The 57,671-nt window shown below is 42.9% G+C and carries 57 protein-coding genes, 1 pseudogene and 2 riboswitches (2 of these 60 cut by a window edge); of the genes and pseudogenes, 37 read left to right on the forward strand and 21 right to left on the reverse strand.

Annotation, left to right across the window (positions count from 1 at the left end):
* The 9 genes from CHH91_RS07800 to CHH91_RS07840 form a co-directional block, all read left to right on the forward strand.
* Positions 1 to 813, forward strand: partial view of an SDR family oxidoreductase gene (locus CHH91_RS07800; RefSeq protein WP_095222897.1) — the 3' portion only. The gene continues 24 nt to the left of window position 1, outside the view; only the last 813 of its 837 coding nucleotides appear in the window; its start codon lies off the left edge, out of view; its stop codon occupies positions 811 to 813.
* Positions 814 to 952: 139 nt separating this feature from the next.
* Positions 953 to 1,972 carry a LacI family DNA-binding transcriptional regulator gene (locus CHH91_RS07805; RefSeq protein WP_095222898.1) on the forward strand — a complete coding sequence of 340 codons (1,020 nt, stop codon included), beginning with the start codon at positions 953 to 955 and terminating at the stop codon, positions 1,970 to 1,972.
* 150 nt (positions 1,973 to 2,122) lie between these two features.
* A complete protein-coding gene (locus tag CHH91_RS07810; protein ID WP_095223054.1) occupies positions 2,123 to 3,391 on the forward strand; it encodes an MFS transporter in 1,269 nt (422 codons plus the stop codon).
* Positions 3,392 to 3,496: 105 nt separating this feature from the next.
* Complete coding sequence (locus CHH91_RS07815) at positions 3,497 to 4,972, forward strand: tagaturonate reductase (protein ID WP_095222899.1); 1,476 nt, start codon at positions 3,497 to 3,499, stop codon at positions 4,970 to 4,972.
* A complete protein-coding gene (locus CHH91_RS07820) occupies positions 4,969 to 6,471 on the forward strand; it encodes a UxaA family hydrolase (protein WP_095222900.1) in 1,503 nt (500 codons plus the stop codon). The genes CHH91_RS07815 and CHH91_RS07820 overlap by 4 nt, the downstream gene beginning before the upstream one ends.
* A gap of 36 nt (positions 6,472 to 6,507) precedes the next feature.
* Positions 6,508 to 7,524, forward strand: a complete 1,017-nt coding sequence (locus CHH91_RS07825; protein ID WP_095222901.1) for a zinc-binding alcohol dehydrogenase family protein — start codon at positions 6,508 to 6,510, stop codon at positions 7,522 to 7,524.
* Positions 7,525 to 7,778: 254 nt separating this feature from the next.
* Positions 7,779 to 8,234 carry a MarR family winged helix-turn-helix transcriptional regulator gene (locus tag CHH91_RS07830; protein ID WP_176465720.1) on the forward strand — a complete coding sequence of 152 codons (456 nt, stop codon included), beginning with the start codon at positions 7,779 to 7,781 and terminating at the stop codon, positions 8,232 to 8,234.
* The gene (locus CHH91_RS07835) at positions 8,231 to 8,875 is read left to right on the forward strand and encodes a nitroreductase family protein (protein ID WP_095222903.1); all 645 of its coding nucleotides are present in this window, start codon (positions 8,231 to 8,233) and stop codon (positions 8,873 to 8,875) included. The genes CHH91_RS07830 and CHH91_RS07835 overlap by 4 nt, the downstream gene beginning before the upstream one ends.
* Before the next feature lie 13 nt (positions 8,876 to 8,888).
* The gene (locus CHH91_RS07840) at positions 8,889 to 9,182 is read left to right on the forward strand and encodes a putative quinol monooxygenase (protein WP_095222904.1); all 294 of its coding nucleotides are present in this window, start codon (positions 8,889 to 8,891) and stop codon (positions 9,180 to 9,182) included.
* A 22-nt stretch (positions 9,183 to 9,204) separates the two neighbouring features.
* Here the strand turns inward: CHH91_RS07840 and CHH91_RS07845 are convergent, their stop codons facing one another.
* Complete coding sequence (locus tag CHH91_RS07845) at positions 9,205 to 10,008, reverse strand: GNAT family N-acetyltransferase (protein WP_095222905.1); 804 nt, start codon at positions 10,006 to 10,008, stop codon at positions 9,205 to 9,207.
* A gap of 300 nt (positions 10,009 to 10,308) precedes the next feature.
* The gene (locus CHH91_RS07850; RefSeq protein ID WP_095222906.1) at positions 10,309 to 11,082 is read right to left on the reverse strand and encodes an arylamine N-acetyltransferase family protein; all 774 of its coding nucleotides are present in this window, start codon (positions 11,080 to 11,082) and stop codon (positions 10,309 to 10,311) included.
* A 93-nt stretch (positions 11,083 to 11,175) separates the two neighbouring features.
* Positions 11,176 to 11,272, forward strand: a riboswitch (guanidine-I (ykkC/yxkD leader).
* 39 nt (positions 11,273 to 11,311) lie between these two features.
* On the opposite strand from CHH91_RS07850, the gene CHH91_RS07855 reads away from it, so the two are divergent.
* From CHH91_RS07855 to CHH91_RS07920, 14 genes are all read left to right on the forward strand, one after another.
* The gene (locus CHH91_RS07855; RefSeq protein WP_095222907.1) at positions 11,312 to 11,650 is read left to right on the forward strand and encodes a DMT family transporter; all 339 of its coding nucleotides are present in this window, start codon (positions 11,312 to 11,314) and stop codon (positions 11,648 to 11,650) included.
* The gene (locus tag CHH91_RS07860) at positions 11,650 to 11,964 is read left to right on the forward strand and encodes a DMT family transporter (RefSeq protein WP_095222908.1); all 315 of its coding nucleotides are present in this window, start codon (positions 11,650 to 11,652) and stop codon (positions 11,962 to 11,964) included. Before CHH91_RS07855 ends, CHH91_RS07860 begins: the two co-directional genes overlap by 1 nt.
* A gap of 358 nt (positions 11,965 to 12,322) precedes the next feature.
* Positions 12,323 to 12,619, forward strand: coding sequence for a WXG100 family type VII secretion target (locus tag CHH91_RS07865; RefSeq protein ID WP_095222909.1), 297 nt, complete (start codon positions 12,323 to 12,325; stop codon positions 12,617 to 12,619).
* A 179-nt stretch (positions 12,620 to 12,798) separates the two neighbouring features.
* Complete coding sequence (gene esaA / locus CHH91_RS07870; RefSeq protein ID WP_095222910.1) at positions 12,799 to 16,332, forward strand: type VII secretion protein EsaA; 3,534 nt, start codon at positions 12,799 to 12,801, stop codon at positions 16,330 to 16,332.
* Positions 16,307 to 16,804, forward strand: a complete 498-nt coding sequence (essA, locus tag CHH91_RS07875) for a type VII secretion protein EssA (protein ID WP_176465721.1) — start codon at positions 16,307 to 16,309, stop codon at positions 16,802 to 16,804. Before esaA ends, essA begins: the two co-directional genes overlap by 26 nt.
* A 10-nt stretch (positions 16,805 to 16,814) precedes the next feature.
* Positions 16,815 to 17,069 (forward strand): EsaB/YukD family protein, encoded by a 255-nt coding sequence (locus CHH91_RS07880; RefSeq protein ID WP_095222912.1) that lies wholly within the window; start codon positions 16,815 to 16,817, stop codon positions 17,067 to 17,069.
* A 43-nt stretch (positions 17,070 to 17,112) separates the two neighbouring features.
* Complete coding sequence (gene essB / locus CHH91_RS07885; RefSeq protein ID WP_095222913.1) at positions 17,113 to 18,387, forward strand: type VII secretion protein EssB; 1,275 nt, start codon at positions 17,113 to 17,115, stop codon at positions 18,385 to 18,387.
* A gap of 44 nt (positions 18,388 to 18,431) precedes the next feature.
* The gene (essC, locus tag CHH91_RS07890; RefSeq protein WP_095222914.1) at positions 18,432 to 22,865 is read left to right on the forward strand and encodes a type VII secretion protein EssC; all 4,434 of its coding nucleotides are present in this window, start codon (positions 18,432 to 18,434) and stop codon (positions 22,863 to 22,865) included.
* A gap of 12 nt (positions 22,866 to 22,877) precedes the next feature.
* Positions 22,878 to 23,297 carry a YwqH-like family protein gene (locus CHH91_RS07895; protein ID WP_176465722.1) on the forward strand — a complete coding sequence of 140 codons (420 nt, stop codon included), beginning with the start codon at positions 22,878 to 22,880 and terminating at the stop codon, positions 23,295 to 23,297.
* A gap of 4 nt (positions 23,298 to 23,301) precedes the next feature.
* Complete coding sequence (locus CHH91_RS07900) at positions 23,302 to 23,571, forward strand: TIGR04197 family type VII secretion effector (RefSeq protein WP_095222916.1); 270 nt, start codon at positions 23,302 to 23,304, stop codon at positions 23,569 to 23,571.
* A 42-nt stretch (positions 23,572 to 23,613) separates the two neighbouring features.
* Positions 23,614 to 25,104, forward strand: coding sequence for a T7SS effector LXG polymorphic toxin (locus tag CHH91_RS07905; protein WP_095222917.1), 1,491 nt, complete (start codon positions 23,614 to 23,616; stop codon positions 25,102 to 25,104).
* A gap of 15 nt (positions 25,105 to 25,119) precedes the next feature.
* Positions 25,120 to 25,926, forward strand: coding sequence for a hypothetical protein (locus CHH91_RS07910; protein ID WP_095222918.1), 807 nt, complete (start codon positions 25,120 to 25,122; stop codon positions 25,924 to 25,926).
* 21 nt (positions 25,927 to 25,947) lie between these two features.
* Complete coding sequence (locus CHH91_RS07915; protein ID WP_095222919.1) at positions 25,948 to 26,403, forward strand: DUF5085 family protein; 456 nt, start codon at positions 25,948 to 25,950, stop codon at positions 26,401 to 26,403.
* Positions 26,400 to 26,876, forward strand: a complete 477-nt coding sequence (locus tag CHH91_RS07920) for a DUF5085 family protein (RefSeq protein ID WP_095222920.1) — start codon at positions 26,400 to 26,402, stop codon at positions 26,874 to 26,876. Before CHH91_RS07915 ends, CHH91_RS07920 begins: the two co-directional genes overlap by 4 nt.
* A 44-nt stretch (positions 26,877 to 26,920) precedes the next feature.
* Here CHH91_RS07920 and CHH91_RS07925 read toward each other — a convergent pair whose 3' ends face one another.
* Genes CHH91_RS07925 through CHH91_RS07945 form a run of 5 tightly spaced genes read right to left on the reverse strand, consistent with a single transcriptional unit; the run spans position 26,921 to position 31,142 of the window.
* Positions 26,921 to 27,583 carry an SOS response-associated peptidase gene (locus CHH91_RS07925; RefSeq protein ID WP_095223055.1) on the reverse strand — a complete coding sequence of 221 codons (663 nt, stop codon included), beginning with the start codon at positions 27,581 to 27,583 and terminating at the stop codon, positions 26,921 to 26,923.
* 41 nt (positions 27,584 to 27,624) lie between these two features.
* Entirely contained in the window at positions 27,625 to 28,362 is a 738-nt protein-coding gene (locus CHH91_RS07930; RefSeq protein WP_286160722.1) for an energy-coupling factor transporter transmembrane component T family protein, read from the reverse strand.
* Positions 28,355 to 29,962: an ABC transporter ATP-binding protein gene (locus CHH91_RS07935; RefSeq protein ID WP_095222922.1), complete on the reverse strand. Its 1,608-nt coding sequence runs from the start codon at positions 29,960 to 29,962 to the stop codon at positions 28,355 to 28,357. The genes CHH91_RS07930 and CHH91_RS07935 overlap by 8 nt, the downstream gene beginning before the upstream one ends.
* A complete protein-coding gene (locus CHH91_RS07940; RefSeq protein ID WP_095222923.1) occupies positions 29,959 to 30,537 on the reverse strand; it encodes an ECF transporter S component in 579 nt (192 codons plus the stop codon). Before CHH91_RS07940 ends, CHH91_RS07935 begins: the two co-directional genes overlap by 4 nt.
* On the reverse strand, positions 30,534 to 31,142 hold the full coding sequence (locus CHH91_RS07945; protein ID WP_483372392.1) for a YkoF family thiamine/hydroxymethylpyrimidine-binding protein: 609 nt from the start codon (positions 31,140 to 31,142) through the stop codon (positions 30,534 to 30,536). Before CHH91_RS07945 ends, CHH91_RS07940 begins: the two co-directional genes overlap by 4 nt.
* Positions 31,143 to 31,221: 79 nt before the next feature.
* A riboswitch (TPP riboswitch) is annotated at positions 31,222 to 31,326 on the reverse strand.
* Between the two features lie 170 nt (positions 31,327 to 31,496).
* Between CHH91_RS07945 and CHH91_RS07950 the strand changes: the two genes are divergently transcribed.
* Positions 31,497 to 32,441: a magnesium transporter CorA family protein gene (locus CHH91_RS07950; protein WP_095222925.1), complete on the forward strand. Its 945-nt coding sequence runs from the start codon at positions 31,497 to 31,499 to the stop codon at positions 32,439 to 32,441.
* A 90-nt stretch (positions 32,442 to 32,531) separates the two neighbouring features.
* Positions 32,532 to 33,797, forward strand: coding sequence for an erythromycin esterase family protein (locus CHH91_RS07955; protein ID WP_095222926.1), 1,266 nt, complete (start codon positions 32,532 to 32,534; stop codon positions 33,795 to 33,797).
* A gap of 106 nt (positions 33,798 to 33,903) precedes the next feature.
* Here the strand turns inward: CHH91_RS07955 and CHH91_RS07960 are convergent, their stop codons facing one another.
* From CHH91_RS07960 to CHH91_RS07970, 3 genes are all read right to left on the reverse strand, one after another.
* Positions 33,904 to 34,656: a PAS domain S-box protein gene (locus tag CHH91_RS07960; RefSeq protein ID WP_095222927.1), complete on the reverse strand. Its 753-nt coding sequence runs from the start codon at positions 34,654 to 34,656 to the stop codon at positions 33,904 to 33,906.
* Between the two features lie 154 nt (positions 34,657 to 34,810).
* Positions 34,811 to 35,035, reverse strand: a complete 225-nt coding sequence (locus CHH91_RS07965) for a sulfurtransferase TusA family protein (protein WP_095222928.1) — start codon at positions 35,033 to 35,035, stop codon at positions 34,811 to 34,813.
* Positions 35,036 to 35,050: 15 nt separating this feature from the next.
* On the reverse strand, positions 35,051 to 36,112 hold the full coding sequence (locus tag CHH91_RS07970) for a YeeE/YedE family protein (RefSeq protein WP_095222929.1): 1,062 nt from the start codon (positions 36,110 to 36,112) through the stop codon (positions 35,051 to 35,053).
* Positions 36,113 to 36,374: 262 nt separating this feature from the next.
* Here CHH91_RS07970 and CHH91_RS07975 point away from each other — a divergent pair, with 262 nt between their 5' ends.
* The 8 genes and pseudogenes from CHH91_RS07975 (at position 36,375) to CHH91_RS08010 (ending at position 44,247) form a co-directional block, all read left to right on the forward strand.
* Positions 36,375 to 36,812 carry an immunoglobulin-like domain-containing protein gene (locus CHH91_RS07975; protein WP_095222930.1) on the forward strand — a complete coding sequence of 146 codons (438 nt, stop codon included), beginning with the start codon at positions 36,375 to 36,377 and terminating at the stop codon, positions 36,810 to 36,812.
* A 16-nt stretch (positions 36,813 to 36,828) separates the two neighbouring features.
* Positions 36,829 to 37,719, forward strand: coding sequence for a TIGR01777 family oxidoreductase (locus CHH91_RS07980; RefSeq protein WP_095222931.1), 891 nt, complete (start codon positions 36,829 to 36,831; stop codon positions 37,717 to 37,719).
* A 285-nt stretch (positions 37,720 to 38,004) separates the two neighbouring features.
* Positions 38,005 to 39,396: pseudogene (locus tag CHH91_RS07985) on the forward strand (glycoside hydrolase family 30 protein); the annotation flags it as partial.
* 690 nt (positions 39,397 to 40,086) lie between these two features.
* Positions 40,087 to 40,572 carry a DinB family protein gene (locus CHH91_RS07990; protein WP_095222933.1) on the forward strand — a complete coding sequence of 162 codons (486 nt, stop codon included), beginning with the start codon at positions 40,087 to 40,089 and terminating at the stop codon, positions 40,570 to 40,572.
* A 330-nt stretch (positions 40,573 to 40,902) separates the two neighbouring features.
* On the forward strand, positions 40,903 to 41,091 hold the full coding sequence (locus CHH91_RS21210; protein WP_286160723.1) for an RDD family protein: 189 nt from the start codon (positions 40,903 to 40,905) through the stop codon (positions 41,089 to 41,091).
* A 161-nt stretch (positions 41,092 to 41,252) separates the two neighbouring features.
* Entirely contained in the window at positions 41,253 to 42,956 is a 1,704-nt protein-coding gene (locus CHH91_RS08000) for a DNA-binding protein (RefSeq protein ID WP_095222934.1), read from the forward strand.
* Between the two features lie 73 nt (positions 42,957 to 43,029).
* A complete protein-coding gene (locus tag CHH91_RS08005) occupies positions 43,030 to 43,239 on the forward strand; it encodes a DUF6366 family protein (RefSeq protein WP_095222935.1) in 210 nt (69 codons plus the stop codon).
* Between the two features lie 126 nt (positions 43,240 to 43,365).
* Positions 43,366 to 44,247 carry a diacylglycerol/lipid kinase family protein gene (locus CHH91_RS08010; protein ID WP_095223056.1) on the forward strand — a complete coding sequence of 294 codons (882 nt, stop codon included), beginning with the start codon at positions 43,366 to 43,368 and terminating at the stop codon, positions 44,245 to 44,247.
* Between the two features lie 15 nt (positions 44,248 to 44,262).
* Here CHH91_RS08010 and CHH91_RS08015 read toward each other — a convergent pair whose 3' ends face one another.
* On the reverse strand, positions 44,263 to 45,303 hold the full coding sequence (locus tag CHH91_RS08015; protein ID WP_095222936.1) for an LCP family protein: 1,041 nt from the start codon (positions 45,301 to 45,303) through the stop codon (positions 44,263 to 44,265).
* A gap of 168 nt (positions 45,304 to 45,471) precedes the next feature.
* On the opposite strand from CHH91_RS08015, the gene CHH91_RS08020 reads away from it, so the two are divergent.
* On the forward strand, positions 45,472 to 45,771 hold the full coding sequence (locus CHH91_RS08020) for a thioredoxin family protein (protein ID WP_095222937.1): 300 nt from the start codon (positions 45,472 to 45,474) through the stop codon (positions 45,769 to 45,771).
* Positions 45,772 to 45,895: 124 nt separating this feature from the next.
* Positions 45,896 to 46,138 carry a hypothetical protein gene (locus tag CHH91_RS08025; protein WP_217973710.1) on the forward strand — a complete coding sequence of 81 codons (243 nt, stop codon included), beginning with the start codon at positions 45,896 to 45,898 and terminating at the stop codon, positions 46,136 to 46,138.
* Here the strand turns inward: CHH91_RS08025 and CHH91_RS08030 are convergent.
* On the reverse strand, positions 46,068 to 46,856 hold the full coding sequence (locus CHH91_RS08030) for a serine/threonine protein kinase (protein ID WP_095222939.1): 789 nt from the start codon (positions 46,854 to 46,856) through the stop codon (positions 46,068 to 46,070). The genes CHH91_RS08025 and CHH91_RS08030 overlap by 71 nt on opposite strands.
* Before the next feature lie 125 nt (positions 46,857 to 46,981).
* On the opposite strand from CHH91_RS08030, the gene CHH91_RS08035 reads away from it, so the two are divergent.
* Complete coding sequence (locus tag CHH91_RS08035) at positions 46,982 to 47,821, forward strand: SPFH domain-containing protein (protein ID WP_095222940.1); 840 nt, start codon at positions 46,982 to 46,984, stop codon at positions 47,819 to 47,821.
* A 12-nt stretch (positions 47,822 to 47,833) separates the two neighbouring features.
* Positions 47,834 to 47,998, forward strand: a complete 165-nt coding sequence (locus tag CHH91_RS08040) for a type II toxin-antitoxin system antitoxin (RefSeq protein ID WP_095217437.1) — start codon at positions 47,834 to 47,836, stop codon at positions 47,996 to 47,998.
* 30 nt (positions 47,999 to 48,028) lie between these two features.
* On the opposite strand, the gene CHH91_RS08045 is transcribed toward CHH91_RS08040, so the two are convergent.
* The 9 genes from CHH91_RS08045 to ilvD all read right to left on the reverse strand — a co-directional run.
* Positions 48,029 to 48,970 (reverse strand): threonine ammonia-lyase, encoded by a 942-nt coding sequence (locus CHH91_RS08045; protein ID WP_095222941.1) that lies wholly within the window; start codon positions 48,968 to 48,970, stop codon positions 48,029 to 48,031.
* 62 nt (positions 48,971 to 49,032) lie between these two features.
* On the reverse strand, positions 49,033 to 49,614 hold the full coding sequence (gene leuD / locus CHH91_RS08050; protein WP_095222942.1) for a 3-isopropylmalate dehydratase small subunit: 582 nt from the start codon (positions 49,612 to 49,614) through the stop codon (positions 49,033 to 49,035).
* 12 nt (positions 49,615 to 49,626) lie between these two features.
* The gene (leuC, locus tag CHH91_RS08055; RefSeq protein ID WP_095222943.1) at positions 49,627 to 51,042 is read right to left on the reverse strand and encodes a 3-isopropylmalate dehydratase large subunit; all 1,416 of its coding nucleotides are present in this window, start codon (positions 51,040 to 51,042) and stop codon (positions 49,627 to 49,629) included.
* A gap of 17 nt (positions 51,043 to 51,059) precedes the next feature.
* Positions 51,060 to 52,145 (reverse strand): 3-isopropylmalate dehydrogenase, encoded by a 1,086-nt coding sequence (gene leuB, locus CHH91_RS08060; RefSeq protein WP_095222944.1) that lies wholly within the window; start codon positions 52,143 to 52,145, stop codon positions 51,060 to 51,062.
* A gap of 24 nt (positions 52,146 to 52,169) precedes the next feature.
* The gene (locus CHH91_RS08065; protein ID WP_095222945.1) at positions 52,170 to 53,711 is read right to left on the reverse strand and encodes a 2-isopropylmalate synthase; all 1,542 of its coding nucleotides are present in this window, start codon (positions 53,709 to 53,711) and stop codon (positions 52,170 to 52,172) included.
* Complete coding sequence (gene ilvC / locus CHH91_RS08070) at positions 53,689 to 54,735, reverse strand: ketol-acid reductoisomerase (protein WP_095222946.1); 1,047 nt, start codon at positions 54,733 to 54,735, stop codon at positions 53,689 to 53,691. The genes CHH91_RS08065 and ilvC overlap by 23 nt, the downstream gene beginning before the upstream one ends.
* A 23-nt stretch (positions 54,736 to 54,758) precedes the next feature.
* Positions 54,759 to 55,283 carry an acetolactate synthase small subunit gene (gene ilvN / locus CHH91_RS08075; RefSeq protein ID WP_038559726.1) on the reverse strand — a complete coding sequence of 175 codons (525 nt, stop codon included), beginning with the start codon at positions 55,281 to 55,283 and terminating at the stop codon, positions 54,759 to 54,761.
* Positions 55,280 to 57,013, reverse strand: a complete 1,734-nt coding sequence (gene ilvB, locus CHH91_RS08080; RefSeq protein WP_095223057.1) for a biosynthetic-type acetolactate synthase large subunit — start codon at positions 57,011 to 57,013, stop codon at positions 55,280 to 55,282. Before ilvB ends, ilvN begins: the two co-directional genes overlap by 4 nt.
* Positions 57,014 to 57,333: 320 nt before the next feature.
* On the reverse strand, positions 57,334 to 57,671 hold the 3' end of the coding sequence (gene ilvD / locus CHH91_RS08085) for a dihydroxy-acid dehydratase (RefSeq protein WP_095222947.1). Its footprint extends 1,330 nt past the window's final position; only the last 338 of its 1,668 coding nucleotides appear in the window; its start codon lies beyond the right edge, outside the window; its stop codon occupies positions 57,334 to 57,336.

A 57,671-nucleotide genomic window follows, 5' to 3' on the forward strand; every position in this document is an offset into this window, starting at 1 on the left:
AAAGGGAAAGTGGCAGTCATTACAGGCGGGAGCGGTGTCCTCTGCTCCCAAATGGCCAGCGAGCTTGCCCGACAAGGCGTGAATATAGCTGTTTTGAACAGGGATGCTAAAAATGGTCGTGATGTGGTTGAAAGGATTCAGACATCAGAGGGTACTAGTATCTCCGTGAAAGCTGATGTTCTAGACAAAAGTTCTATGGAAAAGGCTCGTGAAGAGATTTTAGGAACCTTTGGACAAGTGGATTTCCTAATCAATGGGGCTGGAGGAAATCATTCTGATGCTGTTACAGATACGGAAACATATCAAGGTGAGGATACAGGGAAATCGTTCTTCGATCTAGAAGAAAATGGATTTTCAAAAGTGTTTGCGACTAATTTTACCGGCTCCTTCATTTCCAGTCAGGTATTTGGAAAGGATTTATTGCAGGCAAAGGCATCGTCCATTTTGAATATTTCTTCCATGAGTGCCTATGCACCAATGACAAAGGTTCCAGCATATAGTGCGGCTAAATCTTCCATCAATAATTTCACGATGTGGATGGCAGTTCATTTTGCAGAGACCGGACTTAGGGTAAATGCCATTGCACCAGGCTTCTTCTTAACGACACAAAACCGGAACCTTCTTGTAAATGAAGATGGAAGCTATACGGCTCGATCCAACAAAATCATAAACGGAACTCCAATGAAGCGATTCGGGAAACCGGAGGATCTGCTGGGAACAATGCTTTGGCTGCTGGATGACAGCTATTCCGGTTTTGTTACAGGTATTACCGTACCTGTTGATGGAGGGTTCATGGCATACTCAGGTGTATAATTAAATTGATATTTTTGAAAGGTTAATACATCCATCATTCTACCGTGCTTGCTTCTGCGTTATAATAACCAAGAAGTGAATCGTACTGCAAAACAATTTATAAATAGAAGTACGGAACAAATCAGGCGAGGTTGACAGAATGAGACCCATTACAATCACAGACGTAGCAAAGCAAGCCAATGTATCTAAAAGCACTGTATCTCAATACCTGAACAAGCGGTACGAGTATATGAGTGAAAAAACACGCCAAAAAATCGAATCAGCCATAGAAGAATTGAATTATCAGCCTAATATTGTGGCTCGAAGCCTAAAACAAAAAACTACTTTCACGGTTGGAGTCATTGTAGCGAATATCCTCCATACATTCTCTACACATGTGATCCGTGCAGTTGAGAATTTCTTTCATGAAAAAGGTTTTCAAATAATTGTATGTAATGCGGATGATGAACCTGAAAAAGAAAAGAAATATATCGAAATGCTCAGGGCAAAACAGGTAGACGGGATCATAATCTTTCCAACCGGAGGCAATTTGGATCTTTATGAGCGTATGCTCAATGATAATTTTCCGATTGTATTCATGGACAGAACCATCAAGGACTTGAATATTGCAACAGTGATGCTTGATAACCATCTGGCATCTAAGCTGGCAGTTGACCATTTTGCTCATAAAGGCTACGAACGAATTGCCATACTCACTACTTCTGTTATCAGGAACATTAGTCCAAGGGTGGAGAGAATTGAAGGATATAGAAATGCTATGGAAGCCTGTGGACTGCAAGTAAAATCAGAGTATATAAAAACAGCTGATGTCGATCAGATTGCACCAGCATTAAAGGAACTTTTTCAATTGGAAACGCCACCGCAAGCTTTGCTAGCTGGTAACGATATCGTACTTATTGAAATACTGAAATATATAAAAGAACAGGGCTTGAGAATACCCGAGGATGTAGCGGTCATTGGAATTGATGAAGTTCCTTTTGCCAATTTCTTCACTCCTCCCATTACAACAGTATCTCAACCGGCAATCGAAATGGCTGGCAAAGCAGTCGACTTATTGCTGCAGCAAATGAATAAAGACCTGGAAGAGAAGGACAAAAGCGTTATTCGCCTAAAGCCAAGTCTTCTAGAAAGGAACTCTTGTCTTTCCTTAAAGCAATAAAGGCTGCTTCCGCCTTTTACTTCGAAAGTAAATCGGTTTACTATCTATATTCCTAGTGGGTTTATGGATGTAAGGTAAATCGATAACCCCAAAATGTAAGCGCTTTATCTAAAATTGTTACAACCTTAAGGAGGTAAATCCATGAAATCATTGTTTACTAAAGGGAAACTAGCTGTCATGATTTTGTTGTTTTTTGCCGGAATCATTAATTATCTTGACCGTTCAGCCTTGTCCATTGCAGCACCGTTCATTACGGAGGATCTGGAACTTACCGCTACTCAAATGGGGATTATTTTCAGCAGTTTCTCAGTCGGATATGCGATTTTTAACTTCTTGGGAGGGGTAGCTGCTGACAGGTACGGAGCTAAACTCACTTTATTTGTAGCTATGATTGTCTGGTCTGTATTTAGCGGGGCCATTGCGCTTGCTGTCGGATTCACTAGCTTAATCATTATCCGTATCTTGTTCGGAATGGGGGAAGGCCCTCTTTCCGCCACTATTAATAAAATGGTGAATAACTGGTTTCCATCTGATCAGCGGGCTTCTGCTATAGGACTAGCCAACAGCGGAACTCCGCTAGGTGGTGCTATAGCAGGTCCGATCGTGGGCTTCATTGCCATCTCATACAGCTGGAAATTATCCTTCGTCCTGATAATGATTATCGGTTTTATATGGACGATTATATGGTGGAAGGTTGTAAAAGAAAAGCCAGCTGAGACTGCTGTAGAGAAAGATATTACAACAGAAGCAGCTTCAAGGGAAAAGAAACCATTGACCTTCTATCTAAAACAAAAAACTGTCTTGTTCACAGCATTTGCTTTCTTTGCTTATAACTACATTTTGTTCTTCTTTTTAACCTGGTTCCCTAGTTATTTAATAGATGCAAGGGGAGTCAGCGTGCAGGAAATGAGTATCGTCACAGTCATTCCGTGGGTTCTTGGTTTTATCGGCCTTGCTGCGGGAGGTTTTGTTTCTGACTTTGTATTGAGAAAGTTTGCTAGAAAAGGCGTGCTGTTCTCCCGTAAAGTCGTATTAGTTACATGCTTACTTGCCTCTGCAATATGCATCGGTCTAGCTGGCCTTGTTACTACAACATTTAGTGCTGTTGGGTTAGTGGCATGTTCAGTATTCTTCTTATACCTAACTGGTTCTATTTATTGGGCAATCGTTCAAGACGTCGTTGACCAAGGTAATGTCGGTTCAGTCGGGGGCTTCATGCATTTCCTTGCCAACACAGCGGGTATTATCGGCCCAACTCTAACTGGTTTCCTTGTTGATAGATCAGGCACTTACACTGCAGCGTTCCTGCTTGCGGGCGGATTAGCAATATTTGCTTCGCTGGCTGTCATTCGTTTTGTTCGTCCGATTAAAGGGTCAGTTGTTCCTGGTAACGCAGATAAAACGATTACCGGAAACTAAATTCCGCAGGATGTAGAAGAGGTTTCTTTATAGTTTAGTAAACGTAAAGAGACCTCTTTCCGTTTCATGTAATATCGGAATCAACATCGGAAAGGACGAAGGACCTTGATAAAACAAAGGAGCATGGAAGAAGTAGGCAATGATTGTAAGGGTCGTAAACCGCTGCCAGTAAAAATCCTTCAGATCGGGGAAGGAAACTTTCTAAGAGGCTTTATTGATTGGATGATACAAGAAGCAAATAGACAGGGAAACTTCAATGGCGGAATTGCCGTAACAAATCCACGCCAATCTGGCAGTGAGAAGATGGAGAAGCTGAAAAAGCAGAACGGGCTGTTTACCCTCCTGACCAGGGGGATTCAGAACGGAGAAACGATTGAGAATGGTCAGATCATCGATGTCTTTTCTAAGATAATAGATCCTTACCGGGAATGGGACGAATTTTTGCTGTTGGCAAAAGAGCCGGAGCTGAAATTTGTCATTTCCAATACGACGGAAGCAGGCCTTGTCTATATCGCAAGCGATGTAGTCGAGAATAGCCCCTTGGAAACGTTCCCTGCCAAGCTGACTCATTTCCTTTATAAACGGTTTGAAATATACAACGGTGCCCCTGATAAAGGGCTTATTATGCTTCCTTGTGAATTAATCGAACAGAATGGGCAGCTCCTTAAGGAAATAGTGTTATTACATTGCAGGGATTGGAATCTGCCGCATGAATTTATTTCCTGGTTGAATAATCATAATCTTTTCCTGAGTTCTCTTGTTGATCGGATTGTCCCTGGTTTTCCAGAGCAGGAGGCAGAGACGATATTCAAAGAATCGGGATATGAGGATCCCTTTTTAAATGTTGTCGAACCTTATCATTTATGGGTAATCCAAGGGGATGGCAGGCTCGATGATCTCCTCCCTTTAAAAAAATCTGGTCTAAACGTTAACTGGGTAGATGATTTAAAGCCTTTCCAGCTTAGAAAAATTCGTATTCTGAATGGGTCTCACACACTCATGGCACAACTAGGCATTTTGATGGGCATTGAAATCGTGAGGGAAGCAGTAACACATAAAGAGATGGCACTTTTTATTAGGAATACGATTATTGAGGAGATAATACCCTCGCTAGATCTTGATCCTATGGAATCTTTAGCATATGGAGAGACTGTGTGGGAACGTTTTCTCAACCCCTTTTTGCAGCATAGACTCTCAGATATATCTCTTAATGCCTGTTCCAAGTTCCAATCGAGGCTCCTGCCTACACTAAAAGCATATGTTAGTAAGAACGGTAGACTGCCGGAAAACATCATGAAATCTCTAGCGGCCATCATCTGCTTCTATAAGGCTGAATTGTTAGATGGAAGATATGTAGGAAATGATTTTAACGGCAAAACCTATATTATCCGTGATAATGAACGAGTTTTGGAATTTTTCCATTCACAATGGAGCCTTCTGCAAAGTCAAGAACAATCGCTTCACACAATGGTGAAAGGAATCTTGCAAAACAAGGAAATATGGGGAGAGAATTTACATGAAATCCCAGGCGTGACTAAAAAAACTGCTGCGTTAGTAGCGGAATTGGAGGGCAAACGATGAGCTTAAATGCATCTATTCTATTGCATGAAAACGATGGGGCAGCTGTTGCATTGCGTGACATCCGCATGGGAGAAACAATTTTGATTGAGGAACTTTCTAAATCCATAAAGGCTACCGAAGACATCGCAAAAGGCCATAAGTTTGCAGTCAGAGAGATTGCACAAGGAGATAATGTCCTGAAATTCGGTTATTCCATTGGGATAGCTACCGAGCACATCATGGAGGGTTCCTGGATACACACCCACAATGTAAAAACCGGCTTGAATGGATTGCTGGAGTACTCCTATGAACCGGATAGGGCATCCAATCAACCAATAAGGGAGAGCAGTTTTTACTTTGATGGGTATGTTCGGGAAAATGGAGAGGCCGGCATTCGGAATGAGATATGGATCATCAACACAGTGGGCTGTATCAACAAAACGTGTGAACATCTGGCTAAAATGGGCGGATCATTATATGGAGATCGAATCGATGGTATTTACCACTTTTCCCATCCATATGGATGCTCTCAGCTAGGGGATGATTTAACCTATACCCAAACGTTATTGGCTTCACTGGCAAATCACCCAAATGCAGCCGGTATTTTGGTGGTCGGTCTTGGCTGTGAAAATAATCAAATCGAAGAGTTCAAAAAGGTAATAGGAAAACAGCCAGCTGGAAGAATCAAGTTTTTAACATCACAGGAAGTGGACGATGAATTCGAGGTCGGAATGGAGCTGATCGGGGAGCTAGTGGAGTATGCGGAACAATTCAAAAGACAGCCTGTTCCGGTTTCAAAATTGAAAATTGGTCTTAAGTGCGGTGGTTCAGATGGGTTATCTGGTATTACTGGCAATCCATTAGCAGGCATGATTTCTGACTGGATCATCTCTGAAGGAGGGACTTCCATACTGACCGAGGTACCAGAAATGTTCGGTGCAGAAACAATCCTCATGAATCGAGCAGCCAATGAAGAAGTCTTTCATAAAATTGTTCATCTAATAAACGATTTTAAAGAGTATTTCATAAGACACGGACAGGAAATTTATGAAAATCCCTCTCCAGGCAATAAGAAGGGCGGCATTACGACACTGGAGGAAAAGTCGCTTGGCTGTACCCAAAAAGGCGGTCATTCGATTGTCCAGGATGTAGTCCCTTATGGGGAAAAAGTCAAAGTGACTGGATTGAATCTGGTCCAATCACCAGGTAATGATCTTATTTCTGTCACGGCTCTTGCGGCAGCTGGTGCACATATCGTTCTATTCACTACTGGCAGAGGAACTCCTTTTGGAGGTCCGGTTCCTACAGTGAAAATCTCCACAAATACAGAGCTTGCACATCGAAAGAAAAACTGGATTGACTTTGATGCGGGCCGGCTTGTAGACGGAGTGAAAATGGAGGATTTGACTGATGAGCTGATTGAAGACCTTATCGATCTGGCCTCCGGAAAAAGCCGTACGAATAACGAAAAGTTTGAGTTTAGGGAAATTAGTATCTTTAAAGATGGCGTTACGCTGTGATTCAGGTATCTTATCCTAAACCGGAGGGGAATTATTATGAAAACGATCGTATGCAATAGTCCCAATCAATTATTAGTGACAGAGAGGAAAAGGCCTGCTGTTAAAGAAGGGGAGGCCTTAGTGAAGATTCATAGGATCGGGGTATGCGGAACGGATATACATGCATACCATGGCAGACAGCCCTTTTTTTCCTATCCAAGAGTTCTGGGACATGAGCTTTCAGGAGAGATTGCTGAATTGAATGAAGAAAACCAAGACCTCTCCCTAGGAGATAAAGTGGCAATCATTCCCTATCTGGAATGTGGAGAATGCATAGCTTGCCGAAAGGGAAAACCGAATTGCTGCCGGAACATCCAAGTGCTTGGTGTCCATACAGATGGTGGCATGCAGGAGTATATTTCGGTACCCACCAGCCATTTGATAAAAATCAATCAATTGTCTTACGATCAGGCTGCTATCGTGGAATGTTTGAGTATAGGCGCACATGCTGTCAGTCGGGCTAATATCCAAAGAGATGAATATGTGCTGGTGATTGGGGCAGGTCCAATCGGGTTGGGAATCATGCAATATGCAAAGCTCGCTGGAGCAAAAGTCATTGTAATGGATATGAGTATGGAAAGATTGAAATTCTGTCAAAAATGGGCCTCCCCGGATTATACAGTAAATGCAAAAGAAAACCCTGAGTATGATATTGCTGAAATCACTAATGGGGATTATCCAACAGCGGTGTTTGATGCGACAGGTAATATTAACTCCATGAATAATGCCTATAAATATGCTGCCCATGGAGGAAGCATAATTTATGTAGGCTTGGTACAGGCTGAGCTTCAATTTTCAGATCAGGAATTCCATAAGCGGGAATTGACCATATACGCAAGTAGAAATGCTACCAAGGAAGATTTCGAAACCGTTATAAATTCCCTGGAAGAAGGAAAAATAGACATTCAACCATTCATTACCTGTAATGTATCCCTCGAGTCCCTCCCGGAACGTTTTGAGGAGTTGACTGCACCTGAAACAGGCAACATTAAAATAATGATTGAGTTACCGTAATAAAAGCTGGGGGATGAACCTCCAGCTTCTTTATATTTATAGTAGATATGGCGAACTCCCCATGACCCTAAAGATGAAACAGAATCTTACTCATCAAACCAAGAAAATGCTTATTCAAAAGTACTGAACATAAAAGGCCATCACAGAATGAGAAGGTAAAAGTAGGAGCAGGATTTTTGACATACTAAAAATTTAGATATATGATTGACCTATCAACTATTGATGTATCAACTATTTAGGAAGAGGTTATGACGATGACTGCTTGTTCTGTCCGTCTGCAGATTTTCCTGCAGCTGCAGGCTGTAAATAAAGAGCTCTGCTCAAAGTTTGAGGCATGCTTAGGCGCCAGCCCATCCCGGGTGGAGATTCTTCATTATTTGCTGCAGCATGAGGAAGTGACCCAATCAGCATTACAAAAGGAAGTCAATATCGATGCCGCCGCTGTAACGAGACATTTAAAGCAGCTTGAGGCTGCCGGTACGATTGTGCGCTACAAAAAAGCTGATGATCAGCGAGCTACATGGGTGAAGCTGGAGGAGGAAGCAAAGCGTCATATCGAACAATCCTATCAGGAAAAAAGCCAGTTCGTGAATGAGACTCTCGCTGGCTTTTCGGAAGACGAGCTAGAACATTTCCTGCAAATGCTGAGCAAAGTCAGTGAAAATGTGTCCCGTGTTACAAAGAATCAGCTAGGAGGAGAAAACAAATGAACGAAACATCCATATATAACAAGGAAGCTTTCTTGCAAATCGTACAGGATCGCCGTTCCATCCGAACGTATGATGAAAACGTGAAAATCAGTAAAGAAGAAATGTCTGAAATGCTCACTGTAGCAACGAAGGCGCCATCATCAGTCAACTTGCAGCCTTGGCGCTTTGTTGTCATCGAAAGCCCGGAAGCGAAAGCAAAGCTTGCGCCGCTTGCCCGCTTCAATCAGCAGCAAGTGAAAACTTCTTCTGCAGTAATCGCCGTATTTGCTGATATGAATAATCTTGACTACCTGGAAGAAATCTATGGAAAAGCAGTAGAGCATGGTCTGATGCCGAAAGAGGTCAAAGATCAGCAAGTGGTCTCTATTCGTAATTTGCTTTCAGGTATTACGGAACAGAAAAATAGGGAATCAATCCTTATCGATAGCGGTTTAGTATCCATGCAGCTGATGCTGACTGCAAAGGCATATGGTTATGATACAAATCCGATTGGCGGATTTGAGAAAGACCAAATTGCTGAAGCATTCGATTTGGATAAAGAACGTTATGTTCCTGTCATGCTGCTTTCTATCGGGAAAGCAGCAGATGCTGGCTACAAATCCTATCGTATGCCGGTGGAACAAATTACAGAATGGAAATAAGGAGAGAGAAACTATGATTATCATCCACGCTAGAATGTCAGTCAAACCAGAGAAGAAAGAAGAATTCCTTCAAGAAATCGAAGCAGTTATGGAAGGAAGCCGTGCAGAAGCAGGTAATAACAGCTACGACCTATTCCAGGATCCAAAAGATGGTAACAGCTTTGTCATGGTGGAGAATTGGAAGGACATGGAGGCTGTCCAAGCACATAATACAAGCAGCCACTTTCAAAAATTCAGCGCCGCTGCCAAAGAAATGCTTAGTGCACCACTGGCAGCAGATGTGTATCAAGGTGAGAAATTGAATTAATCAAAAAGGATGACCACAATGGTCATCCTTTTTCTTTTATCTTTAACGGAAGTATTCTTTCATAAAATTCAATTGGACCTGCTTCGGAGATGATAAATTCACGAAAACCTTGTTCACTTACATCATGGAGAGCAACTAATAGGAGTGATCGGCCAAAACCTGAATCCCTGCAGTCTTTTCTTACACCCATCGGCCCAAATACTGCACAGTCCTCACTTTGTTTTCGATAGCAGCAAAAACCAGATAATTGATTTTTCTTTCGAACTATAAAGACAACACACTCGTCTTCGAGGAGCATCCGCTGCACTTGTTCACTCCAGCGCCAGCCAAAATGCTCTTTTACAAATTCAATGATTTCATCCTCATTTGATAAGGAAGCAGTTTCCACATCTGTTTCAGAAATCAAAGGCATCCTTGGTATAGGCAACGTGACGATCAAGTCTTGCGTTGTACTTACGAGCTGCAAAATATCCTGCCACGTTCTTGCATCCGGAAGGGAGGAAAGGATGCCTTCTAACACATGGGCTTCCGACATGATTATTTGATTGTACTTTCTTGCACGTGCTGCTCCGAACTCAATCGCTTCAATTAAATTTTCAGATAGAAGATAACCATTATAAATTGTCACCTTTAATTCTTTATCTAGTTTATCCAAAGCATCTAACAGCGCATTCTCTGAATTTGATTGAAGCAAATAGTGCGTTACCTCTTTCTGTATAATGCCGTCTTCCTTTAAGTAAGAACCAAAAAAAGCAGAGCAAGTAATAGGTAAATCGGGTTGCTGTGCTGAATCGAGTATTCTTATCAATCGTTTGGAATATTTCACTCACATTCTCCTTATGTTAAGAAAAGTATACGGTGATGGTTTTAGAGAGGATTTATAGTGTTTAAGACATTTTATCAAAGGAAACAGCAATAATTGCAACAAGATGAAATAAGAAGATAGAGAAATTATATATTGCTATGTAGGTAACGTTAAAAGTCTTATTCACCAGGTTTACTGCGTATGACAAACAGTCAATTCTGCACAAACTGCTGGGCTGTATCATGTGGAAAGCACTAGCAAAGGATAAAGAAAAAATACTGATGGACAGAAAAAATGCATACACGAAAAAGAGGACGCATTTTATTGCGGCCCCTGCATGTCAAATTTAGTTTGTAACAATATCTTATATTCATCCTCGTCAATCGTCTGCTTTTCAGGGACACCGTGCTGCCATTTCGTAAAGGAAGAAGGAGTGAGAATATACAGACCATCTGTTGTCCTTCTTGTAAGCAGCGGTGACTTATTGAAAGGGGAAGCAGGATGTGTTTCAATAATCTGCTGCATTTGTTCCAGTTCAGTTATGTCGGTAATCTGTTTTTCTACCGAGAAAAAATACCCTATACGCCAATCGTTGTCTCGATCCGCTAATTTTAAATGCAGCGTATAACCTTCATCAGCGGCCATAATACGGAATTGGCCATTAGCAGTTGCCGTCATTTCGCCTGACATAGGAAGTGGAGCAAGAGGTATATTAGCTCCAAATCCGGCATCGACAATATATTCTTCACCATCATGCTTCAAAAGGATGGTGACATGTGTATTACCGGTAGGACTCCAGTCATTTTTATCCTCATCGTAAATACAGGCAGATACTAACATTACATCGAATCCGCTATCCTCTAAGAAATGATAAAGAAGCGTATTAAGTTCATAGCAAACGCCGCCTTCGCTGTGAATAAGGATTTTTTCCTGCAGACCTTCTTTTGATAGAAGACTTTTATGTTTCTCAATAATGCGCAGGTTCTCAAAGGGGATGGACTGAGCAAAACGTTGTAATAGTATAGGAAGAGTCTCAAATGTCACTTCGCTATCCATATTGATCCGCTGTTGAAATAAGTTTCTGAATGATTGCATCGTATTCCTCCTGACTTAGCTAGTATAAATACTTTGTATCAGAGTTGCTTGCATTGTGCTTTTGTATCCTTTATAATGACCAGATGAATATGGCAGATAGTTTTCTAGGGTTCCGCAGTTAATAGCTGGTCTGGTCCGAGAGAAAACGCACAGCAATGCTGTGACACGGAAGGATAAAAGCCTGGGAGATTTCTATCTCCCAGGCTTTTTTTGATTGGAGGAAATGAACATGACAAAACAGTGGCTTAGCGTAGTGCTGGCAGGACTGATTGAAGTATTATGGGTTATTGGGTTAAAGCACGCAAATAATGCGCTTGAATGGTTGGGTACGATTGTTTGTATCCTGCTTAGCTTCTATTTGATGCTGCAGGCGAGCAAACATATGCCTGTCGGTACCGTATACGCAGTATTCGTCGGGATCGGTTCGACCGGTACCGTGATTGTGGATATGTTATTCTTCGGCGAACCTTTTAAACTGGCGAAGGTCGCGTTGATTGCAGTTCTTCTCATAGGTGTTATTGGACTTAAGCTGGTAACTGGGGACAAACAGACAGAGGAGGGTGCCTGATGGCTTGGATTGTGCTTATCATAGCAGGTATGTTTGAAGTGCTTGGTGTGACAATGATCAATAAACTAAATGAGAAGCCCAGCTTCAAGAACATCAGCTTATTCGTTCTCGGATTCGCCGGAAGCTTTGGCTGTTTATCCTATAGCATGTCGTATCTGCCGATGGGGACTGCTTATGCGATTTGGACCGGAATAGGAACTGCAGGCGGAGCAGTCGTCGGGATGCTTTTCTTCCAGGAATCGAAGGATTGGAAGAGACTCGTCTGTATTGCGCTGATCTTGGCTTCAGCTGTAGGATTAAAACTGATTGCTTAAAAGAAGAGCATGTGGAGACATATGCTCTTCTTTTTTTAGTACTGACTTTTCATCCGTACTTATTTACGTAAAATAATTGTAAAGTTCTTTTTTGCTATAATTCGTCTTAATTTTGCAAAAAACCTCAAATTACCAGTTTATAAGACTATTATAATGGTACTATATTATTTCTTTTCCTAAACCGGGATATCTGCCTATAGAGTCTCGGGACTTACCGCTTAATTTCTGGAAATCGTTTCATACTCCGTTGACTTTAAATTTTCCTTTCTTTAGGATTTATTTTAGAAGGTAATGGGTATACATTTATTGGAATCGTTACAACCTTCTGTAAAATTTAATTAAATGAGGAGCTGAGCAAATGTCAGGACAAATTCGCATGACCCCTGAGCAGTTACAAAACCATGCAAAGAGATATGGTAAGGGTTCTCAAACAATTGATGACGTTCTTACAGATCTAAGTAATCTGCAGGTACAACTTCGTTCAGAGTGGGAAGGTAGAGCTTTCGATCGTTTTGATGATCAATTCATCCAATTGAAGCCTAAAGTTCAAGAGTTCTCCCAGCTTATGCTAGATATCCAGCAGCAGCTCGAGAAAACAGCTCAAGCAGTACAAGAGCAGGACGAAGCACTATCACAAAACTTCGGATTCAGATAAGCACCCAAATGGCTGCTGTTTGACCGTCGCATGACACGACAGGGTGGGCTGCATGACGCATGCGTTATGTAGCCCAATTACTGTAAAAAAACAAGTTTTGTGTATCATCCATCATCACCATAAACGATACTTGAAAACACATACTATACAAACTGGAGACACCAGGAGTTGAGAATACATTGAAAAAGTTTGATAAAAGATGGATTTTATTTTTAGTACTTATCGTATTGCTAGCGTCTGGTTTATCTTACTTAACCTTGCACCAGGAAACGACGAAGACCGCGGAACAGCCGCAAACCCAGAATATGTCGGTTGCACTTGTAAATGAAGACCAAGGTTCTACGTTTAATGGTACCGAGCTTGCTTTCGGGGATGCCTTTGTCAATTCGGTTAGTGAGAATGAGAATCATGAGTGGTTCGTTGTAAGTCGGGGAGTTGCGGAAAGCGGCTTGAAGAATAATACATACGATATGATGATCGTAATTCCCAATGACTTTTCGGAGAAATCACTCAATATCACTGCTGAAGCACCTGAGCAAGTAGTGCTGCAGTATAAGATCAATGCATCTGAAAATCCGCGTATGAAGGAAGAAGCGGAGAAAACAGCAAGTGATATCCTGAATGATTTTAACAGAAGAGTCATTGATGTGTATTTTGCCAGCATCATCGGGAATCTGCAGAATGCACAGGATAGCATTGGTCAGATGGTCAACCGTCAAGCGGCATATACGAATTCCTATAACTCAAATGTGTTCCAGCCATTGTCTGGCTATACCGATCAATTCGGTATGGTAAGAGACAATACCGAAGTTTCAAAAGAAAGCTTCACAAGTTTCGGTGAGCTACTGGCTTCCTATGAAGATCAGCTAGTTGACGAAACGCAGCTCGGAGAAGACTTCGTCAGCAACCTGGAAGAAGTGATGAGTTTAAAAGAAACGAATAACACGGAACTTGTAAACTTCCAGGATCAAATCAATCAATTCAGTCAAGGTTTGACGGCTGGGGAAGTCGACCAGCGACTGGATCAGCTTGTTGCTGCTAATGAAGCAATTAACCGTCAATTCGCAGCAAGTCAGCAGAATGCTGTTGATACAGTTATGAACCGTCCAGTTACATCATTAAATACGACTAATATCTATTCGGGTTCTGTATCACTACAGCAGCAGCTGCAGGATTCCTCTAGAAGAGTTGCAGCCTTACAGCAGGATATTGATGCGTATCTGACGGAAAGTAATGAGCAATTCCGGGCTAAGATTGAGGATAGAATCAGGAATACGATTGAGGAAGAGCTTGATGAAGATCAGTATTTAAATATCAACGCGCTGTTTGAAGACCCTAATCAAGTTGCTGTTAATAGAATTAACCGAGCTATTGGAAAGCTGCCTTCTTTGAATATTGAAGATTTTCAAAATGTAGGCTTGCCTGATAGTACAGTAAATGAGATTACGAATGTCATTGCAATGACAGAAAAATATCAGGATGAAATTAAGAATGTAAACATTGATCGGGATCCTTCCCCTATTTTGAAAGATGAATTTGACAGATTGAATGAGAAGCTGACAGGAGAAGGTGTTCAGGTAACAGATAGTGTCAACATTCCTGAAAATAAAAAAGAAGGTCAGATTTTCCGTTTACAAGTTCCAGAAGGCTTCACTGTCAGTCATTTAGGAATCCAGCTCCCAGGTGAAGCGGAGCAGTCTTACACAGGAGCAATGGAAAGTGGTGAAGTAAAATTACCAGCCAACCGTGAGGGCGAATTTAAGGTAAATCTCACGCTACGGAAGGAACAAGGAAGCTTCGATGTTTACAAGCCCATCGATTGGAGCTGGTCTCTAGAGCAGAAGGATTTAGGAGACGTAGATAAACCAGATGATTTGGCTTATGCACCCACAAAAGGAAATCTGCTCGCAACGACCCAAATCAAAAAAGACGATAACCAGCCAGCTCAAGAGGATGCGATTACCGAAGATACACCTGCAGAAGATACACCATCTGATGATGGAGAAAATGATCAAACTTCGCCTGATGAAGGAAACCAGCCTAATGAAGAAAATGCTGAAACTCCAATAACTCCGCCTGATAATGATCAGGGTGAAAACCCAGGTGATGGAGGAAACGATCAGCCAAGTGAACCAGGTGAGGGTGAAGAACCAGGAGATCCCAACGAACAGCCAGGCAGTGATAAACCAGATGAAGAAGATAAAGATGAGCCTGAGAAGCTCTATATCAAAGACAATATCATCGAGCATCAAATCAGTACGCCTGTAGAAGACTTGGATGATACGACTGAGACATTGATTCGCACTGTGACAAATACAATCACTGCTTATCAAGAACTTGGCTCACTATACGAAAGTTATTATGGTTTTGGATTGCATGGACTACCAGATAATTTTAGTTCCGCAAGCTTAAATGATTTGGCTACCAATGACTCCCTGTATTACTTATTTAAGAAAAAAGACATTAAGGATCTTCTTGCTGGCTACATGACAAACCAAATCACTGGCAGCGTCACAGAACAGCTTCAAACACCAGCGGAAGCATTCCGTAAGCAAGTAGGAGACTACCAGTCGCGGGTGCAGCAAGCTATCGCAGATGCTGATACACTAACTGGCCAGGTTGCCGCAACGACTGAGCAAGCAGCGGTCTTGAATGACAATGTCAGCCAGACATTAGAAGATGTAGCAGCATGGCGCGAACAAATGATGACGGTACTGGATGGTCAAACAGAAATCCAAACGAATGCTCAGGGTGAGCAGGAAGCTGTCCTGACATTGGGCAGTGAATTCCAGCCGCTTTTGATGTCGAGTCAGTCATTAGCTGAGCAAGCACAAAGTAATACGAATACAGCAGATCAAGTATACGAAACCTTTGATAGTATCGATACGCAAGCTAGAGAAATCGAAGAGAGCGGTACAAATCTAGTTAGCGATGCGGAGACGCTTGCTTCCAATCTGACAGACAAGCTGTCGGATGATCAGAACTTCACGGAGAACTTCACGGAAGTGCTGGCAAACAGCCGAGTCGGTGACAGGCAGAATGAAAATCTATATGATTTCCTTTCCAATCCTGTCCAGACGAGCAATGAAGGTACGATAGCAGCACAAGCCGAGACGATTTTCACGCCTTATTATCTAGTGCTGATCAGTTTCATTGTCGTTCTCTTCACGGCTTATGTCATCTCTACGTTGCATATGAGACGAAAACAGGATGATCAATTTGCATCAGATATATCACTAATGGTACAGCATGCACCAATCACTATCATTACAGCGGGTATAGGTCTGTTGGAAGGTATCGTCATTGGTATTGTATCAAGCTACTATTTGCCAATTGACGATTTGAACAAACTGCAATTGACAGCTGTCATGGCTCTCCTTATCACGGCGATGCTGTTGATAGCGACATACTTGTTAAGACAGATGAAAATGATCGGAATGTTCATCCTGCTGGCGATATTCAGTTTGTATCTGTTCTTTACAGATGCGATCGGTACAGCAAGCACAGCATTCCCGACAATTGAGAAGTTTTCTCCTCTGCAGTACATGGAAACATTCATGCTTCGTATTGTAGAAGGCTCGGTCAACTATGTTGTTGCGATATTTGCACTGGTCATCGTAGCGGCTGTAGGTGCCTTAGCCAACCTATTGGTCATTAGCCAATCGGATAAAGGAGTAGATAATGCCGATGACAACCAAACGGAAGCTGGTTGATTTGGCGTTCATATTCACCATTATTCTGCTGATACTTCTACCTATAGAAGTATCAGCAGAATCTAATTCTGATGAAAATGAACGTGGAAGTCTGCAGATGCAAATCGACCGTATACAAAAGGAAAAAGATGTTGGGACAGATAACCAGGAAACGGAGAAGGAAAAAGTTTTCCCAGGACTATTCAATGAGGAAACGACAGATGAAATTCAGCAAAAAGCGGAAGGCAAAAGAGCGGATGTAGAATCATTGCGAGATAGTGTTTTTACACTGGACATCAATAAGCAATCTTCATTAGAGGAAGTGCAGGATACATTATTTACCGCAGACTATACCTCTGAAGCTGCCAGTGGTCAGAAGGCAGCGGATCAAGCTGATGCGGATTCCGGTAATGGAGTACTTTATTTCCTGATCGGAATAGCGCTCGCGTTATGCATCGGTTTATATATGATGATGCGAAAATTATTAGACTAGGAGAAAGACGATGGCCAACACGAAACATATTAACGTCACGATGGACTTTCAATCTGTCAGCGGAGAAGGATCTGTCTATGACTTGCGAATCCCCACCCAACTAACGGTGAAGCAGCTGCTTCATCACGTGATGGATACATTGCATATCGAAACAAATGACATTCATTCCACGATCAAGATCGTAACCAAGCATCTTGTTCTGGCGGATGATGACTATCTAAGAGACTATCCAGTCACAGACGGCGATGTACTAGTAGTCTTATAAAGTAAAGAGCCGTGTGTGCCAATTGTGAAGGAGCCAGCAAAACATGAATGAGAGAAAAATAGAATTGGATAATGCTACATATACCCTGCAGCAGGATAAACAAACTATCCGGATAACAATGCCCAAATCACAAACCTCGGTAAAAGATATCCGGCAGCTTCATTTGATGCACCAACCTTCCGATCAGTTTGTACCTATGGAGGTACAAGAAGAGGAAGATACTTTAGCTTTCATCTACAACACCAATCCCAATCATAAAAAGTGGTCTGACGTCCAAAAGCTGCGCCAAGATGATAAACTGCGCATTTTGAACAATATTGGCAAACTTGAACGCTTTTTGTCCAGTCGGATCACGTTTTTCCTTCATCCTGACAATCTCGTCTTCGATGAGAACTTGATGCCGCAAGTGATTCATCGCGGTGTCCGTGAAATCGTACCCCCATTCGATATGCAGTCAGAGACATTCCTTAAACAATATAAATGCTTGAGCATCGCCATGTTCTCGAAGAAATATTCATTCGATCAGCTTTATCATGGCTCACTTGAGAATGCAAATGAATCAGATTTTGAGAAGAAGATCCAAAAGCTTGAAACGATTGATGCATTAAGACAATTCCTGCAAGAGAGCTATGCAAAGGAACAGAAAAAAACGGAAAAGACGATGAGCTTTTTACCGACAAAACGTTTTAGGTTATATAAACGCTTATCCATCATCATGATTATCCTTAGTATTTTGCTGGCAACGCCGCTTGTTTACTTTGCGCTGATCAAGGACCCTTTCCAAGATAAGCAATTGGAAGCGCACGGTGAGTTCCTAGCGGACAATTACAATGACGTTATTTCAACTTTGGCAGAAGAGGATCCGGAAAAGCTGCCGAGCCAGACAAAATATGCACTGGCATATTCCTATATCCAGGTAGAAGCTTTATCTGATGAAGAAAAAGAATCAATTTTAAAAAATGTATCCTTGAACAGTGACCAAGATTATCTGCTTTATTGGATCTATAACGGTCGTGGAGAATTCGATACTTCCTTGAATAAAGCCAAGTATATTGATGATCCGCAGCTGATTATCTACGGCTTGATCAAGAAAATCGAACAAGTGAAGAACAATCCGGATCTATCGGGTACGGATCGTGACAGACAAGTTGAAGATTTCCAAAATCAGCTGGATAAATTGCTGGAAGAATATAATATGGATCCACTTGGTGAGGAATCCGGTAGTGAAGCGGCACCTGATCAGGAAGCTGCAACAGAGGAACAGCAAAACACTGAGGATCAAAATGCTGATGAGAATAAACAAGAAGAAAAGAAATGATGTCTTCAGCAATGGATGGAGTGCATAGAGAGGAAGAAGAATAGATGGCACATAAAACACTGCTCATAGCATATAAAGATAAACTGCATAAATGCCATTTGCCGGAACAAACCGGTCAGACCGTAATCATCGGGGATAGACGAAAGAATCAGGTGACGATAGCCGGACTGGCAACTGAATTAGAATTGGAATGGGACGGTCAACAGTTATTCTATCAACAAGAAGAGATTCGTACTGCGAAACAAATAGGGGAACTGAAGCTCTATGTGATGGATGCGAATAAATACAACGTCTTTGATATAGCTGGCCAGCAATCTATCGCATTCGGTGAAGCGGCCTACAATGATATCAATAAACCGCATTGGAAAGCCGATTTTGTACTTCTGCGTGAAACGGATAGGTCTGGTTTCCGCATAGATCTACAAAGCGGAAGCATGTATCATAACTACCGGCTGCTCCAAGATGATGTGCTTGTGGAAGATGGAGATATCCTGTTTGTAGATGGCGTCATGATGACAATCTACACAGATACAATTGAAATCAACTCAAACGGAAGTTTGGATGCTTCGTTCATGGAACTGATCGGTCAAGAAAAACCCTACGGCGGGGAGTATCCGGACTATCATCGTTCTCCGCGCATCATTTACCGGGAACCGGAGGAAAAGCGCACGATTGCCAAACCAGCCAATAAGCCTAGTAAGCCAAGCGAGCAATTGGCGAGGAATATTGTACCGCCGCTTGTCATGATAGCGGCTTTGGTCGCTATTTCACTGGTTCAGCCACGCGGGATTTTCATCATCGTTATGGTAATCGCCACTTTGGTTACGGTTATCTTCTCCATCACGTCTTATGTGAAAAATGTGCGCAAATACAAAGAGGACATGAAACAAAGAGAAGCAACGTATAAGAGTTACCTAAAGAGAAAAACGAAGGAACTATATCATGCAAGTGAAGAACAGCGACATGCACTGCATTACCACTATCCTGATGTTCAGAAAATATCTGAGATGGCAGCTGCTACAGAAGCACGTATTTATGAGAAAACACCTTACCACCACGATTTTTTGAACTTCCGTACAGGGTTAGGGCGCGTGGATACAAGCTTTGAGATTTCGTACAACGAGGAAGAATTCACACAGGAGCAAGATGATTTGGTAGATGAAGCAAGACATTTACTAGAACAGTTCAAAGAATTGCATGATGTTCCGGTCATAACGTCCCTGACGAAGGGACCGGTCGGTTATATCGGGCAGAGAAAGCTTGTTCTGGAGCAGCTCCAGCTATTAGTGATGCAGCTTTCTTTATTCCACAGTTATCATGATTTGCAGTTCGTTACGATTTTTCCGGAAGAAGAAAAGCAAGAGTGGGATTGGATGCGCTGGCTGCCGCATGCAAGTGTGCGAGACATCAATGTTCGAGGCTTCATTTATCATGAACGTTCCCGCGACCAAGTACTCCATAGCTTGTATCAAGTGCTGAAAGAGCGGAAGCTGCAAGTAGATGAAAAAAGCAATTCGAATGAGAAGCTTTATTTCTCACCACATTATGTTGTCCTTATTACCGATGAAAAGCTGATATTGGATCATACAATCATGGAATTTTTCAATGAAGATCCAAGTCAATACGGCGTATCGCTAGTCTTCGTTCAAGATGTGATGCGGGCATTGCCGGAGCATGTGAAAACAGTCATCGATATCCGCGATAGCAATGACGGAAAGATCATCCTGGAAGAAGCTGAGCTCGTCAACAAAGCATTCAAACCAGATCATTTCCCGGAGGATTTCAACAAAGAAGCTGTCTCTCGGGCTTTGGCGCCATTGAACCATCTCCAAAACCTGAAGAATTCCATTCCAGAACAAGTAACGTTCCTGGAGATGTATGGAGTAGAGAAGGTGGAGGAATTAGCGATACAAGCACGCTGGCGCAAAAATGAGACATACAAGACTCTTGCTGTACCACTTGGACTGCGAGGAAAAGAAGATATTGTCCAACTTAATCTTCATGAGAAAGCACATGGTCCGCACGGATTGGTAGCGGGTACGACAGGATCTGGTAAATCGGAAATTATCCAGTCGTATATTCTTTCGCTTGCTGTAAACTTCCATCCTTATGAAGTAGCATTCCTCCTGATTGACTATAAAGGAGGGGGAATGGCAAATCTGTTCCGCAACCTGCCTCATTTGATGGGGACGATCACCAACTTGGATCGTGCACAATCAATGCGTGCTTTAGCTTCCATTAAAGCAGAGCTGCAAAAAAGACAGCGTCTGTTTGGCGAGTATAACGTCAACCATATTAACCAATATCAGAAGCTATTTAAACAAGGAAAAGCAGCTGAACCAATGCCGCATTTATTCCTTATTTCAGATGAGTTCGCCGAGCTGAAGTCCGAACAGCCTGAGTTTATGAAGGAACTTGTTTCTACGGCCCGTATCGGTCGTTCCTTGGGTATCCACTTGATTCTTGCGACACAGAAGCCAAGCGGTGTAGTGGATGATCAAATTTGGTCCAACTCCAAGTTCAAGCTGGCATTGAAGGTACAGAATGCAAGCGATTCGAATGAAATTATCAAAACACCTGATGCAGCAGAAATCACACTGCCCGGCCGTGCTTATTTGCAAGTTGGAAACAATGAAATCTATGAACTGTTCCAGAGTGCATGGAGCGGAGCAGACTATATTCCGGATAAAAACGATGAAGACCATGTGGATCTTACCATCTACAGCATCAATGATCTGGGGCAATATGACATCTTAACGGAAGATTTAAGCGGACTGGAGAAGAAGGAATCTATTGAAAAGATTCCGTCAGAGCTTGATGCCATCATTGATCATATTGCGGATTACACAGAACAGCAGCGTATTGAACCTTTAGCACGTCCATGGCTGCCGCCTCTGCCAGAAAAGATTTTCGGGCCGGAACTTCACCCAGTTTCATTCCGCGATGCATGGAAAGAACCGAAAAAGCCTTTGGAGCTGATGATTGGTTTACTCGACCAGCCGGAAATGCAGCAGCAGATCCCATTGACGCTAAATCTATCCAAAGACGGACATATTGCTGTATTTGCGAGTCCAGGTTATGGGAAATCGACATTCCTGCAGACAGTTGTCATGGATTTGGCGAGACAGCATAACCCGGAACAGCTTCATGTATATTTACTCGATTTTGGTACAAACGGATTGTTGCCTCTGAAGAATCTGCCGCATGTAGCCGATACGTTCCTCGTCGATCAAGTCGAGAAAGTAGGCAAATTAATCCGAATGCTGAATGGGGTCATGAAGCAGCGTAAACAAAAGCTGAGCCAGTACAGTGTGGCGAACATAGGCTTGTTCGAAAAAGCAAGCGGGGAGACTGTACCGAATATCTGTATTGTGATTGATAACTATGAGTCTGTCAGAGACAGTGATTTCGGTGACGATTTCGAGAAGGTAATCACACAGATTGCCCGGGAAGGTGCCAGCATCGGAATTCATCTGATTATCAGTGCCGGGCGCCAAAGTGCGATGCGCATGCCTTTGCTGTCCAATATCAAGACACAAATCGCTTTGTACCTGATCGAGTCCAACGAAGCAAGATCGATTGTTGGGCGCACCGATATAGAAATTGAAGAAATCGCAGGCCGAGGTCTTGTGAAAATGGAGGAACCAGCATTATTCCAGACCATGCTGCCTGAACACGGGGAAGAAGCATTGGAAATCCTTGATCGGATTCAAGACTTAGCGAAAGACATGAACGAAGTATGGGATGGAGACTATCCGGATGCTATCCCGATGATGCCAGAAGGTGTCGTCGACTTCCAGGAATTCAAAGAACAGCGTCGTACCAAACGGATATTGGAAGAGAAGAAAGTGCCGCTTGGGCTTGATTTTGAAGAAGTATTGCCTGTTGCCTATAATCCGGCGCAATATGATCACATGACAGTTATCAGCGACCGGAAAGATGGATTGGATCGTATGATCAGATCTGTCGCGAAGAACGTTACGTTACTGAAAGATGTGTATCAAACGATGCTTATTGATACAGCAGATCAGGATATGGCTGACGTAGGGAAAGACATGCATGCTTATGTGTCTGAATCAATTGGTATATCAACTATCAAAAATGAGCTCATAAATGAAATAAAACAACGTAATTCAGATGGAATTTCGGAACCAAAATGGCTCGTACAAATAGCAGACCTGCAGGACTTCACGGAACGTGCAGGATTTACTCTTGAAGAGGCTACTCTCATGATGGAACGCGGCAGCAAAGCAGGCATACATTTCATCATTTGCAGCGATTACAACTATCTTGGAATGAGCTATGAGCAAGTACCAAAGTACCTTCGCAACCAAGCTATTTTCGGTCTTGTGGGCATGCGCTTAGGCGATCAGGATATCTTCAAACAGCCTTTTATCCGCCAGGAGAAATATCCTGAACCGTACGAATGCTATGTAGCCTTGGATCATCAGCATGTGAAAGTGAAAATACCGGAGTAGGAGGATATTTCTTTGAGTAAGAATCTGAGCATTTTGCAATCACGAAAACGATCTTTGCTGAATGGAATCAGTGATGCAAGAAGCCAAGCAAATATGTGGGGCGATAAAATCAGTCGCCTCCAGGAGGCTTCTAACAGTCTTCAAGCAGATATCACTGCACTCGAAGCAGACAAAAGTAAAATTGACTCCTTTGAAATAGACAAAAAGCGCTGGAAGGGGAAAGAAGAAACCCGCTTTTCTGATGCTTATGCGGAATATAAAGAACAAGTTCAGCTTTTTGTTAAAAAAACAAAGCAAGCGAAAGAAACAATTGATGATGAAATAGTCCGCTTCGAAGCAAATCGTGCCAGCTGTCTTGTAAGTGTGGAGAACCTGTCCATGTCTTTGAGCAACGTGGAAGGAAGAATTAGACAGGAAATGGAGAAGGAGTAATGATATGGCGAAAGAAGTAGCTATAAATATGGAAGTCTTTGAATCCAATGTCAGCAGTTTAAAAGCATCGGCAGAAGCTTTACTTTTTAGCCAGCATAAAAGTTATACGCTGGAAAAAACAAATATTGCGCCATTTACGAAAGATCTAGAACAAATGATAAAAGCTATTGAACTTTTGGATAGATATAAGACATTATTGATACAAGATATCCAAACTTTGAAAGAGGTAGGAGAAACAATGCGGGACACTGATGAGCAGCAAGGAAAGAAATAATACAACAGTCCGCTGAATAAATTGTTCGTGGAGGGTTGAGTAATGGGATATAAAGTGGATATGAGTGAGGTTAATCGCTTTTCGGAGGATTTATCCAATATTTCAAGTAATATTAAAGATGGTTTAGAAAAGTTAAATTCAGATATTGATAAAATTACTAAGATGGAGTCCTTTAGAGGAAAAGCAGCGGATAACGCAAAAAGTTATTATACTAATGTACATGGAATGACTATCAAGTTGTTTCAGGATTTATGGAGTGAATTAGAGGTAAATTTAACCACTCATATAGAGACTTTTGCTACTGTCGTGGATACTGATAAAGCGGCTATCATTGAAAATGACTATCTTACAGACACTACTAAGGAATTAGGTACTCAACACGCTAAGTTAGAAACAGAGGAATCTTCCATTCATAAAACAATCAATGGAATCTTGGATATTTGCAGCGTGGATAAACCACAGTTGAGGGAATCCACAATACAAAAAGAAGAATCTGAAGAGGTCACAAAGAATACAAACGAGAATCTGGAAAATTATCAATCTGCCAATTACGGTGACATTGGTGCGTTGGATAAAGTAATCGATCAAATAGGTAACGCCATGACGGAAGCAGGGAAGAAATCCGGAACTGAACGTTTTGAAAAAGGTGCTGATTCTGCCTTTACGAATGTTATGACTGCGTTAAACAAGGCAACTACAAGTATTGCATATGTGAAGGATGGTCTATCTGGAGTTACCACCAATAAGCCTGTAATGCAAGCTGCAAAAGAGCTTGGGCTATCGGTAACACGTTCAGTTGATAAGAGTACAGGTAAACCAATTTATCGCATCTATGCAACGGAAGAAGCGCTAAAAAAATTAGGTGTAGAGCCAGATTACCATGCGAGGCAGCAGTTGAAACATAAACAGTCTGGTATTGCAAAAGAAAATTGGCGCTATGAGATGAAAGTAAGATATAAACAAAAGGCAACGTTAATGTATTATGATAAAAAAACAGGTAAGCATGTATGGTCTACTATAGGAAAGCCATTGGTGGAAAAATATCCGTTGCTCAATGTGTGGAAAAAGAAAGCACCCTTCAGAGAAAGATATGGATCTTTTAAGCAGGAATGGAGTAAAGGATTTAAAGGCGGGATCAAAGATACTTTTAATGTTAAATCATTAGTCAGTGATCTGGATAATAGCGCTAAAGGTATTTCTAAAACTGCTGGTAAAGCAATAGCACCTCTTGGAGTCGGTCTTGGTTACTACACAAATTATAATGATGCTAAAAAGGATGGTCTTCAAGGAACTGAGGCTCATATAAGAGCTGTCGAGGATACTGCTATAGACACTGCTATAAGTACTGGTGTTCAAGCTGCGTTTACAGCTGCGGGTACTGCTTTTATTCCAATTCCTGGTGTAGGGACTGCAGTAGGGATAGGTCTTGGAGTTTTGGCAAACTGGGCTATCAGCAGAGAGTGGAAAAACGGCAAATCTCTAACTGGTATGGTTAAAGACGGGTTTCATAAGGTTAAAGGATGGTTTAAGTAGTAGGGGGTAGTAAATATGAGAAACCGAAAATTAGGCGAGAAGGACTTTTGGGCTCTGAGAAATTCGCTTGATTCAAGACAGAGTATATCGTCCCTTGGAGTAATATTAATTGTTTCAATCTTTATTAATGCTATATTATTTTTGATTGTATACTTGGTAGTATCTGATTACTCAACATATCCAAATGTAGAAAGTATTTTCAAAGTACATCTATATATAACAGTGACATTAAGTCTGTTGAGTTTGATTTTTGGATTGCCAACTGTTTATAAACGTTTCGAGAAAATACAATATTTAATTTCTATAATTGTATCTCAAAATACATTTGGAGCATTTCCGCTTTTATTAGCATTATTTGCATTTGGAAATGTATATGGAGTTACACAAAACAATTTATTAACGATAACCAAACTAGCATTATTTGCAGGAGTATTAGTTTTTTTAATCACCAGCATTCGTTTATTTCTTCTATTAAAGCGAGGAGAATACAGAGCTGATTCATCAAAAGACAAGGTGAGAAATAAGTGGGAACATTTTGTGAGCGGCAATCTACCTATTTTTATTGCGATAGGAGTAGGTATTGTATTTATAATACAATTCTTATTTAGGGTTATCCCTTTAGGGGATTTTGATATCATAATTATGGGTACGCTCAGTATTCTTATCTATTTGACAATGCTTTTTGTACTGCCAGAGCAGCTTGTAATGTTGTATTGTAAAATTCGCTATGAGAGCTTTAATCACAACCGCAAAGGGAATTTAAAACCATTTGGATTTAAAACTCCTCAGAAAAAGAAAAAAAAGAATTATAAGGTCAGATAAGGAATTTAGGGAGATGTTCATATGAATGTAGAAACAAAGGAACTCTATTTTTCGAATGTATTAATATATGAAAATATAATGTTACGAGAAGACTGGCAAGAAGGTGTGGTTATTTTGGAAAACTTCACCTTGAGCGAGGATATCTACAGGAATGGACCGGTTTTCTTTTCTGTGAAATCAGTTGACAATGAGCCCAAGTTCGGACAATTTAAGTATTATTTACCAATAAATGAAAGGGCTGAATTTGAGAAACATCCGAATTTTCGATTTGTTCCAGAGTATGAAGTTGGAAAGGCGTTGGTTTTAAGACAGGCGTCAGAAGAAATAGATTTCCAAACAGCGTACTCCAAAGTTAAGGATTATGCAAATTCAAAAGGTATAGAATTGGAAGACATATACTACTGCTTCCTACTAGAGGTGTATGAGGACATAATAATAGATGTTTATGTACCTATAAAGCGAGGCGATTCCAATTGATAACCAACCACAAGTTTTCTTATCGCAATGTAGCTTCTAAATATTACGAGTTCCGACCTCAAGATATCAATAAAGCGATGGATGATTTTAGGCGTACTTTAGAAGGCTGTGGTCTGCATTTGTCTGGAAATATGTTCTTTTCCATATTAAGTGATCCTCAAAGTGAGATTATGATTGCAGAAATTTTCTTGTCAATAGAGGAAGATTCAATAAAAGGTCTAGTTTCTTCAGAGGAAGAGATTAGATTTCGTAGTTATTTCACTATAAGCCCAATGGTGATGACGAGAATAATGAAGGATTTTGATTTTGAATCTCAAAAAAAATACTGGGAACTAGTAAGATATTTGCAAGTGAATCAATTAGAGCAAGCTACTCCATTATTTGTTGAGTTTAAGAACAGTCTATCTGGAATTGATTATGTGGAAATGAGTATTGGGTATAAGTTAAACGCAGATAACATTAGAATTGGTTGAATATGGTATTATATAAAAAGGAGCATGCCCCCGGCATGCTCCTTTCACAATGGATTAATCAATTCCTCACTATTATTCCTCGGCGAATTAACAAGCGTAGAAACAGGGTAAGCCGTCAATTCCTCGGAATAAGGCTTCAATAAATCCTGCAATTTATCTGGGTCTTGCTGTTCCCGATCAAGCCATTTGTCTTGAGAGGCAGCTGACAGTATAACCGGCATTCGGTTATGGATCTGCTGCATGAAGCTGTTTGCTTCGGTTGTGATGATGGTGCAGGTGAAGATGTTGCTTCCATCTTCATCCTGCCATTTCTCCCATAGACCTGCGAATGTGAGTGGGTTTTTATCTTTGCGCTGGATGCGCATAGGCTGTTTCTTTCCGTCTTCGGTTTTCCATTCGTAGAAGCTGTCAGCGGGAATGAGGCAGCGCTGTTTCTGAAATGCTTTCTTGAAGCTGCGTTTTTCCAGCAGTGTTTCGGATCGGGCATTGATCATTTTGCTGCCGATCTTCTTATCTGGTGCCCAAGGCGGGATGAGTCCCCAGCGCAGGGTTCCCAGCCGTCGTTTCTTTCCGTCATGAATGACTGCTGCAATTTGCTGCGTTGGTGCGATATTGTAGCTTGGTTCGAGTGCTTCCATCTCTGAGACAGCATCATAGGTTCGCAGGAGCTCTTCCCAGGGAGTGAGTAATGTAAATCTGCCGCACATCTTCATCTCTCCTTTTTTCTCCATTATAACCCTTCTGCTGTTTACTGAAACGACTTGGAAACGATGATACATAGCGCAATGGCGGCAAGCATGACTGCAGCAAACATCCAATCTGTCCAACTAGTATGATACGTACGGTAAAATGTGCGGTCTCTTTCTCCTGTGAAGCCTTTGGATTCCATGGCTATGGCTGTCCGTTCAGCTTTGCGGATCGCGCTGGCCAGCAGGGGAATCGTGTACTGTTTGTATCGGCTGATTCTGCTTGTTTTCGTTTTGGCTCCCCGAATAAGATGCGCAGAGCGGATCGTCGTCAATTCATCTTTTAATAAAGGCAAAAAGCGATAGCCAGCTAAAATGCCGTATGCCAGTTTCGGTGAAACGCGACATTGCTGAATAAGACTTAAGATGAACGCCACTTTGTCTGTTGTCAGGACAAATAGCAAGGACAGCGTGCTATAGCTGAATACACGGATAGCTAAAGCTAGCGCATCCTGCACGGTTTCTCTCGGCAGATCCCAGAAGAGGAACTGCTGTGTGATGGAAGGATTCTCCGGTGTTTTTGCAAATAGCAGCGTTGATACGAGCATGCCGACTGCGAAAAGGGTGAAAGGGAGCAGATATAGAAGATACTTCTTGATTTGCACCTTTCCAAACAGTAATGTAACGGCAATCGTCCAGCCAATGTATAAAAGCAGTGCCAATGGATCAAAGAGGAAAGCAATGACGATTGCTGCTATCGTCACTGTTCCGGCTTTGACGCTGGGATTGATTTTATGCATAGAGACTGTCCTCCTGTGTCCGCTTATTATAAGCTTCTTTTGCGGGAAGGGAGAGTCCATAGTCTGACAGATCTTTTCTCTTCCAAATTCCTGCAGGCTGGTCATCTGCTACTATACGCCCTTGATCCACAATCAACACGCGCGAAGCAAAACGATCGACCAGTTCCATATCATGTGTAATCATGACAATGGTGCACCCGCGTTGATGATGTCTCCAGATTAGATCCATCAGTACTTCAGTAGTATGGCTGTCTTGGCCGAATGTCGGTTCATCAAGCACGAGCAGGTGAGGCTTTTGAACAAGCATGGTCGATACACTGAGCCGTCGTTTTTGACCTTGGCTCAAGGTGAATGGATGCTTATCGGCTTGTGCAGCTAACTGGATATCCTCTAAGACCCTCTGAATTTCATCCGCGTTTGCTGCCTGTCCGAAGGCAATTTCATTCCAAACAGAGTCTGTAAGAAACTGATGCTCAGGATTTTGAAATACATAACCGATTTGCTGGTAGAGTTCATTTGTTTTCCAACGACGTAACTTCTTTCCGAGAACTTCGATATCTCCGGCTGTGGGCTTCAGCAATCCAGTAATTTGCCGGGAAAGAAGTGTCTTTCCGCTGCCGTTTTTACCTGTAATAGCCAGGAATTCTCCTTGCTGAATATCAAGATTAGGGATATCCAGTAAGACTTTTTCTTTATGTTGAAAGATAGCATTTTCCACTTGAATTATACATTCCTTGGTATGCATAACCTCTGGTGTTTTAGTCTGAAACTGCAAACCATGAGGGAGAAGGTCAACAGTAAGCGGCCAAGGCTTTGGAAGCTGCGCTTGCTTGGCAAGCAGAACTGCTTCTGGCAGCCAAATGCCGCGCTGCTGCAGCTCCTCGTCATAGAGATTGACTGCCTGACTCAAATCTCCGTCAAAGAATAAAGAGCCATCTCGCTCCAATAGCATTGTCCGGTTAATAATTGGCAGCCAATAGTCAATATTGTGCTCTATGATAAAAAGAGTGATATCCTGCTGTTCTTTTAACTTACGTATTGTTTCGACAAGGTCTTTGCTCGCAGCCGGATCCAGGTTGGCCGTCGGTTCATCTAAAATAAGCATGCGAGGCTCGAGAGCCAAAACTGCAGCCAGTGCAAGCTTTTGTTTCTGTCCGCCGGATAGGGTGTGAATTTGATCTTTTCTCCTATGCTGTAAACCTACAAGGGAAAGGACACGATCGATTTCTGAATCCATCAAATCAGGGGCCATTTTTTTATTTTCTAAGCCGAAAGCAATCTCGTCTTCTACGGTTAGCATGCAGAACTGTGTTTCGGGGTCCTGAAATACAGTACCAACCTCTAAGTTGATTTTCCCACTTTTGAAATCCTCGATCTTGGATCCAGCGAAGGAGATACTGCCGCTCATCTTTCCATCAAGTTCTTTTGGATACAACCCGTTCAAACAGTATGTGAGTGTGCTCTTACCGGATCCGCTTGGTCCAAGCAGGAGTATGCTGTCTCCTTCCCGGACCGTAAAACTCAAATCAGATAAGGTAGGATTGCTTTCTTCCTCAAATGTCACGGTAAGCTGGTTTACTTCCAGAAGGGGTTGTTTCATCCTGCTTTTCGCTGGCGATAAGTTTTGCCAAGAGGAAAGCTAGTCAATGTTCCTGTTTTCGCCAGCGCCTCACTGATTGCTTTGCCGATCAAGCCGCTTATGACAGCTCCGCTGATGATCCGGACAACAAGCATAAGCACAACGTAAGAAGGGTCGAGAGCCACAAAGCCGCCGCGGAAATAACCCCAGATGAAACTTGTGATGGCAGCTCCAACACCAGCACCCATCAATACAAGTACATGATAAGAGCGATAGCGTGTCATAGCAAATGCTGCTTCAGCACCGAGTCCCTGCACAATAGCAGAAAGGATGACAATTGGTCCAACGCTGCTTCCGATCAGCACTTCAACAACTCCTGCTATTGTTTCCGATACAAGGGCAACTCCGGGTTTTTGAATGATATACGCTGCAACGATGGAGACGAGGAACCATACCCCGAAGATGATATCGGTTCCGATTGGTCCGACAAGTCCCATCATGACGACGTTGACCGGAAGGAATAAGAGATAAACAATACCGAACACGACAGCGAGTGCTGCCATGACGACGATATCTTTCATGCGCCAGCTTTTCATTTGACTACACCCTTAGCAGACGGGCTATTCGCAGACATTGTCACCGTCATAACTGTATGGGATGATCCGGACGCCTCAGTCTCAGTGAAAACATGCTCCAAACCATCGAAGACGTCAACAGCATTGCCATCAAGACGAGTAGAGTAATGGGACTTGGAAACAGTGATCCCTCGAGTGCGCATATTCTCTATCTGAGTATAGATGGTATCCATATAATTTCCGCCGCCTAAAGGATAAAGCGAGAATTTGGATGCTGTCTCAAGCTTTATATCTTTAACATTCGGAAGGTTCAGCTTCGTTTCATCCTCAGCCATATAAACATCCCCAGTAGAATCTCCAGGACAGCCGATGGAATATGTACCATTGAACACAACATGATCGCCATCTTTGGCTGCTGCCAGGAAAATAGCAGAGGTGACATCGAATACATGCGGTATTCTCCCGCGCACTAGCGTAGTGACATCGTCCGTCTCAATCCATACTTTCGACGTATCCACGGTTCTTAGTGCCTCTAATATAATTTCTTTGAACCTGTCGGCCATTGGATAAACCGAAAAACTGCAACCGGCAATCCGACTGATCCCGCAATGATTTTGAATTTCCATCATGATTCCTCCTATTTTTTTGCATATAAAAAGCGACGGCACCATAGGGCGCAGTCGCAGAATATACAAAAGTAACAGGACAATTCTGGCTGCACTTCCCCACGCTGGTATTATCCAGATCGAGTTCTAAGGGTCAGAATCACTTGATTCCTCTCAGCCGTTACCAGCTCCCCCAGTGCGTCGCAAGCTTATGCAATTGATACGTCTATAGTAAAAAAGATAGCTCGATTTGTAAAGGATTTCTTGCTGAAACATTCTGATTTATAGAGTGGTGACAGTGCAAAGTGAGGTGAGAAGAAAGGATTATCCCGCAACATATAAGGGAAGTAGAAAAGAAAAAATGGAGGGAAAAACATGGAGAAGCACGCTTTTTCAGGTACTGCATGGGAGTGGCTTCAGTTAGATGAGAAGAAGGATTTAGAGAAAAAAGACGAGCTAAACGCGTACACCATACATATTCCATGGGTAAAACATATACATTCTTCCGACACGAATAGTCTGCAGATGGAGACGACAAATCAGGACTCTCTGGCTCTTTGGGGCTCGCTCATATACGTTCAGGAAGCAGACAAGAAGGAAGAAAAGCATCTTTTTCACTTTTTTGTAAAGGAGACCACGCTGCTGACAACTGCACTTGATTTTAAGCTGCTGCCGACTACAAACCAAGATGATATTCTCGCTAAAATGCAAAATGCGAACAATGCGATTGAAGGATTTATGATTCTCCTGGGAGAAATCATTTCAGCATTTTTACATAAAATCGATCAATATGAAGTCAGATTGAAGGACTTGCTTTGGCAGGTAAAAGAGAATAATGATACAAAGCTGCTTAACAAAATTGCTGAAAATCGGCATGAGATATTAGTATGGAAGAACTTTTTGATTCCGTTCATAGAGGTTAAAACTGGTGTAGTCGAAGCATTTGGGGAGAAATATACAGAGAACATCTATTTTAAACGAACACATTATCGTTTTGAACGCTGTGAGAATCTTGTTCGGGCGTATGAAGAGGAAATCAGAGGATTGATTGATTTTGAAGATGTCGTCTCTTCTTTCAGGGGCAATGAGATTATGAAGACACTGACTGTTATGACTGTCCTTTTTACACCAGTCATGGCGCTTGGCGCATTATGGGGCATGAACTTTGATAATATGCCAGAATTGAAGTGGAAGTTCGGGTATGCAGGAGCCCTCATCTTAATACTACTTTCTACTCTTCTGGTTTACTGGTTCTTGAAGGCGAAGGGCTGGACAGGAGATATGCTGAAATCCAAGAAAAAGCAAAAATACGTCGATTAAAAGTGGCAGAATATTACCTGAAGGTATTTTTTCATCACATTAATCACAATTTAAACCTAACACACTTCAAAGTGAAAGTTGGGTTTTTAAATGGACTTAAAGACAATACAATCGATTAAAAAATACGCAATACCATTAACTGGGGAAGCGGAATTAAGTATCGTAACTGAAAGGACCGGCAATGCAAAATTTGTTTTGCTTGGAGAAGCGTCGCATGGTACATCTGAGTTCTATACCGTACGTGCGGAGATAACCAAAAAGCTGATCATGGAGAAAGGTTTTGCTTTTGTGGCGGTAGAAGGTGACTGGCCTGCTTGTCAGGCTGTAAACCGCTACATCAAAGGCTATGATACAGAAAGCCAATCAGCTCGGGAGGTCCTTAGCAGCTTTAATCGATGGCCGACGTGGATGTGGGCGAATGAAGAAATTCTTGATTTGATTGAGTGGATGAAGACATACAATGAAAATCACGATGTGCAGCCGAAAGTTGGCTTCTATGGAATAGACATGTACAGTCTTTGGGAATCCATGGAGGAAGTGATTTCGTACTTAACGAAGATTGATTCCCCTGACGTCGAAATTGCCAAAAAAGCATTTACTTGTTTTGAACCATTCAACAGAGACAATCAGGAATATGCTGTTTCTGCTGGTCTATATTCTGAAGGCTGTATTGATGAGGTTGCAAAGCTATTAGCAACGATTCAAAAAAAGAAAGATCAGTATCCATGTGAAGAGGAGCTCCGTCTTAACCTGGAGGTAAATGCGCTCATAGCTTATAATGCCGAGCATTATTACCGCTCGATGGTCGTTCGAGATGAAGAATCATGGAATATAAGGGATACACATATGGTGCATGCTCTGAACAAGGTTATGAAGTTTTATGGCTCAAAAGCTAAGGCGATTGTCTGGGAGCATAATACACATGTTGGAGACGCCAGAGCCACTGACATGGCGCATAATGGAATGGTCAATGTCGGCGAGCTTATACGGCAGCAAAATGCTCAGGAAGATGTGTATATCATCGGATTCGGTACGAACAGAGGAACAGTAATAGCTGCGGATGAATGGGGAGTCAATCATGATGTGAAGATTGTTCCAAAAGCAATTGGGGGATCATGGGAGGACCTCATGCATAGAGCCGGCGCATTTGATAAAATGCTCTTTTTCGATACAGAGAATAAACATTTATTCCAGCAGAAGATCGGACATCGCGCGATAGGTGTAGTGTATCGACCGGAGTTTGAACAGTTCGGTAATTATGTGCCTTCTCATATGTCACAGCGGTATGATGGGTTCATCTATATTGATGAAACGAGCGCTTTAAGGCCTTTGGCAGTTGAGAGAGTTTTGCTTTAAAGTTAAAATTTATTTTTCCGAGGAGCCGTTATATATTTCGGCTCCTCTTTTAAGCTGTAAAAATCATGTTTGAACTGCTTAATAAGATATAAAGAAGAAGTCCGAATTAATGCACGCCTAGGTAATCCAAAGCATCTTTTACTGTAGACATAGTTGGTGATGATAACAAGCTGATATCCATTTCAACTGCTTCTATCGCAAGCTCTGGTCTCATGCCGGTAAAGATAGACTTTATACCAAGCATAGAGAGAACGTGATTAATCTTGAAGAGATAATCTGTTACAACTTTGTCTAATTGCAAGATACCTGAGAAATCAATAATCAAAGAGTGCACATTCTGTTGTTTCGCTTTAATGGGAACAAGATTCAAAAGATGTTTTGCCCGCTCCTCGTCAATTGAACCAACTAAAGGAAGAATGGCTATTCCGTTTAAAAGAGGCACGAGAGTAGCTGAAAGTTCATTGATTTGATTCATCAATTCTTTGCTTTTTCTCTCAGTTAGTTTTTTCTCAGAGATATCTCTTACATAAGTTTGAATGGCTTTCGTATCCTCAATTAAGACCGGGTGACAATATAACTCCACATCTGCAGTTGTACCGTCCAGTTTGAAGATGGATTCCTCTATCACTTCTGCAGGCTTAGCATAAGCCGACTGAATTCTTTTTCGAATCGCTGATTTAGAACTCTCATGAAAAATATCTAACGGGCTTGCTCCAATGATATCTTCTCTTTTTCCGTTAAAGAATAATTCAGCCGCATGGTTAACATAAATGATCTTTAGATCTGTATGAACGATTAAGGGATCCAATGAATACTCAATAACTTCGCGGTAATTAATCTTCGATATGTCTTCACTCATTATTATCCCCTCCTAGAGAAAGTATAGAGAACTTTGAGTCCGTTAACAAGTCAAGTAGTTTTTGCCTTGGGTTCACAAAGAGTATTATTGTGGATTGTCATTTCATTTAATAGAAAAAGATTGCAGAGAATCAAGAAGTTCTCTGCAATCTTTTTTATTTCTTTTTAATTGTAATAGTCCAAGCAGCTTCGCCTAATTGTTCATATGCCGTCACTTCATGACCTGCCTCGGCAGCCCAGCGTGGGATGGATTCAGTACCTTGTGTACAGTCAAATTGAACTTCCAGCTCATCGCCTGTTTGAATTTCTTTCATTGCTTCTTTTGCTTCTACTAGCGGGAATGGACACACCATCCCCATTACTTCCAATGTTTTTTTCATTCTTATACACTCCTTTTAAGCAGTCGCTGCTTGTGTGGTTTGACTAGCCTTTTTTCGTGGACGTACAAATACAAAGTATGACGCAGTCCATGTACCTAACATCATGAACCCTAGAGATATCCATCCTTGCCATGTCATCATTGCAGTCATAACTAGACCATTCCCAATCGAACAGCCTCCGGCTAAAGCTGCTCCAAAGCCCATCATTAATCCGCCGCTAAAACTATTGATCGTCGTTTTAAGGTCAGGCAGCCTGAATCTGAATTCACCACTCATTTTTGCAGCAAATATAGAACCTAAGAAAATACCGAGTACAAGGAATACGCCCCAATTGATAAAGCTTAGTTCCCCTGTAACTAAGTATTGCAGAATATTAGCAGAAGGAGTCGTAATTCCTAATCCGGCAATCCGACCGGTAGCGACACTTAAAGGCCAAGCAAGTATAGCGATGAGGCCGATAAGAATTGCAGTGACAAATGGATGCCAGCGTTTTTCAAAAAGAATGTGTGCAAGACCGGTTTTCTTTGGTTTTAACCCGGGAATTTTGACTGTTGGTTTCCTTAGAGTGCGGAAAACAACAAACCCGACAATCACGACAAGAATAGCTATTAAAACCCAGTTATTCAAACCAAATGTTGCGGCAATTGAGTTAGACTCTACCTGTACTTCTTTTACTGCTGTGTCCAGTGGCAGCAAAACGCCTGTTTTCATCATGGCAGCTACAAGCATATAGCCAGCCAATGCAATCCAGCTGCCGATTAATCCTTCTCCTGCGCGATACCAAGTACCTGTGGCACATCCGCCAGCAAAGATAATACCGATACCGAAAATAAAGGATCCAATAATTACAGCAACAATCGGCAGTGAACCAGCATTAAATTCGAATAATCCTAAACTGATCAATGTATAAACACCAACGCTTTGGATAGCTATTGCAATTAATAGCGCGTAAAACATGCGATTATCTTTTGATAAATACATATCACGAAAGCCGCCTGTTAAACAAAAACGACCACGTTGCATAACAAATCCAAGCAACGCCCCGCATAGTAAACCTGTTAAGATCATTTGAAGCATGGAAGCACCTCTCTTATTCCGAGTATTTCTATAGGTTTTATAATAATGTTTAGCCACTTCGGAATCAACCCTTAATTTTTTATTCTGAAATTTATTCGTAAAACAAATGAAACGAACAAGGATACACGTAGAATCAATCAGCTTTACTACGGGGTCTGTTTGATGTGATGAATATGCATCATATCCACGATTGGTTAATTTGAATTGGGTATTTTTGTAAGGTTATATCTATGATAAAGTTTGCTTATGGAGGGGGATTATTGTGAAGCAAATCATTTTTCTATTGTTATTGATCTTTATAGCAGGTTGTGAGACAGAGCTTGAGCCAAGTAAGTATGCAGATGAGTTGACGTCTGCAAAGGACGTACTGCTCGAAATAGAAGCTGATAACACAGAAACGGAAGATGGTTTTAAATTTCGTATAAAAAACAATAGTGAATTTCCCATTGCTATAGGTCGTGCATATGTACTTGAAAAGTATGATAAGAAGAAAGAAGAATGGTTACAGATACCACTTAAAGACAATGTGGGTTTTCAAGAGGATGGCATAATCATTGATCCTGGTTCTGAATCCAGTTTTTTTGCATCATTCGATGCTTTCAATTACAGCTTTCCAAAGGGTGATTACCGCATAATAAAGGTTCTGTCTTCAGAAGGAGATGGGATTTTATTGTATGATGATTTCAAAATTGATAGATAAGCGAGGAGTAATAAATATGAGAAAAGTGGTCATAGCTGGAGGAACAGGATTTATCGGGGAATTCTTTCAAAAGAGATTTCAGGAATTAGGTTATGAGGTCAGTATTATCTCAAGGCAAAAACAACACATCCACTGGGATGATAAATTATCCATTCAAGAAACATTGGATGATGCTGAACTTCTCATAAACCTTGCTGGGAAATCTGTTAATTGCCGATACAATGGAACGAATAAGCAGGAAATAATGAATTCCAGGATTACTACTACTAAGATATTGGGTGAGGCTGTCCAGTCCTGCAGCAATCCTCCTGAACTTTGGATTAATAGCAGTACGGCCACCATCTATCGTCATGCGGAAGATCGTCCGATGACAGAAGCTGATGGAGAAATTGGTTCAGGGTTCTCAGTCGATGTTGCCACGAAATGGGAGGATGCATTCTTTTCGTTTAGGTTGTCCGAAACAAGGCAGGTCGCTTTGCGCATTGCTATTGTTCTAGGTAAAGATGGAGGAGTCATGACCCCGTATCGGAATTTGGTTCGTTTCGGATTGGGAGGGATACAAGGCTCGGGAAAGCAGATGTTTAGCTGGATACATATCGAAGATTTATTTCAAATCATACTTTTCTTAAGAGAAAAGAAACACCTGAGCGGCGTTTTCAATTGTTCTGCACCGCAACCTGTTACAAACCGAGAATTGATGCATACACTGAGAAAGGAATTGAATACTCCATTGGGCTTGCCTGCTCCTAAATGGATGCTGGAGATAGGATCCGTTTTCATTCGGACTGAAACAGAGTTGGTTCTGAAGAGCCGTTGGGTTATACCTGACCGTTTGGAACGTGAAGGGTATAACTTCAGGTTTAAAACACTTGGCCATACTTTACAAGACATTCTGCTTCATGAATAGACCGGAAGAATGCATAGTATTCTAATGTTTATTCCGTGTTGACGATGTATACTGATTTGCTGAAAGAACTTCTGCAGAGGTTCTTTTATTTTTCGACTGCTAAATAATATGGTAGATAATTCGGGATAATGGTACCTATTAAATGTAAGCGCTTTAATATTATGATGAATGAAGATAGAGTAAGGCTTATAACAGCAATTGAAGGGAAGGATTAAGACAATGCGTGTTATAAAAAGATCGTCGAAACCATTTTTCATTGTTCTTATTACTGTTCTTATCATTTCAATGAATCCAGGCTTTACGCTTGCCAAATCTAAGCAAGAAGAAGTGAAGGTATGGTTCAGCTCGGAAAATGCTCCAGCTGACAGAAGCTGGTACGAGGGACCGAAAGAAATCACGTATAAGCTGGATCAGCAGCCGTCTATCGACATAACAGAAGAAAAGGAAATTGACGGGACGACGATTTTTGTAGACCCAGACAAACAGTACCAGGAGATGCTTGGAGTTGGTACTTCTTTAGAGGAATCATCGATCTACAATTTGTCAAAAATGGCACCAGGTAAGCGGAAGCAAGCGCTGAAAGATCTGTTTGATCCGAAGAAAGGAATAGGGATGGATGTTATCCGGATTACGATTGGCACTTCGGATTTTACCGCACAAGATGCATTTTATACCTATAATGATATTCCTATTACGGAGACGGATTATGATTTAAGCGAGTTTTCCATTCAGCGTGATATCAATTTAAATATTGTCTCGACGCTAAAGGAAGCATTACAGATCAATCCAGACATCAGAATATTTGCCTCACCATGGAGCCCGCCTGCTTGGATGAAAACAAATAAAAGCTTGATAGGCGGACGGTTAAAAGATGGGAATACAGAAGTACTTGCAGCTTATTATCGGAAATTTGTCCAATCATATGAAGCACAGGGAATTCCAATATATGCGATGACTATGCAAAATGAACCACTGCTTGAGATCGATTATCCTAGTATGTACATGCCGCCGGAACAGCAAAGGGAACTGGCAGTTTTACTCCGAAATGAACTGGATGCCCATCACTTAGATACAAAACTATGGACATTTGATCATAATTTCAGTGAAGCTTGGGATTACGTTTCAACCGTTTTCGAGGACGGAACGGCAGATAAATCAATAGCAGGAATCGCATTTCACGATTATGCTGGTGAACCTAAAGCAATGGGAGAAATTAGCCGAGCTTTTCCGGATAAAAGCATTCATCTTACCGAAAGATCTGTCTGGGGTACTGCTGGAGCAGACCGAATTGCCCAGTACTTCAGAAACGGTGCAGCAAGCTACAATGCATGGGTAACGATGCTTGATAGTGACATAAGCACTCACCATTGGATTGGTACACCTGATCCAACAATGTTGATTCAAAATGCAGATAAAGTAAATAAGTACTGGAAAATACCGATTTACTATATGACTGGAAATTACTCGAAGTTTGTAGATCGCGGTGCGAAGCGGATTGACAGTAACTACGGATCTCGTGATTCGGTTACAAATGTTTCTTTCCTTAATCCTGACGACTCTATCGTAACATTGGTTATCAACCAGACTGACAAAGCCCAAAAGTTTCGAGTTGTATCAGAAGGCAAGCAATTTACTGCGGCATTGCCGGCAGGAACGGTAGGGACCTATGAGTGGCGTCGTCCTTCTCCTCAGGAGGACGTTAACCTGATTGAAAACAGCAGCTTTGAAACAGGAACATTAAATCAGTGGATGGAATGGAATAACGGTGTTTCAGCACACAAAGCGGATGCAGATGAACCTTTTACCGGAGTTTACAAACTTACGCACTGGCACTCGGATGCTTATCAACAGCGGACTGCACAAACGGTAGAAAACATACCAGATGGAACCTATGAGGCAAGCGTTTGGGTTCGCTCAGGTGGTGGCCAGAACAAGCTTCACTTCTATGCAACAGATTACGGCGAAACTAAGAAAATAACTGAAATAGGCTCAAGAGAGGTAACAAATTATACAAAGTACAAAATCGATGATATTCGGGTCTCAAATGGACAGCTTGAAATTGGAGTATGTTCTGACGCAAAAGCCGGTAATTGGGCTGCATTCGACAGGTTCGAACTAATACAAAAGAAATAAACAAGTAATCCATTAAAGGACTGCTTTTAAAGCAGTCCTTTTTATCTTCAATAGATATTAGATGGCAGTTTAATTGCTTATTTGTGTCCTCTTGTATTACTTTACCTTCTCATAGGGAAAATAAATTAAACAAGGAATTCAACAAAGACATGCAGAAAAAGTAGTTATGTAATGTTTGGTATTGCTCTAGTATTTTGTCACCGTTTAATTATCTACAAACTGGGAGGGTCTTCTTTGCAATTATTTTTTAAATATAACTGGATGGTTAGAGAAGAATGGTATCAATGGTGTGAAGAGTTGAATGAAGAAGAACTGCTACTAGACCGCACGGGTGGAAAGGGAAGTATATTACATACACTTTTCCATATAGTTGATGTCGAATGGAGCTGGATACGTCTCATACAAGACAAAACCGACTTCCAGGACAGTTTCGATGCTTATAAGAGCTTGAAAAAGGTTCGAGAATTAAACGCTGATCTTCATTTAGAAGTAGAAAGCTTTGTTAACAAATGGGATGCTAATATGGAGGGACGTATATTTTACGATACCTTATCAGATGGAAGAGTTTTGACGGATACTTGGGGTGAAGTCATGCGACATATTATTGCTCATGAAATTCATCATATTGGGCAATTATCAATATGGGCAAGGGAAATCGGAAAAAGCCCAGTTTCTGCAAACTTCATAGGGCGAGGTCTTACTTCTTACTTCAATAAATAACATTGCATGTAATGGCTTTCGAAAAGTTATGTGTAGATGGCGCAAGTACCTACTTAACTAGCAGTAGACTTTAAATATTTTTAAAATGGACCTGCTGGTGAACTATTCTATTCACCAGCAGGTGCATTTTTGTTTGCCAAAACGCTTATGTCCAGCTTCCTTTTTAGCTGCATCAATAAATGGAATTATATGTTAAAGTTATTTGGGGGAGTTATCTTAATAAATGCGTGCAGGATTTGGAATCAGGTTTTTCGCTAGTATCATCGACATGTTTATTCTTATTATTCCTATCAGTATCCTGCTCTACTTTATACAGGGATTTTCTATTGAATGGTCAGATGGCTACTTATTGGATATGTTATATATTTGACAGTACTTCCTGTTCTATGGAAAGGATATGTCATTGGAAAGCGGCTAATGGGAATTAAAATCAAACGAACAGACGGAGGAGATGTCACGTTTACCAACATGATTCTTCGAGAGGTCGTAGGCAATGGACTGCTGATATTAGTTACTTAGGTATATCCTTACTGATTAGTGCTGTTATGGTGCTTGTAATGGAGGATAGGCGTGGACTCCAAGATTTGATAGGCGGTACATATGTAATACACACACGATGACATGAAACTTTTCCTTCCTTTATACCGTATAATCATTACGACATCAAAAGGAGGAACAGCATGATCTTTTTAATTGCTTTCGCCAGTCTTGCTGGCTTTATCCTGATCGCTCTGGCTGACTTGGCAGCTGGAGGAGGAAAGGCAAAGCTCCAGCAATACGTGGCAACAGGTATTGCTGCTTACATCGTACTAGTCATTATCATCTATTTCGTGTTACCAGCGTTCATAATCCAAAATATCCTTTGGCTGAACGCAATCGGTATTTTCTTTTCTGCTTTTCCGCTTCTTGCAAGCAAAAAAGCAGAAAAGAAATCGAAAAATGCAGGTGTTTCACTTGCGGCAATACTATTAGCAGTTATTATTATCGGAGCAGTTGTTTGTGTGATTGCTAATTTTGCAGTTTATCAGTCTACGTATGACCACGTAGTTAAATCAACAGAGGAAGAAGCAAAACCGCTTGATGAAGATAAGACACCTATAGCAATTGCACCTAGCTCAGTCCGGAACAAAATGAACAAGAAGATGAGCGTAGTACCGGATACACAGCTCTATCATCTCGGCAGCCTTCAGACGCAAACTGTTGGCGGGACGAATGAATACATCGCGCCAGTGGAATTTGACGGTTTCTTCAAATGGCTGAAAGGCGGAGAGACTTCCGGCTACTTTGTCATTGACGCGACAGATCTTGGGGCACAGCCTGAATTTGTAGAAAATAAATTATCTTATGTACCATCGGCATACTTCCATAAAGATTTGCAGCGGATTATTTACTCCCGTTACCCTTCCTACATTCAGGAGGGAGACGCACGCTTGGAAGTCGATGAAGAAGGAAAAGCATGGTACGTCCAGACTGTCTACCAGCCGAAACTTCTCACTAAGAAAGCGAATGGCGATGATATTCAGGTTGTCGTTGTGAACCCTTACAATGGACAATCAAAAATTTATGACGCTGATCAAGCGCCTGATTTTATTGAGAACACAATATCACCAGAAATGGCCAGTAAGCTTAATACGTATTATGGCGAATACAGCGGCGGTTTTTGGAACCGACACTTTGGGAAAGCCGGCGTGAAGATTCCGAACAACAACGGAACGGAGCATGGCGTGACAGCTGTATTCGCTGAAGATGGCAGCATTCAGTATTTCACCGATTTCAAATCACCGAAAGAAAATATCGACTCTGCCCTTGGCTACACAATGGTCGATGGCCGGACAGGGGAAGTGACATTCTTCGGTGGTGAGAAGAACAATGGCATCATGGATTCCTCTGGTGCTGTGCAAGTGGTGGAAAAGGAATACCCTGAAAAAAAATGGGAAGGGAAAATGCCCGTACTCTACAATATAGACGGTAATCCGACCTGGGTGATCAGTGTGCTCGATTCCAATGGTATCTTCAAGCAGTATGCATACGTCCGGGCAGCAGATTCTGACTATGTTGTGTTTGGAGATAATGCTAAAAGTACGTTAGAGGCGTATCGACTCCAGCTTAGTACAGATACAAGTACAGCAGAATCCACAGGAGACGCTCCTGTCCAGCAAGTGAGCGGGGAAGTGAACCGACTCTATATTTCCTCGGACAATGCCGGGGCGAAAACAATTCAATTCTTGCTGAAGGACCAGGATGTTATCTACAGCATTAACTCCACTGATGCGCCATATGCAATCTTCCTAAAAGAAGGAGATCAAGTCAGCTTTGAGGCTGCCATGCAGGATGGTGCAACATCCGCCACCATTGAGCAGATTACGATTGACGGATTAAATTAACTTATCTTAGCCAGCTTTCATCTAGAAAGCTGGCTTTTTTAAAAAAAAGCAGGATTGAAAGAGGAGTGCTGTTATGATTAAAGAGATAGAAACTCCAGAGATGAAAAGAGAACGATTGAGACAAGAAGAATTAAAAATAAATCCAGCAGGAATTGTCAGTGATGCGTTCAACAGAGTTGAAAATGGAAACCTTGCTGATTTGGCAGGCGGTATAGGATGGAAAGTAATTGGAGTCATTCTGCTTATCCTGATTGGCTTCCTTGCATTTATATTTTTAAGTTAAAAAGACCTCTTTTGGAGGTCTTTTTTGATGCTTATTTTCATTTTGTATTAATTCGATTTGTTTCATGATCTTCCAGTTAGGGGTATAAGATAGAAAAAAGAGAAAGAGGCGGAACCTGTGCGGGCAATGCTTATTATAAATCCTTCATCAGGGAAGGAAAAAGCGATGCAATATGAGGAACAAGCTGTAGGACTACTTGGCAAGCGGCACGAACAAGTGGTAGTAAGATATACCGAAAAAGAGGGGGATGCAACCGAATTTGCTGCTTCTGCTTGTGATGGTACATATGAAACGCTGCTTGCGATGGGCGGGGACGGCACGATAAACGAATGTATCAATGGGTTGGCCGAAAAGGAACAGCAGCCCAATTTTGCTTTTGTTCCGCTCGGCACAGTGAATGACTTTGCTCGTGCTTTGCAAATACCACGAAAACCGGAGCAGGCACTAGCATTACTCGAGGACTACCACTTAAAAGCAGTAGACATTGGTAAATTAGGTAATCGTTACTTTATGAACGTTTTAGCTGTAGGGGTAATTGCCGAAGCGGTATATGATGTCACACCGGAGGAGAAAAGCAAATATGGCCATTTTGCTTACCTGTTGGAAGGAGCAAAAGCATTCCGAGACAAGACACCCTTCCGCATCAGTGTCCATACAGGTGAAAAGGAAGCTTATAATGATAAAGCATATATGATGCTTATTGCACTAACAAATTCCGTAGCCGGTTTCGAAAAGTTTGCCGAACAAGCTGAAGTGGATGATCATTTGTTTCATGTCTTCCTTTTAAATGATTTGTCCATTACAAAAGCGGTCAAGCTGATACCTGATATTTTTAAAGGGAATTTGGCTGTCAATGAGCAAGTTTCCTACTTTCAAGCGGATGAAATAAGCGTTTCTTCCGATATGGAGCTTGTGGTCAATATAGATGGAGATGAAGGGGAACCGCTGCCTTTTGAAGCCAAAGTTTTACCCGGGGAAATTCGTGTCGTCGTACCAAAAGAGACATAAAAAACCTCGCCTTTTTTAAGGCGAGGTTGTAGAAGTGGAAGTGGTATTATCAAGAGCAGGAAGCTCTAACTGATCACGCATCGTCTGCGTAGCATTAGCCAATGATGTTGCATCAGGAAGGAAAGCGTAGGCGCTATAACCAGGGACAATTCCGTTTCCGCCTTGGCCTTCGAGCTTCAGGCTTTCTACTGTTAATTTATTGTTCACACCGTAAGAAATGAAGCTCTTCATCTCATCGAACGTCATATTTGTCTGCATATTGCTGCCCACTGCATCCAAAAGACTGGAATATTTAAGAACGGAACTCATGTCTGTCGCTTTATCCATCATTGCTTCAATGATTTGCTGCTGACGTTCACTGCGGGCAAAGTCACTATCTTGCTTCCTTGTCCTGGCAAGTGCAAGTGCTTCTTCCCCGTTCAGCGTCTGGACACCTGGCTGTAGGTGGATGGCACCTTTTTCATCTTTGGAGTTCATTTCTTCCAGTTCATAAGGTACATCAACTGAAATACCATCTAGTGCTTCGACAACGCTGATGAATGCCTCGAAGTTTACATCGATATAATAGTCTACTGGAACCTGCGTCAGTTCTTCGACTGCTTCCACAGTTGCTGTAGGACCGCCGTTATACGATCCATTTATTTTCGTGTTGCGTTCTAGATAAGGTACGTAGGTATACGTATCACGCGGAATGCTAAGCATTTTAATGCTTTTATCATCTTTATTGAAGGTAGCGAGAATCATCGTATCGGAGCGTTTACCGATATTGTCCTGTTCCCGTTTTTGGCTTGAATCAGATCCAATGAACAAGACGCTGACGCTATCTTCGGCAGGATCTACTGCACTGTCGCGAAGGGATGATTTGTCCCGGCCATCATCTACGAAAGAATCATTGGCCAAATTACCAGCTTTTACATAAAGATAACCAGCATATGCTGCCGGAATGAGAATCAAAAGTAATACAATTATAAATATATTGCGGATAACGCGCTTCTTGCGGGATTTCTTCCGCTTTTTCTGTGAGCGGCGCAACTCCTGTTTATCGTCTTTTGCCATATATATGTTTCTCCTTTAATCTGCTAATCTAGAATTTTGTCAAAATATGTTTGAATATCCCCAGAGTCTACTATATCATATCATTCGCCATCAAGGGGTATGATTCTATATGATGGAGGAAACAACCAATAAAGCAGGTGGATAGAATGAAGTTGCATAGCATCGACGATGGAAGGTTATATCAGTACGAATAGACTTGCTGTCTTATTCATATCCTCACCAGGCTGCAGCGTCTATCAGGCCTTGCTGCCACGAATAGAAGACGTGCTGCAGAACCATCGGCAAGTAGAGTTAGGGTATACAGATAGCAGTGAAGTGAAGGAAGTGACGGGGAAATACCTTGCATTTGGCGCTCCGACTATACTCGTATTTGCAGAAGGGAAAGAACAGATCAGAGAAGGTCGGTTTATTCGGATGGAAGATTTCGAGGCTAGAGTGGAAAGACTCATTTCGCTGACAAATTATTAAGAATTTGTAAAGAAACGTACTTCTTGAAACTAACATGGTATCATTTGCGTAAATAGACAAGTTGTTATTTAGGGAGGGAAATCTATGTTCAAGAAATTCATCCGTAAAATACAGGAATCCGCCGGTGGGAGCAGCCATCGCCGCGGGAGAAGATATGATTCCAGCGGCCATCGAGGACGTCGCTATGACTCTAGTGGTTATCGAGGACGCCGTGGCTCTAGCGGCAGCAGCGGCTACGGTCGCAACCGTTATGGCGGCAGCAGCCGGTACAAGCGCCGTGGATATGGAAGCAGCAGTTAATCTGCTGCTTCTTTTGCTTTTCTCAAGGAATCAATCGCTTCAAACACAGAAGGGAAAGGTTCCTTGATGCCTAATAATCTTTCGAGCGCATGCTTGCATGCGGGTGACAAAGTGAGCTCTTCCGTCCAAGGGAGGGCTTTTTTAGTTGTTTTTTCAAATGTGGTGTACAAAAGATAAAGCAGGATGTCACCTAAGTCAAACAGATCCTGTTCCAGACGACTCTGCTCCTCAGAATTCCTTGTACTTCTGAATTGTTTCGCTAGTCCAAAGTCGATGAGATAAGCATGTCCACCGGCAAGCATGACATTCGGTATTCGGATATCACCATGGTAGATACGATGTGTATGCAGGTGGTCTACAACTTGAGCTATATCGATTGTCACTGCAAGTGCTTCTTTTTCGTTATATTGCTTTTTTGTTTCAAAGATATGCTGCTCCAGATTTTCACCAGAAACAAAATCCATGACGAAAAAATAACCATTCTCTGTATGAAAAAAGGAGCTGGCAGCCGGAATGGAAGGGTGCTTGAGTTTGCTGAGCAACTCATATTCCTGCTGGAACATGCGGAAATATTTCTTCCGGCCCTGACGGCTGCGCCGAAGCTGTTTCACTGTACATGTCTTCTGCTGGATGCTATCAACGCACAGATAAGTAGTACCATAGCTGCCGGAACCAAGTTTACGGATGACGCGGTATCTCTCGGCGATATACGCTCCTTTTGGATATTTTTTATCGACAAGGTAGCGATGCAATAATCGAAATGGTCTGAAGACCTGATATAACATGTGAATTCCCCGATCTTTTTTCTTTAAGTATATAGACTTGTCTCCGGGTTGCAAAGTATGTTGTCAGAATATATAATAATATTAAAGTGATATCACTTTAATATGAAAATGTAGGAGTGACGTGTATGAAAGAAAAGCAAGCTGCTGCTTTAAATGGTTTCCTCGGGGTGCTGATCATCCTTGCTTGTGCGGGTGCGGGCATCTTCAGTTTGACACAGGAGGGTGTCGTTTTAGCAGTCATTCTCTTTCTTGTTGCTGTATTGCTGGTAACCGGAATCGTGATTGTACCTCCTAATCAAGCCTACGTTGTAACATTTTTCGGTAAGTATATCGGTACAATTCGTGCCAATGGTTTATTCCTGACTATCCCTCTTACTACGAGACAGCGAATCACTTTGCGTATTCGTAACTTCAACTCCAAGACACTAAAAGTAAACGACATAGAAGGGAATCCAATTGAAATAGCTGCAGTGATTGTGTATCGTGTAGTAGATACAGCAAAAGCAGCATTCAATGTAGATGATTACGAAGAATTCGTCGCTATTCAAAGTGAAGCAGCAATCCGTCATATCGCTTCAAATTATCCCTATGACAATTTCAACGAATCCGGTTATTCTCTGCGTGAGAATGGGGATGAAATTACTGGTAAACTGCAGGCAGAATTGGAAGCGCGTCTGAATGAAGCAGGCGTGGAGGTGATGGAAGCACGTTTCACGCATCTTGCTTACTCAACAGAAATTGCCCAAGCGATGCTGCAGCGCCAGCAGGCGGCAGCAATCATTGCTGCCCGCAAAATGATTGTGGAAGGTGCAGTCGGTATGTCGATGGATGCTGTGGAAGCATTGAATGAAGGCGATTTGGAACTGGATCCAGAGCGCAAGGCGCAGATGGTGAACAATCTGATGGTGGCCATTGTTTCCGATCGCGGGACACAGCCCGTCGTGAACAATGGATCACTATATTAAAGCAGGGGTCTTATGGCAAAAAAGAAGAGTTTTCCGTTGCGCATCAACCAGGATATCTATGATATGGTGCAGAAATGGGCAGACGATGATTTTCGCAGTGTGAATGCTCAAATTGAATATTTACTTCGTGAGCAGCTGAAGCAAGCTGGCAGACTGAAGCCGGAAAAAGAAAAATAGAGCAGGAAGCAAAAGGCTTCCTGCTCTTTCTTATGCCATGCTGTTGGCGGGGAGATGCATAGTAAGTGCGTGCAGCTCAGACAGCTTATGAAGATCGAAGTTCCCACCGCTGATGACGATTCCGCAATGTTCGGAACGTATACTTTGATGATGGCGCATCAGTCCTGCAAAGCCAGCGGCGCCGGCACCTTCAGCAAGCGTCTTATGCCTTTCTAGCAGCTGTAAGACACCAGCAGCGATATCACGCTCTGAAACAGTGATAATATCATCCACATATTGCTGTATCAGCGGCAATGTCACCTTGCCAGGCTCATTGACAGCAATCCCTTCCGCAATTGTGGTGCAAGGGAGGGATGGTATCAAATGTTTGTGGAACGCATGGTAGGTTGCGCACACAGCTTCTGTTTGCACACCGATGATGCGAATAGAAGGCTTGATCTGTTTGGCAGCAAAAGCGATACCGCTTATCAGGCCGCCTCCTCCTACCGGAACGATGAGCGTGTCGAGTTCAGGCTGATCGGCCAGCATTTCTACGGCAATCGTGCCCTGTCCAGCGATAATATCGATGTCATCGAAAGGATGGATGAAAGTACCTCCAGAATGCTGCTGTTCCTTTTGGGCAGCAAATAGTGCCTCCTGGAAAGTTTCACCGGCTAACTCAACCGTTGCACCATAGCTTTTAGTTGCTTCTACTTTCGGCTTCGGAGTATGGATTGGCATATAGATTTTAGCTGGAATTGCGCGTTTTGCTGCTGCAAGAGCGACACCTTGTGCGTGGTTGCCAGCAGAAGCAGCAAGAACACCGCGCTTTGCGTCGTCTTCACTCATGCTGCCAATTTTAAAAATGGCCCCGCGTGCTTTAAAGGCACCTGTCTTCTGCTGGTTCTCCATCTTCAGATATACGTTCCTGCCCATCATTTTGTCCAATGAAGTGGATGTCCTGATTGGCGTGTGATGTACCAAATCCTTCAAATAAGCTGTTGCTGCTTGTATCTTTTTCTGACTTAAGCAATCCCCAATGCCTTCACACTCCTTTAATGTGTTTGTTCAAATTGTGTTATCTGATCAGCATAACTTAACGTAATGCCGATCTCGTCTAGTCCATTTAAAAGCATATGTTTATTATAGGCAGGAATGTCAAAGCCTGCCTCAAAACCTAGCTTATCATATACTTTCTGTTTTTCCAGGTCTATTGTCAGTGTATAAGCATTCTTTTCTGCCTGATCGAGCAAATAGTCTACTTGTTCCTCGGGAAGACGGATAGCAAGTATCCCGTTTTTAGTTGTATTGTTGTAGAAGATATCGGCAAAACTCGGCGCAATGATCACCTTGAAACCATAGTCCAAAAGAGCCCAAGGAGCATGCTCGCGTGACGAGCCGCAGCCAAAGTTGTCACCGCCGACCAAAACAGATGCACCTTCATATTTCGGCTGATTCAAGGAGAAGTCTGTGCGCGGCTTGTCATTTTCATCGAAACGCCAGTTATAAAAGAGAAATTGCCCGAAACCTGCTCGTTCAATGCGCTTTAAAAATTGCTTTGGTATGATCTGGTCAGTGTCGACGTTACGTTTTGGCAACGGGTAGACAAGACCATTATGCGTTTTGATAGGTTCCATTTTCTATCCTCCTTACACAGTTGGTGCGACTACCTGTCGGACATCGACAAATCGCCCCTCGATTGCTGCCGCCGCAGCCATTTCCGGGCTGGCCAAATGCGTGCGGGCTCCAGCACCTTGACGCCCCTCGAAATTTCGATTCGACGTAGAAGCACAGCGTTCGCCTGCGGGCACTACATCTTCATTCATTGCCAGGCACATACTGCAGCCAGCATCACGCCACTCGAATCCTGCATCTTGGAAAATTTGGTCCAAGCCCTCTTGTTCTGCCTGCATCTTGACTGTGAAAGAGCCGGGAACGACCATCGCACGGACAGAAGGGTGGACCTTCCTTCCTTTGACGACACTTGCTGCTTTACGCAGGTCTGTAATCCGCGAATTCGTACAGGAGCCGATGAATACATGCTGGATCTCAATGGAAGTCAGCTGTTGGTTTGCCTCCAAGCCCATATAAGCAAGGGCCTGTTCGACAGAAGCTCTTTCATCCCTATCCTCGATAAGTGCCGGGTCTGGTACGCTTGCAGATATCGGCAGACACATACCAGGGTTTGTTCCCCATGTGACCTGCGGTTCTATTTCTGATGCATCCAAATATACGGTATGGTCATAAACAGCGCCATCGTCAGTAGCAAGGTTTCTCCACTCAGAGACAGCAGCATCAAAATCAGAACTTTCGGGTGCATATCTTCTGCCGCGCAAATATTCGAACGTCGTCTCATCCGGGCTGATCAGACCGGCTCTTGCACCAGCTTCTATGGACATGTTACAAACGGTCATCCGTTCCTCCATTGATAATTCTTGGATAGCTTTGCCGGTATATTCCAGCACATAGCCGGTTCCGAATTTGACACCGAATTTACCAATGATGGCCAGGATCAAGTCCTTCGCAGTCACGCCAGTTCCTAATGATCCTTCAATATGCACATTAAGCGTCTTTGGTTTGTTTTGCCAAAGTGTCTGAGTAGCAAGCACATGTTCTACCTCACTCGTACCAATTCCGAATGCCAGAGCACCGAATGCACCGTGGGTGGAAGTATGACTGTCGCCGCATACTATTGTTTTACCAGGCTGCGTCAAACCAAGCTGCGGGCCAATGACATGCACGATACCTTGATCAGGATGGTCAATGTCAGCTAGGCGGATTCCAAATTCGGCACAATTCGTACGCAGCGTTTCCATTTGTTTTCGTGCAACTTCATCACGAATCAGCGGACGGTGGATTGTCGGTACATTGTGATCAACTGTTGCATAGGTGCGTTCTGGCTGCCGTACTTTGCGACCTGCCAGGCGCAGACCTTCAAAAGCCTGCGGAGATGTTACCTCGTGCACAAGGTGCAAATCAATATACAAAAGATCCGGCTTATCCGTTTCCTGTACAACAGTGTGCTTTTCCCAGATTTTTTCGATAATTGTCTTTGGTTGCTTCATTGTTCTCAGGTCCTTTCTTAAGAACTCACTTTTGCTGTCGTCAGCTGTTCGATGACAAGAGAGGTCATTTCTTTCGTACCGACGATTTTCTCTGTATCCACCTGCATATCGGTTGTTCCGTATCCGTTTTGCAGTACATCATCTACAGCTGCTTCCACAGCGTCGGCTTCTCTTTCCATTCCGAATGAATACCGAAGCAGCATGGCTGCTGAAAGAATTGCTCCAAGCGGATTGGCAATATCCTTGCCGGCTATATCCGGAGCGGAGCCATGCACTGGCTCATACAAACCGAGCTGATCCTCACGCAGGCTGGCAGAAGGGAGGAGACCCAGAGACCCGGTAAGCACGGATGCTTCATCGCTCAGGATATCGCCGAATAGGTTCTCGGTGACAATAACATCGAAATAGGTTGGGTTTGTAATGAGCTTCATAGCAGTAGAATCCACGAGCATATGCTCAACCGTTACTTCTGGATAGTCTTTGCTCTTTTCATCAACGATTTCACGCCATAGTTTGCTGGATTCGAGTACATTTGCTTTATCGACGGAAGCTAGACGTTTATTACGGAGCATTGCGCTCTGGAAACCTGTATCGACAATCCGTTCGATTTCGCTTTTTTCATAATGCAAGGTGTCGACAACGATTTGACCATCTTCACGGCGTTCGCTTGGAAGCCCGAAATAAAGTCCTCCGGTCAGCTCCCTTACAATCAATAAATCGCTGCCTTCAACGATTTCCTGCTTGAGCGGAGAACTAGCAAGCAAGGAAGGAAAGGTTTTGACGGGACGCAGATTTGCAAATAGACCCAGGCCCTTGCGCAGCTGGAGCAGCCCTTTTTCGGGCCGCAGATGAGGAGGCTGCTGATCCCATTTTGGTCCTCCTACAGCACCTAGTAAAATGGCATCTGATTCTTTACAAGCTTGAAGGGTGTCTGCTGGCAGAGGTTCCCCGAATACATCTATGGCTGCACCGCCAATCGTCTTACTTGTGAAACTGAAGTTGTGGGAAAAGATGTCGGCCACTTGCTGCAGGACGGAAGCCGCAGCTTCTGTTACAGCAGGACCAATTCCATCTCCCGGAAGCAGTACGATGTTTTTATGCATAGTTAACACTCTCCAGGTCAGGGTTTAAATTAATGCTTGAACCTTTTTCATAGTTGCGGCACGCAAAGCGCGGTTCACACCGTTGACAAAGGCATGGCTCGACGCCTTCAGCACATCATTCGCCGTGCCGCGGCCGGTAAAGGGATCACCGTCAACTTGCAGCTGTACATGTACTTCAGCGAGAGCATCTTCGCCTTTTCCGACAGAATGAATGCGGTAGTCAGTAAGTGTTACTTTTTCATCGATCAAAGCAGCCAATGTATTATAAATAGCCTCGACTGTTCCATGACCGGTCCGGGCGGTTTCCTTGATGCCATGATCCGGAGTCTGAAGGGCAATTGTTGCAGTCGGCAGATTTTGTGGACCCATTGTTACTTGAAGGGCTTTCACTTCATACGTTTTCACTGGATCATGCTTTGTCTGGACATCTAGTGCAATGGTAAAGAGATCATCATCCGTGATTTCTTTCTTTTTATCTGTCAGGCGCTTGAAGCGGTCGAATGCTTCCTGCAACTGTGTTTCAGATAGTGTAAAACCAAGTTCTGCGATTCTGGTATTGAAAGCATGTCGTCCGGAATGCTTTCCAAGTACTAGATTGGTAGCATTCATCCCGACTAGTGCCGGCGTAATGATTTCATAGGTTTCTGCATGCTTCAGCATACCGTCTTGGTGGATGCCAGATTCATGAGCGAAGGCGTGATCGCCGACGATTGCTTTGTTTCCTGGCACCGTCATGCCCGTCAATTTACTGATCAGGCTGCTCGTTCGTTTGATTTCATGCAGAATGAGGCGGGAGGAGTGCTCATACGCATCTTTACGAATGTGAAGGGCAACCGCGATTTCCTCAAGGGCAGCATTTCCTGCACGTTCTCCAATGCCATTAACCGTTCCTTCAATTTGAGTTGCGCCGTTTTCGATAGCAGCAATGCTATTGGCTACAGCCATTCCCAAATCATCATGGCAGTGTGCGGATAGATCTGCTTTTTCGATATTTGGAACGTGCTCCTTCATATAAGCAAACATTCTGCCGTACTCGGCAGGTGTCGCATAACCGACAGTATCAGGCAAGTTTACAACTGTCGCACCAGCATCTATGACAGCCTCAACAACTTCGGCAAGGAAGGGAAGTTCAGATCTGGAAGCATCTTCTGCAGAAAATTGGACAATCGGGAACCGTTCCTTCGCATAAGTAACCATCTCAACAGCTGTTCGAAGCACTTCCTCAGGTGTTTTCTTCAGCTTGTATTCCATATGGATAGGGGAGGTGGCCAAGAATACATGAATTCTTGGCTGCTCTGCATCCTTCAATGCTTCCCAGGCGGTATCAATATCGCTTATCTTTGCCCGGGCCAATGCTGTGACAGCGGTAGTTTTAATGGTCCTGGCAATTTCCTGTACAGCGAGGAAATCACCCTCGGAGGAAGCGGGGAAGCCCGCTTCCAATACATCCATTCCGAGGCGTTCCAGCTGTCGGGCAATTTCAACCTTTTCCAGTTTGTTCAGATTGACTCCCGGTGTCTGTTCGCCGTCTCGCAGTGTTGTATCAAAAAATTTTATTTGAGCCATGGACAATCACTTCCTCAGCGGATTGATTTTTCTTGCCTTGTTTGACGAATGGCATCAATTCGCGGAGTTCGCGCCCAATTGTTTCGATCTGGTGATTTGTTTCTCTGGCATTGATTGCATTGAATTGTGGTCGGTTGGCCTGGTTCTCCAAGATCCATCCTTTCGCGAATGTACCGTTTTGGATATCGTCCAGCACTTCTTTCATGCGAGCTTTTGTTTCATCATTGACAACTCGCGGACCAGAAACGAAATCACCCCATTGAGCAGTATCAGAGATGCTGTAACGCATTCCCTCCAGACCATCCTCGTACATAAGGTCGACGATCAGTTTCAACTCATGCAGACACTCAAAGTAGGCAACTTCTGGTTGATAACCAGCTTCAGTCAATGTTTCAAAGCCAGCTTTGACGAGGCTTGTAAGTCCGCCGCAAAGGACTGCCTGCTCACCGAACAAATCTGTCTCCGTTTCTTCCTGGAATGTTGTTTCCAAAATTCCAGCACGACCTGCTCCGATACCTTTCGCATATGCCAATGCGATTTCTTTTGCAGTTCCGCTGACATCTTGGTAGATACCGAATAGGGCAGGAACGCCAGCGCCTTCTGTGTACGTACGGCGGACAAGATGACCCGGGCCTTTCGGTGCAACAAGAAATACGTCCACATTGGATGGAGGTGCGATTTGGTTGAAGTGAACGTTGAAACCATGTGCAAATACAAGGGCATTTCCAGTCTCCAGATTCTGCTCGATGCTTTCTTTGTAGATAGCAGGCTGCAGCTCATCCGGAACAAGCATCATGATGATATCCGCTGCTTGAGCCGCTTCAAAAGCAGAACGCACATCATGTCCGTCTTCGACTGCTTGATCCCATGATTTACCTTGCCTTACTCCGACAACAACATCAAATCCGCTTTCTTTCAAGTTTTGCGCGTGAGCATGGCCTTGAGAGCCATAACCGATTACTGCGATTTTCTTTCCTTTCAATACCTCTTCTTGAATGTCATTGTGATAGATAACTTTTGCCATGATCTCGTCATTCCTCTCCATTTTTAATTGGTTATAAGTGAATACGTGTTTCCATCCGCAGCTTGCGGCTGATGCCCACGTAGGAAGGCCGTTACACCAGTTCTCGTTAATTCCTTGATTCCATAAGGCCGGACAAGCTCGAGGAAGGCCTCGATTTTATCCGAATCACCGGTTACCTGAACAATCATGCTGTCCTTGCTGATATCGACTGCGCTGGCACGGAAAGGAGCAATGATGCTTTGCAGCTCATTCCGGCTGGCAGGGGGGCAGACGACTTTTACGAGTGCCAGCTCCCTAGCAACTATGGCGTGATCAGTAATATCGGCTACTTTCAGTACGTCAATCTGCTTATGAAGCTGTTTTGTGAGCTGCTCCAGCTTCTGCATGTCTTCTACTTCAACGACGAAGGTCATACGGCTGATTTGCTCCACCTCAGTTTTGCCTACTGAAATACTATCGATATTGAATTGTCTTTTCTGCATCAAACCTGTTATCCGGTTCAGCACACCGCTTCTATTCTGAACGGTTGCCGTAATGATTCGCTTCATCGACTCACTCCAATCATTTCATGCAGTCCTTTTCCTGGTGCAATCATCGGGAACACATTCTCCTGACGCAGCACACGACAGTCAATTACAACTGGTTCGTCAGATTGAAGCAGGGAAGGAAGCTCTGCCACTAACTGCTCTTGTGTTTCCAAGCGGACTCCTTTTATGCTGTAGCTATCAGCCAACTTGATGAAATCCGGCTGGATATCCAGCAGCGACTCGGAATAACGCTCTTGGTAAAAGAATTCCTGCCACTGCCTGACCATGCCGAGACTTTGGTTGTTGACTATCAGTATCTTCACCGGCAGTTTTCGCTCTTGCAGGACGGATAGCTCCTGCATGGTCATCTGGAATCCGCCATCCCCGACTACGCTGATGACTGTACTGTCGGGACTTGCCAGCTGGGCCCCGATTGCAGCAGGGAAGCCAAATCCCATTGTGCCGAGTCCGCCAGAGGTCACCCAGCGATTGGGCTGGTCAAAACTGTAATATTGTGCGGCCCACATTTGATGCTGCCCGACATCGGTCGTGACGATGGCATTTCCTTTCGTTGCTTTATGAACGGCCTGCATGACCAATTGCGGAATGAGATCCTGTGCAGGGTTGTTGAACCATAGCGGATAATCTTCTTTGTACTGCTGCAGATGATTTCTCCATGTCTGGATGTCTGGAATATCTGCTTCTGCTTTTTGAAGTTCTTCCAGTGCAGCCTTGGCATCAGACACGACAGGAATGCTGGTAGGTATGATTTTCCCGATTTCTGCCGGATCGATATCGATATGTGCGATTGTTGCTTGCGGGGCAAAATGCGCCAGGTTGCCTGTAAGGCGATCATCGAATCTGGCACCTATGTTAATTAGCAAATCGCATTCGTATAGGGCACGGTTGGCTGCGTATGTCCCGTGCATGCCTGCCATACCAAGGAATTCCGGTTCACTGGCTGGAAAGGCACCTAGTCCAAGCAGGGTAGAGGTGACAGGCAGCTGGAAACGCTTTGCGAATGCTAGGACTTCTTTCGACGCTTTTGCATGCAGGATGCCTGCTCCTGTCAGCAAAATAGGGCGTTTCGCAGTCGATATGGCATGGATAAGCTTTTTGATTTGATTGTTATTTGGCTTCAATGTCGGTTGATAGCCTGGAAGGTGAATAGGTTCCTCAGCAGCAGCTCTTTGGTAAACCTCACCCGAGATGTCCTTTGGAATGTCGATTACTACAGGTCCTGGCCGTCCAGTTGTGGCGATATAAAACGCTTCTTTAATAATGCGCGGCATATCTTCCTGCCTTTGGACTTGGTAGTTGTGCTTTGTAATAGGAGTGGTGATTCCCATCACATCTGATTCTTGGAAAGCATCTGTTCCGATGACACTTCTGCCTACTTGGCCGGTGAATACGACAAGAGGCAGGGAATCCATCATTGCATCGGCAATTCCAGTTATAAGGTTTGTCGCACCAGGTCCAGAAGTCGCAATCACAACCCCGGGCTTTCCGGAAACACGTGCATATCCTTCTGCGGCATGTATCGCTCCTTGTTCATGTCGAGTCAAGATGTGCTGGAACTGAGGTTCTGCGCGATACAAGGCATCATAGATCGGGAGTACAGCTCCCCCTGGATAGCCGAAAATAGTATCAACACCTGCTGCTTGCAGTGCCTCTACAAATAAATCAGCACCCGTTTTTGGAACTTCGGCAGCAGGATTTCTTTCTTGTACGGCTTGAGCCTTCACCTTCATGGTTATATCCCTCCAATAGATTTTGTTATATAAAAAAAGCCTCTTTTCTCCATTCAAGCAATCTTGCAAGAAATGGGGAAAAAAGACTTTGCTTTTCTCGGTACCACCCAAGTTCACAGCTTCCTTACGGTAAACTGCCTCATGGAGCTGCATTTGCCAGCTCCGTTTTGGTAACAGGTGCTGTACACCTGGCTCAGCCTACTGTAATTCAGCTTCGCGCTCAGGGAAGAGAGATGACGGATTATATTGCCAGGCTTCCAGCGTCCCTGGCTCTCTGTGAATATAATGCTTCCGTCTCTATGGTCCCGTCTTCGGTTTGATTATATTTTCATGACCCCGCCAGTGTTAGCTGAGGTTACGAGCTTTGCATATTTTGCTAAGTAACCAGATTTGATTTTAGGTTCGGGCTGTTTCCAATTCTGTCGGCGTGTCTCCAGTACATCTTCATCCACAAGTAATTCAATGCTGCGTGCTTCCAGATCGATCAAAATTGGATCACCATTCTCAACAAATGCTATTGGTCCGCCTTCAGCTGCCTCCGGAGAGATATGACCGGCAGAAATGCCTCGGGTCGCACCTGAGAAACGGCCATCTGTTATCAAAGCGACTTCTTTAGCTAAACCGCGTCCCGCAATAGCAGAAGTAGGGGAGAGCATCT

The sequence above is a fragment of the Virgibacillus sp. 7505 genome (genome assembly GCF_002272135.1).
In the GTDB taxonomy this organism is placed as follows: Bacteria; Bacillota; Bacilli; order Bacillales; family Amphibacillaceae; genus Terribacillus.

Excerpts from the sequence above, each read along its gene's own strand:
- leuB (WP_095222944.1), bottom strand. The coding sequence starts at position 52,145 with ATGCATAAAAACATCGTACTGCTTCCGGGAGATGGAATTGGTCCTGCT.
- leuC (WP_095222943.1), bottom strand. The coding sequence starts at position 51,042 with ATGAAGCAACCAAAGACAATTATCGAAAAAATCTGGGAAAAGCACACT.
- CHH91_RS07820 (WP_095222900.1), top strand. The coding sequence starts at position 4,969 with ATGAGCTTAAATGCATCTATTCTATTGCATGAAAACGATGGGGCAGCT.
- CHH91_RS07935 (WP_095222922.1), bottom strand. The coding sequence starts at position 29,962 with ATGAAACAACCCCTTCTGGAAGTAAACCAGCTTACCGTGACATTTGAG.
- CHH91_RS08005 (WP_095222935.1), top strand. The coding sequence starts at position 43,030 with ATGATTAAAGAGATAGAAACTCCAGAGATGAAAAGAGAACGATTGAGA.
- CHH91_RS07905 (WP_095222917.1), top strand. The coding sequence starts at position 23,614 with ATGGGATATAAAGTGGATATGAGTGAGGTTAATCGCTTTTCGGAGGAT.
- CHH91_RS21210 (WP_286160723.1), top strand. The coding sequence starts at position 40,903 with ATGGTCAGATGGCTACTTATTGGATATGTTATATATTTGACAGTACTT.
- CHH91_RS07850 (WP_095222906.1), bottom strand. The coding sequence starts at position 11,082 with ATGCAATCATTCAGAAACTTATTTCAACAGCGGATCAATATGGATAGC.
- CHH91_RS07925 (WP_095223055.1), bottom strand. The coding sequence starts at position 27,583 with ATGTGCGGCAGATTTACATTACTCACTCCCTGGGAAGAGCTCCTGCGA.
- ilvC (WP_095222946.1), bottom strand. The coding sequence starts at position 54,735 with ATGGCAAAAGTTATCTATCACAATGACATTCAAGAAGAGGTATTGAAA.
- CHH91_RS08010 (WP_095223056.1), top strand. The coding sequence starts at position 43,366 with ATGCTTATTATAAATCCTTCATCAGGGAAGGAAAAAGCGATGCAATAT.
- CHH91_RS07965 (WP_095222928.1), bottom strand. The coding sequence starts at position 35,035 with ATGAAAAAAACATTGGAAGTAATGGGGATGGTGTGTCCATTCCCGCTA.
- CHH91_RS08030 (WP_095222939.1), bottom strand. The coding sequence starts at position 46,856 with ATGTTATATCAGGTCTTCAGACCATTTCGATTATTGCATCGCTACCTT.
- CHH91_RS08035 (WP_095222940.1), top strand. The coding sequence starts at position 46,982 with ATGAAAGAAAAGCAAGCTGCTGCTTTAAATGGTTTCCTCGGGGTGCTG.
- CHH91_RS07900 (WP_095222916.1), top strand. The coding sequence starts at position 23,302 with ATGGCGAAAGAAGTAGCTATAAATATGGAAGTCTTTGAATCCAATGTC.
- ilvB (WP_095223057.1), bottom strand. The coding sequence starts at position 57,013 with ATGAAGGTGAAGGCTCAAGCCGTACAAGAAAGAAATCCTGCTGCCGAA.
- CHH91_RS07855 (WP_095222907.1), top strand. The coding sequence starts at position 11,312 with ATGACAAAACAGTGGCTTAGCGTAGTGCTGGCAGGACTGATTGAAGTA.
- CHH91_RS07970 (WP_095222929.1), bottom strand. The coding sequence starts at position 36,112 with ATGCTTCAAATGATCTTAACAGGTTTACTATGCGGGGCGTTGCTTGGA.
- CHH91_RS08040 (WP_095217437.1), top strand. The coding sequence starts at position 47,834 with ATGGCAAAAAAGAAGAGTTTTCCGTTGCGCATCAACCAGGATATCTAT.
- CHH91_RS07880 (WP_095222912.1), top strand. The coding sequence starts at position 16,815 with ATGGCCAACACGAAACATATTAACGTCACGATGGACTTTCAATCTGTC.
- CHH91_RS07930 (WP_286160722.1), bottom strand. The coding sequence starts at position 28,362 with ATGCATAAAATCAATCCCAGCGTCAAAGCCGGAACAGTGACGATAGCA.
- essC (WP_095222914.1), top strand. The coding sequence starts at position 18,432 with ATGGCACATAAAACACTGCTCATAGCATATAAAGATAAACTGCATAAA.
- CHH91_RS07940 (WP_095222923.1), bottom strand. The coding sequence starts at position 30,537 with ATGAAAAGCTGGCGCATGAAAGATATCGTCGTCATGGCAGCACTCGCT.
- ilvN (WP_038559726.1), bottom strand. The coding sequence starts at position 55,283 with ATGAAGCGAATCATTACGGCAACCGTTCAGAATAGAAGCGGTGTGCTG.
- CHH91_RS07860 (WP_095222908.1), top strand. The coding sequence starts at position 11,650 with ATGGCTTGGATTGTGCTTATCATAGCAGGTATGTTTGAAGTGCTTGGT.
- CHH91_RS07945 (WP_483372392.1), bottom strand. The coding sequence starts at position 31,142 with ATGGAAATTCAAAATCATTGCGGGATCAGTCGGATTGCCGGTTGCAGT.
- CHH91_RS07980 (WP_095222931.1), top strand. The coding sequence starts at position 36,829 with ATGAGAAAAGTGGTCATAGCTGGAGGAACAGGATTTATCGGGGAATTC.
- CHH91_RS07915 (WP_095222919.1), top strand. The coding sequence starts at position 25,948 with ATGAATGTAGAAACAAAGGAACTCTATTTTTCGAATGTATTAATATAT.
- CHH91_RS07865 (WP_095222909.1), top strand. The coding sequence starts at position 12,323 with ATGTCAGGACAAATTCGCATGACCCCTGAGCAGTTACAAAACCATGCA.
- CHH91_RS07830 (WP_176465720.1), top strand. The coding sequence starts at position 7,779 with ATGACTGCTTGTTCTGTCCGTCTGCAGATTTTCCTGCAGCTGCAGGCT.
- CHH91_RS08020 (WP_095222937.1), top strand. The coding sequence starts at position 45,472 with ATGGAAGGTTATATCAGTACGAATAGACTTGCTGTCTTATTCATATCC.
- CHH91_RS07835 (WP_095222903.1), top strand. The coding sequence starts at position 8,231 with ATGAACGAAACATCCATATATAACAAGGAAGCTTTCTTGCAAATCGTA.
- CHH91_RS07955 (WP_095222926.1), top strand. The coding sequence starts at position 32,532 with ATGGACTTAAAGACAATACAATCGATTAAAAAATACGCAATACCATTA.
- essA (WP_176465721.1), top strand. The coding sequence starts at position 16,307 with ATGACAACCAAACGGAAGCTGGTTGATTTGGCGTTCATATTCACCATT.
- CHH91_RS07825 (WP_095222901.1), top strand. The coding sequence starts at position 6,508 with ATGAAAACGATCGTATGCAATAGTCCCAATCAATTATTAGTGACAGAG.
- CHH91_RS07805 (WP_095222898.1), top strand. The coding sequence starts at position 953 with ATGAGACCCATTACAATCACAGACGTAGCAAAGCAAGCCAATGTATCT.
- leuD (WP_095222942.1), bottom strand. The coding sequence starts at position 49,614 with ATGGAACCTATCAAAACGCATAATGGTCTTGTCTACCCGTTGCCAAAA.
- essB (WP_095222913.1), top strand. The coding sequence starts at position 17,113 with ATGAATGAGAGAAAAATAGAATTGGATAATGCTACATATACCCTGCAG.
- CHH91_RS07960 (WP_095222927.1), bottom strand. The coding sequence starts at position 34,656 with ATGAGTGAAGACATATCGAAGATTAATTACCGCGAAGTTATTGAGTAT.
- CHH91_RS07910 (WP_095222918.1), top strand. The coding sequence starts at position 25,120 with ATGAGAAACCGAAAATTAGGCGAGAAGGACTTTTGGGCTCTGAGAAAT.
- CHH91_RS08065 (WP_095222945.1), bottom strand. The coding sequence starts at position 53,711 with ATGGCTCAAATAAAATTTTTTGATACAACACTGCGAGACGGCGAACAG.
- CHH91_RS08015 (WP_095222936.1), bottom strand. The coding sequence starts at position 45,303 with ATGGCAAAAGACGATAAACAGGAGTTGCGCCGCTCACAGAAAAAGCGG.
- CHH91_RS07840 (WP_095222904.1), top strand. The coding sequence starts at position 8,889 with ATGATTATCATCCACGCTAGAATGTCAGTCAAACCAGAGAAGAAAGAA.
- CHH91_RS07950 (WP_095222925.1), top strand. The coding sequence starts at position 31,497 with ATGGAGAAGCACGCTTTTTCAGGTACTGCATGGGAGTGGCTTCAGTTA.
- CHH91_RS08000 (WP_095222934.1), top strand. The coding sequence starts at position 41,253 with ATGATCTTTTTAATTGCTTTCGCCAGTCTTGCTGGCTTTATCCTGATC.